58 protein-coding genes, 1 other RNA gene and 2 other annotated features (1 of these 61 running past the window's edge) are annotated in these 57,671 nt (G+C 39.3%); of the genes, 53 read left to right on the top strand and 6 right to left on the bottom strand.

Going from position 1 to position 57,671, the window contains the following annotated elements; all coding sequences use genetic code 11:
- From J2S17_RS08650 to pheA, 16 genes are all read left to right on the top strand, one after another.
- On the top strand, window positions 1–563 hold the 3' portion of the coding sequence (locus J2S17_RS08650; protein ID WP_307473871.1) for a rod shape-determining protein. 460 nt of this gene lie to the left of the window's left edge; only the last 563 of its 1,023 coding nucleotides appear in the window; the start codon falls outside the window, past its left edge; its stop codon occupies window positions 561–563.
- Between the two features lie 127 nt (window positions 564–690).
- Complete coding sequence (mreC, locus tag J2S17_RS08645) at window positions 691–1,593, top strand: rod shape-determining protein MreC (protein WP_307473869.1); 903 nt, start codon at window positions 691–693, stop codon at window positions 1,591–1,593.
- Window positions 1,590–2,108 (top strand): rod shape-determining protein MreD, encoded by a 519-nt coding sequence (gene mreD, locus J2S17_RS08640; protein ID WP_307473868.1) that lies wholly within the window; start codon window positions 1,590–1,592, stop codon window positions 2,106–2,108. The genes mreC and mreD overlap by 4 nt, the downstream gene beginning before the upstream one ends.
- A gap of 311 nt (window positions 2,109–2,419) precedes the next feature.
- A complete protein-coding gene (minC, locus tag J2S17_RS08635; RefSeq protein ID WP_307473866.1) occupies window positions 2,420–3,097 on the top strand; it encodes a septum site-determining protein MinC in 678 nt (225 codons plus the stop codon).
- A 1-nt stretch (window position 3,098) separates the two neighbouring features.
- A complete protein-coding gene (minD, locus tag J2S17_RS08630) occupies window positions 3,099–3,902 on the top strand; it encodes a septum site-determining protein MinD (protein WP_307473864.1) in 804 nt (267 codons plus the stop codon).
- A 37-nt stretch (window positions 3,903–3,939) separates the two neighbouring features.
- Entirely contained in the window at window positions 3,940–4,089 is a 150-nt protein-coding gene (locus J2S17_RS08625) for a hypothetical protein (RefSeq protein WP_307473862.1), read from the top strand.
- A gap of 84 nt (window positions 4,090–4,173) precedes the next feature.
- The gene (locus J2S17_RS08620) at window positions 4,174–4,950 is read left to right on the top strand and encodes a M23 family metallopeptidase (protein ID WP_307473861.1); all 777 of its coding nucleotides are present in this window, start codon (window positions 4,174–4,176) and stop codon (window positions 4,948–4,950) included.
- Window positions 4,943–5,809, top strand: a complete 867-nt coding sequence (locus J2S17_RS08615) for a M50 family metallopeptidase (RefSeq protein WP_307473859.1) — start codon at window positions 4,943–4,945, stop codon at window positions 5,807–5,809. Before J2S17_RS08620 ends, J2S17_RS08615 begins: the two co-directional genes overlap by 8 nt.
- A gap of 32 nt (window positions 5,810–5,841) precedes the next feature.
- Complete coding sequence (locus J2S17_RS08610; RefSeq protein WP_307473857.1) at window positions 5,842–7,305, top strand: Rne/Rng family ribonuclease; 1,464 nt, start codon at window positions 5,842–5,844, stop codon at window positions 7,303–7,305.
- 47 nt (window positions 7,306–7,352) lie between these two features.
- Window positions 7,353–7,433: a sequence feature (ribosomal protein L21 leader region), on the top strand.
- A gap of 12 nt (window positions 7,434–7,445) precedes the next feature.
- Window positions 7,446–7,754 (top strand): 50S ribosomal protein L21, encoded by a 309-nt coding sequence (gene rplU, locus J2S17_RS08605; protein ID WP_307473855.1) that lies wholly within the window; start codon window positions 7,446–7,448, stop codon window positions 7,752–7,754.
- A 12-nt stretch (window positions 7,755–7,766) separates the two neighbouring features.
- A complete protein-coding gene (locus J2S17_RS08600) occupies window positions 7,767–8,111 on the top strand; it encodes a ribosomal-processing cysteine protease Prp (protein ID WP_307473852.1) in 345 nt (114 codons plus the stop codon).
- Window positions 8,112–8,405, top strand: a complete 294-nt coding sequence (gene rpmA, locus J2S17_RS08595) for a 50S ribosomal protein L27 (protein ID WP_307473850.1) — start codon at window positions 8,112–8,114, stop codon at window positions 8,403–8,405.
- Between the two features lie 623 nt (window positions 8,406–9,028).
- The gene (locus J2S17_RS08590) at window positions 9,029–9,583 is read left to right on the top strand and encodes a sporulation initiation phosphotransferase B (protein WP_307473848.1); all 555 of its coding nucleotides are present in this window, start codon (window positions 9,029–9,031) and stop codon (window positions 9,581–9,583) included.
- A gap of 235 nt (window positions 9,584–9,818) precedes the next feature.
- Window positions 9,819–11,108, top strand: a complete 1,290-nt coding sequence (gene obgE / locus J2S17_RS08585; protein WP_307473846.1) for a GTPase ObgE — start codon at window positions 9,819–9,821, stop codon at window positions 11,106–11,108.
- A gap of 26 nt (window positions 11,109–11,134) precedes the next feature.
- The gene (thrR, locus tag J2S17_RS08580) at window positions 11,135–11,590 is read left to right on the top strand and encodes a transcriptional regulator ThrR (protein ID WP_307473844.1); all 456 of its coding nucleotides are present in this window, start codon (window positions 11,135–11,137) and stop codon (window positions 11,588–11,590) included.
- A 136-nt stretch (window positions 11,591–11,726) separates the two neighbouring features.
- Complete coding sequence (pheA, locus tag J2S17_RS08575; RefSeq protein WP_307473842.1) at window positions 11,727–12,599, top strand: prephenate dehydratase; 873 nt, start codon at window positions 11,727–11,729, stop codon at window positions 12,597–12,599.
- Between the two features lie 824 nt (window positions 12,600–13,423).
- On the opposite strand, the gene J2S17_RS08570 is transcribed toward pheA, so the two are convergent.
- Both J2S17_RS08570 and J2S17_RS08565 read right to left on the bottom strand, forming a co-directional pair.
- Entirely contained in the window at window positions 13,424–13,960 is a 537-nt protein-coding gene (locus J2S17_RS08570; protein ID WP_307473841.1) for a transcription repressor NadR, read from the bottom strand.
- Window positions 13,961–14,021: 61 nt separating this feature from the next.
- Window positions 14,022–15,161 carry an IscS subfamily cysteine desulfurase gene (locus J2S17_RS08565; RefSeq protein WP_307473839.1) on the bottom strand — a complete coding sequence of 380 codons (1,140 nt, stop codon included), beginning with the start codon at window positions 15,159–15,161 and terminating at the stop codon, window positions 14,022–14,024.
- Window positions 15,162–15,402: 241 nt separating this feature from the next.
- Here J2S17_RS08565 and nadB point away from each other — a divergent pair, with 241 nt between their 5' ends.
- From nadB to J2S17_RS08520, 9 genes are all read left to right on the top strand, one after another.
- Entirely contained in the window at window positions 15,403–16,977 is a 1,575-nt protein-coding gene (gene nadB, locus J2S17_RS08560) for an L-aspartate oxidase (RefSeq protein ID WP_307473837.1), read from the top strand.
- Window positions 16,946–17,779, top strand: a complete 834-nt coding sequence (gene nadC / locus J2S17_RS08555) for a carboxylating nicotinate-nucleotide diphosphorylase (RefSeq protein ID WP_307473835.1) — start codon at window positions 16,946–16,948, stop codon at window positions 17,777–17,779. Before nadB ends, nadC begins: the two co-directional genes overlap by 32 nt.
- Before the next feature lie 24 nt (window positions 17,780–17,803).
- A complete protein-coding gene (nadA, locus tag J2S17_RS08550; protein WP_307473833.1) occupies window positions 17,804–18,910 on the top strand; it encodes a quinolinate synthase NadA in 1,107 nt (368 codons plus the stop codon).
- Between the two features lie 85 nt (window positions 18,911–18,995).
- Entirely contained in the window at window positions 18,996–19,127 is a 132-nt protein-coding gene (ypzF, locus tag J2S17_RS08545) for a protein YpzF (RefSeq protein WP_307473831.1), read from the top strand.
- Window positions 19,128–19,808: 681 nt separating this feature from the next.
- Window positions 19,809–21,344 (top strand): SafA/ExsA family spore coat assembly protein, encoded by a 1,536-nt coding sequence (safA, locus tag J2S17_RS08540; protein ID WP_307473829.1) that lies wholly within the window; start codon window positions 19,809–19,811, stop codon window positions 21,342–21,344.
- Window positions 21,316–22,311 (top strand): phosphotransferase, encoded by a 996-nt coding sequence (locus J2S17_RS08535; protein WP_307473827.1) that lies wholly within the window; start codon window positions 21,316–21,318, stop codon window positions 22,309–22,311. The genes safA and J2S17_RS08535 overlap by 29 nt, the downstream gene beginning before the upstream one ends.
- A gap of 109 nt (window positions 22,312–22,420) precedes the next feature.
- Window positions 22,421–23,041, top strand: a complete 621-nt coding sequence (locus J2S17_RS08530) for a YhcN/YlaJ family sporulation lipoprotein (protein WP_307473826.1) — start codon at window positions 22,421–22,423, stop codon at window positions 23,039–23,041.
- Between the two features lie 206 nt (window positions 23,042–23,247).
- Window positions 23,248–23,787, top strand: a complete 540-nt coding sequence (locus J2S17_RS08525; RefSeq protein ID WP_307473824.1) for an intercompartmental signaling factor BofC — start codon at window positions 23,248–23,250, stop codon at window positions 23,785–23,787.
- A 211-nt stretch (window positions 23,788–23,998) separates the two neighbouring features.
- Window positions 23,999–24,562, top strand: coding sequence for a tyrosine-type recombinase/integrase (locus tag J2S17_RS08520; RefSeq protein ID WP_307473822.1), 564 nt, complete (start codon window positions 23,999–24,001; stop codon window positions 24,560–24,562).
- A 49-nt stretch (window positions 24,563–24,611) separates the two neighbouring features.
- Here J2S17_RS08520 and J2S17_RS08515 read toward each other — a convergent pair whose 3' ends face one another.
- Window positions 24,612–25,301 (bottom strand): universal stress protein, encoded by a 690-nt coding sequence (locus J2S17_RS08515; RefSeq protein ID WP_307473820.1) that lies wholly within the window; start codon window positions 25,299–25,301, stop codon window positions 24,612–24,614.
- A gap of 300 nt (window positions 25,302–25,601) precedes the next feature.
- Here J2S17_RS08515 and J2S17_RS08510 point away from each other — a divergent pair, with 300 nt between their 5' ends.
- The 13 genes from J2S17_RS08510 to yajC all read left to right on the top strand — a co-directional run bounded on the left by J2S17_RS08510 (window position 25,602) and on the right by yajC (window position 35,976).
- Window positions 25,602–28,004, top strand: coding sequence for a Na+/H+ antiporter subunit A (locus J2S17_RS08510; protein WP_307473818.1), 2,403 nt, complete (start codon window positions 25,602–25,604; stop codon window positions 28,002–28,004).
- Window positions 28,004–28,429 carry a Na(+)/H(+) antiporter subunit B gene (locus tag J2S17_RS08505; protein ID WP_307473816.1) on the top strand — a complete coding sequence of 142 codons (426 nt, stop codon included), beginning with the start codon at window positions 28,004–28,006 and terminating at the stop codon, window positions 28,427–28,429. Before J2S17_RS08510 ends, J2S17_RS08505 begins: the two co-directional genes overlap by 1 nt.
- Before the next feature lies 1 nt (window position 28,430).
- Complete coding sequence (locus J2S17_RS08500) at window positions 28,431–28,769, top strand: Na(+)/H(+) antiporter subunit C (RefSeq protein WP_307473814.1); 339 nt, start codon at window positions 28,431–28,433, stop codon at window positions 28,767–28,769.
- A complete protein-coding gene (locus J2S17_RS08495) occupies window positions 28,762–30,249 on the top strand; it encodes a Na+/H+ antiporter subunit D (RefSeq protein WP_307473812.1) in 1,488 nt (495 codons plus the stop codon). Before J2S17_RS08500 ends, J2S17_RS08495 begins: the two co-directional genes overlap by 8 nt.
- 45 nt (window positions 30,250–30,294) lie before the next feature.
- On the top strand, window positions 30,295–30,774 hold the full coding sequence (locus J2S17_RS08490; RefSeq protein ID WP_307473811.1) for a Na+/H+ antiporter subunit E: 480 nt from the start codon (window positions 30,295–30,297) through the stop codon (window positions 30,772–30,774).
- The gene (locus J2S17_RS08485; RefSeq protein ID WP_307473809.1) at window positions 30,771–31,055 is read left to right on the top strand and encodes a Na(+)/H(+) antiporter subunit F1; all 285 of its coding nucleotides are present in this window, start codon (window positions 30,771–30,773) and stop codon (window positions 31,053–31,055) included. Before J2S17_RS08490 ends, J2S17_RS08485 begins: the two co-directional genes overlap by 4 nt.
- Complete coding sequence (mnhG, locus tag J2S17_RS08480) at window positions 31,033–31,389, top strand: monovalent cation/H(+) antiporter subunit G (RefSeq protein WP_307473807.1); 357 nt, start codon at window positions 31,033–31,035, stop codon at window positions 31,387–31,389. The genes J2S17_RS08485 and mnhG overlap by 23 nt, the downstream gene beginning before the upstream one ends.
- Window positions 31,390–31,558: 169 nt before the next feature.
- On the top strand, window positions 31,559–32,170 hold the full coding sequence (gene ruvA / locus J2S17_RS08475; protein ID WP_307473806.1) for a Holliday junction branch migration protein RuvA: 612 nt from the start codon (window positions 31,559–31,561) through the stop codon (window positions 32,168–32,170).
- Window positions 32,171–32,217: 47 nt separating this feature from the next.
- Window positions 32,218–33,219: a Holliday junction branch migration DNA helicase RuvB gene (gene ruvB / locus J2S17_RS08470; protein WP_307474218.1), complete on the top strand. Its 1,002-nt coding sequence runs from the start codon at window positions 32,218–32,220 to the stop codon at window positions 33,217–33,219.
- Window positions 33,220–33,230: 11 nt separating this feature from the next.
- Window positions 33,231–33,413, top strand: coding sequence for a DUF2905 domain-containing protein (locus tag J2S17_RS08465; RefSeq protein ID WP_307474216.1), 183 nt, complete (start codon window positions 33,231–33,233; stop codon window positions 33,411–33,413).
- Window positions 33,414–33,466: 53 nt separating this feature from the next.
- Complete coding sequence (queA, locus tag J2S17_RS08460; protein ID WP_307473804.1) at window positions 33,467–34,495, top strand: tRNA preQ1(34) S-adenosylmethionine ribosyltransferase-isomerase QueA; 1,029 nt, start codon at window positions 33,467–33,469, stop codon at window positions 34,493–34,495.
- Window positions 34,496–34,527: 32 nt separating this feature from the next.
- Window positions 34,528–35,667, top strand: coding sequence for a tRNA guanosine(34) transglycosylase Tgt (tgt, locus tag J2S17_RS08455; protein WP_307473802.1), 1,140 nt, complete (start codon window positions 34,528–34,530; stop codon window positions 35,665–35,667).
- Between the two features lie 24 nt (window positions 35,668–35,691).
- Entirely contained in the window at window positions 35,692–35,976 is a 285-nt protein-coding gene (gene yajC / locus J2S17_RS08450; protein WP_307473800.1) for a preprotein translocase subunit YajC, read from the top strand.
- 123 nt (window positions 35,977–36,099) lie between these two features.
- Here the strand turns inward: yajC and J2S17_RS08445 are convergent, their stop codons facing one another.
- On the bottom strand, window positions 36,100–36,456 hold the full coding sequence (locus tag J2S17_RS08445; RefSeq protein ID WP_307473799.1) for a TIGR04086 family membrane protein: 357 nt from the start codon (window positions 36,454–36,456) through the stop codon (window positions 36,100–36,102).
- A gap of 214 nt (window positions 36,457–36,670) precedes the next feature.
- On the opposite strand from J2S17_RS08445, the gene J2S17_RS08440 reads away from it, so the two are divergent.
- On the top strand, window positions 36,671–37,324 hold the full coding sequence (locus J2S17_RS08440; RefSeq protein WP_307473797.1) for a DUF421 domain-containing protein: 654 nt from the start codon (window positions 36,671–36,673) through the stop codon (window positions 37,322–37,324).
- A gap of 133 nt (window positions 37,325–37,457) precedes the next feature.
- On the opposite strand, the gene spoVB is transcribed toward J2S17_RS08440, so the two are convergent.
- The gene (spoVB, locus tag J2S17_RS08435) at window positions 37,458–39,020 is read right to left on the bottom strand and encodes a stage V sporulation protein B (protein WP_307473795.1); all 1,563 of its coding nucleotides are present in this window, start codon (window positions 39,018–39,020) and stop codon (window positions 37,458–37,460) included.
- Window positions 39,021–39,178: 158 nt separating this feature from the next.
- On the opposite strand from spoVB, the gene J2S17_RS08430 reads away from it, so the two are divergent.
- From J2S17_RS08430 to dtd, 8 genes are all read left to right on the top strand, one after another.
- Window positions 39,179–39,466, top strand: coding sequence for a post-transcriptional regulator (locus J2S17_RS08430; RefSeq protein ID WP_307474214.1), 288 nt, complete (start codon window positions 39,179–39,181; stop codon window positions 39,464–39,466).
- 669 nt (window positions 39,467–40,135) lie between these two features.
- Window positions 40,136–42,406, top strand: coding sequence for a protein translocase subunit SecDF (secDF, locus tag J2S17_RS08425; RefSeq protein WP_307473794.1), 2,271 nt, complete (start codon window positions 40,136–40,138; stop codon window positions 42,404–42,406).
- Between the two features lie 160 nt (window positions 42,407–42,566).
- Window positions 42,567–43,454, top strand: a complete 888-nt coding sequence (locus J2S17_RS08420) for a cation diffusion facilitator family transporter (RefSeq protein WP_307473792.1) — start codon at window positions 42,567–42,569, stop codon at window positions 43,452–43,454.
- Window positions 43,455–43,530: 76 nt separating this feature from the next.
- The gene (locus J2S17_RS08415; RefSeq protein WP_307473790.1) at window positions 43,531–43,854 is read left to right on the top strand and encodes a LapA family protein; all 324 of its coding nucleotides are present in this window, start codon (window positions 43,531–43,533) and stop codon (window positions 43,852–43,854) included.
- Window positions 43,855–44,446: 592 nt separating this feature from the next.
- Window positions 44,447–46,816, top strand: coding sequence for a single-stranded-DNA-specific exonuclease RecJ (gene recJ / locus J2S17_RS08410; RefSeq protein ID WP_307473788.1), 2,370 nt, complete (start codon window positions 44,447–44,449; stop codon window positions 46,814–46,816).
- Window positions 46,807–47,319: an adenine phosphoribosyltransferase gene (locus J2S17_RS08405; protein WP_307473786.1), complete on the top strand. Its 513-nt coding sequence runs from the start codon at window positions 46,807–46,809 to the stop codon at window positions 47,317–47,319. The genes recJ and J2S17_RS08405 overlap by 10 nt, the downstream gene beginning before the upstream one ends.
- 298 nt (window positions 47,320–47,617) lie before the next feature.
- The gene (locus tag J2S17_RS08400) at window positions 47,618–49,813 is read left to right on the top strand and encodes a RelA/SpoT family protein (protein WP_307474212.1); all 2,196 of its coding nucleotides are present in this window, start codon (window positions 47,618–47,620) and stop codon (window positions 49,811–49,813) included.
- Window positions 49,814–49,826: 13 nt separating this feature from the next.
- Entirely contained in the window at window positions 49,827–50,267 is a 441-nt protein-coding gene (dtd, locus tag J2S17_RS08395) for a D-aminoacyl-tRNA deacylase (RefSeq protein ID WP_307473784.1), read from the top strand.
- Window positions 50,268–50,426: 159 nt separating this feature from the next.
- Here dtd and J2S17_RS08390 read toward each other — a convergent pair whose 3' ends face one another.
- Complete coding sequence (locus tag J2S17_RS08390) at window positions 50,427–52,211, bottom strand: N-acetylmuramoyl-L-alanine amidase family protein (RefSeq protein WP_307473783.1); 1,785 nt, start codon at window positions 52,209–52,211, stop codon at window positions 50,427–50,429.
- 238 nt (window positions 52,212–52,449) lie between these two features.
- On the opposite strand from J2S17_RS08390, the gene J2S17_RS08385 reads away from it, so the two are divergent.
- The 6 genes from J2S17_RS08385 to J2S17_RS08360 all read left to right on the top strand — a co-directional run.
- Window positions 52,450–52,626: a hypothetical protein gene (locus J2S17_RS08385; RefSeq protein WP_307473780.1), complete on the top strand. Its 177-nt coding sequence runs from the start codon at window positions 52,450–52,452 to the stop codon at window positions 52,624–52,626.
- Window positions 52,627–52,725: 99 nt separating this feature from the next.
- Window positions 52,726–52,966 (top strand) — a binding site (T-box leader).
- A gap of 71 nt (window positions 52,967–53,037) precedes the next feature.
- Entirely contained in the window at window positions 53,038–54,312 is a 1,275-nt protein-coding gene (hisS, locus tag J2S17_RS08380; RefSeq protein WP_307473778.1) for a histidine--tRNA ligase, read from the top strand.
- An 11-nt stretch (window positions 54,313–54,323) separates the two neighbouring features.
- Window positions 54,324–56,099, top strand: coding sequence for an aspartate--tRNA ligase (gene aspS, locus J2S17_RS08375; RefSeq protein ID WP_307473776.1), 1,776 nt, complete (start codon window positions 54,324–54,326; stop codon window positions 56,097–56,099).
- Between the two features lie 61 nt (window positions 56,100–56,160).
- A non-coding RNA gene (ssrS, locus tag J2S17_RS08370) (6S RNA) lies at window positions 56,161–56,350 on the top strand.
- Window positions 56,351–56,440: 90 nt separating this feature from the next.
- A complete protein-coding gene (locus J2S17_RS08365; protein ID WP_307473774.1) occupies window positions 56,441–57,331 on the top strand; it encodes a nuclease-related domain-containing protein in 891 nt (296 codons plus the stop codon).
- Between the two features lie 11 nt (window positions 57,332–57,342).
- Window positions 57,343–57,671, top strand: a 329-nt coding sequence (locus tag J2S17_RS08360; RefSeq protein ID WP_307473771.1) for a hypothetical protein, incomplete at its 3' end; no start/stop codon positions are given.

Here is a 57,671-nt window from a genome sequence, read left to right as displayed (position 1 = left end):
GCATGGTGGTAGATATTGGTGGCGGTACAACTGAAGTAGCGATTATTTCTCTTGGTGGCATTGTAACTAGCCAATCAATCCGCATTGCTGGTGATGAGATGGATGATGCAATTATAAATTATATTCGTAAAACATATAACTTAATGATTGGTGATCGTACATCTGAAATGATTAAAGTTGAAGTGGGCTCAGCAGGTGAACCTGAAGGTGTCGACAATATCGAAATTCGAGGCCGTGATTTACTGACAGGCTTACCGAAAACGATCGAAATTACTGCCGAGGAAATTTCAAAGGCGCTTCGCGACACAGTTTCTGCTATTGTAGATGCGGTGAAAGTGACCTTGGAAAAAACTCCACCTGAGCTAGCAGCAGATATTATGGATCGCGGAATTGTATTAACTGGTGGCGGTGCATTGTTGCGCAACTTGGATAAAGTGATTAGCGAGGAAACAAAAATGCCGGTATTAATTGCAGAAAATCCACTGGATTGTGTAGCAATCGGCACTGGAAAAGCTTTAGAACATATCAATTTATTTAAAAATAAAGTCAAGGATTCCCGTTAATGTGTAAAGGCATTTGCGGCATGAAGGCAGGAGCGAGTTTAAAGGCATCGATGAAGTGTGCATTGATGCCTCATTCTCCTGGTTATACAACGCAAGGCAGAAATCTTAATAAATCGAGGTGTTCAAAATGCCACAGTTCTTTTTGAATAAACGCCTGATTATTTTGCTTGTTAGCATCATTATTCTTGTGGCATTAATTGGGTTCTCATTAAGAGAACGAGAAAATGTGACATGGCCAGAGCAATTTTTAAAAGATATGACCGGTTGGGTACAAAATACTGTTTCAGGCCCGACGCAATATATAGCTGGTTTCTTTGAAAATGTGCAAGACTTGCAAAATACATACACGGAAAACAAAGAACTGAAGTCCAGATTAGATGAGCTTGCATTTTTAGAAGCGGAAGTGCAAATGCTGCAAAAAGACAATGATGAGCTTCGTGAAGTAATTGATAAAGAGGGTAGCTTAAGTGCGTTTGATCCGGTGCATGCAGCAGTTGTAGGCAGAAATCCGGATAGATGGCATGAGCTTTTGACAATTAATAAGGGGTCAAGGGATGGCGTTGAACCAAACATGGCTGTCATTACATCAAACGGCTTGATTGGAAAAGTCAAAAGTTCACAAACATTTACTTCAACTGTGCAGCTTTTAAGTTCTATGGATCCGACCAATCGCATTTCTGCGGCTGTACAAGTGTCGGGTGATAAGAAAAACGAAAAAGTATTTGGTCTGATCGAGGGTTATGATGAGAAAAGAAAGCTTTTGCTTTTAACTAAGATTCCATATGATGCGAAAATTGAAAAAGATCAAGCTGTTGTTACTTCAGGATTGGGTGGCGTTTTCCCAGAGGGGCTTCCGATTGGAAAAGTAGTTGAAGTGACGCCAGCTGAATACGGTCTTACTCAAACGGCTTATATTGAGCCAGGAGCGGACTTATATGATATTCAGCATGTAATGGTAGCCAAAATCAGCAGCATGAGTCCGGAGATACAAAAGGAGCTACAGCGATCCAATGAGGAGGAAGACAATTGAGAAAGGTCATTCTCCCTCTCTTATTCATTCTGCTTTTTGTGTTTGAGAGTACTTTTGTGCAGATGGTCCCACCAAAAGAATTTTTTGGGGGTGAGCGCTTTCTTATACCGCATTTCTTAATGATTGCGATTCTTTTTTTGACAATCTATGGATCGGCAAAGTACGGGATCCTATATGGGGTCATTTTCGGGTTATTATTTGATATAGTCTATATAGAAGTGATTGGCATTTATCTATTCTTGTTTCCTGTGATAGCCTATATCGTTTCACAAGTGATGAGAGTGCTGCAAAATAATATGGTCGTGACGAGTCTAGTCGTGCTCTTTGGTGTGGCAGTTTTAGAGAGTGGATCCTATGGTATGAATCTCATCATAGGCCGTACTGAAATGACGTTTGCGGACTTCTCATTTATTAGGCTCATTCCGACCCTCATAATAAATTTAGTTTTTATCATTTTGGCAGTCTATCCTTTAAAGAGACATTTTGAAAAGTTTATTGAAAGTTTGTCGGAATAATAAATAAGAAACCGGTTAATTCTCCGGTTTTCTTTGATTAAAATCTCTTTTGTATTATGTTTTCGTATGGACCTCTTAGTTAAGTCATAGGTAGAATGACCGGAGATGCTTTTATATGTGCATCTCTCGAATAAGATTCAATTGATGAGAAAAAGGAATTTAGTAGGCTTCTGTCGAATTCTTTCATAATATCAGAAAAAATCTGTGAATCAGAATGCGGTTGAGCGATATGACCCACATGTTTTCTAGGGTCTATATATATAAGTTTGCTCACTGGACGCTGGAGCTTTTCTTGAGGTGAACATCTTGAAATGAATAGAAAACAAAATGTAACAATAAAAGGCACAAAAGATGGGCTTACGCTTCATCTTGATGATGTATGTTCCTATGAAGAATTAAAAAAAGAATTAAATCAAAAGTTAACTGAAAGCAGCCGTTCTAGTGAAGACCGGTTAATTTCAGTTATGGTGCATACAGGCAATCGATATTTGTCGGAAGCTCAAGAAGAGGAAATAAAAGAGCTTATTAGACAGAAGAAAAACCTCGTTGTAGAATCGGTCCGCTCTAATGTTATAACAAAAAATGAGGCGGAAAAATTAAAGCAAGACAACGAAATACTGTCGATTGCACGGATTATTCGATCAGGTCAGGTGTTAGAGGTTCCAGGCGACCTTTTGCTCATTGGTGATGTGAACCCGGGCGGAACGGTAAAAGCTGGTGGTAATATATTCATCATGGGTGCATTAAAAGGAATTGCTCATGCTGGTATCAATGGAAATAAAGAAGCTGTTATTTCTGCTTCTGTTATGAAACCAACTCAGCTGCGCATCAGTGACAGTTTAACGAGAGCACCTGATGACAATGTGGAAGAAGGCAAACGAGAAATGGAATGTGCTTACATAGACGAAGATAATCAAATTACAATCGATAGATTACAAGTTTTGATGCATATTAGGCCAAATTTATCTAAATTGCAAGGGGGATTCTAGTGTGGGAGAAGCGATAGTCATTACATCCGGTAAAGGCGGTGTTGGTAAAACAACGACATCGGCAAATATTGGGACAGCTTTAGCCCTGCAAGGAAAACGGGTTTGTCTAGTAGATACAGATATCGGTCTAAGAAACCTCGATGTAGTAATGGGACTTGAAAACCGCATTATTTACGACCTTGTAGACGTAATTGAAGAACGCTGTAAAGTGCCACAGGCGCTTGTGAAGGATAAACGTTTCGATGACCTCCTGTATCTTCTGCCAGCAGCACAAACAAGTGATAAAAATGCTGTCAATTCAGAACAGATGAAGAAGTTAATCGATGAATTAAAGCAAGACTATGATTATATCATTATTGATTGCCCAGCTGGTATTGAACAAGGCTATCGCAACGCAGTAGCCGGTGCGACTAAAGCGATTGTCGTAACGACTCCAGAAGTATCCGCAGTCCGTGATGCAGATCGCATTATCGGGCTGTTAGAGAAGGAAGAACATATTGAATCACCGAAGTTAATCATTAACCGTATCCGTCCGCATTTAATGAAAAATGGAGACATGCTGGACGTCGAAGAGATTACCAATCACTTATCGATTGATTTGATTGGGATTGTCGCTGATGATGATCAAGTAATTAAGGCATCTAATCATGGAGAACCCATTGCGATGAATCCAAATAATGTTGCTTCTATTGCTTATCGTAATATCGCACGGCGCATTTTAGGTGAATCTGTCCCGCTTCAACAGCTTGAGGAAGAGAATCCAGGCGTATTTACGAAAATCAAAAAGTTTTTTGGTGTTAAATAACATTCAAGGGCTGGGGAATTTCCTCAGTCCTTTTCGTATGGGAAAAATTCGCGAACAATTGAAAAAGGTGCTGCCATTAATAATGTGGAAAGATACCTACCCAACAAGCATTCCTATCCGTCAATTCGCTTGGCTAAAAGCAATTCAGTTTATCACCCCTGACATCTCTTTGATTTCACTTAATTAAAATTAATCGGCCTATTGCAGTCATACTCGACTGGGACAACTCATAAACTTGTACAAACTGGTAATGAATAGGGTGGGGAATGTTATGAGTTCACGAGCTGATGAAATACGCAGAAAAATGGCTAAGCGCAAAAAAGAAAGAGACAGATTAACTAAAACAAATAAGAATAATCAACAAGTTTGGCCGGATGATGAAGAACGCTATGGCTTTAGTAAACTTCCTTCATATGATGGACCTCCTCCTGAAGATAAGAATGGCCATCCATTATTTCGTAAGGAAGTCTTTTTCTTTAAGGTACTAGCTTCTGCTTGTTTATTTTTAATAGTAGCTATTATGTTTAAAAATGAATCAGATTCATTGGCTCAGGCGAGGGCATACGTTGAACAAACTATGGAAAAAAGCTTTCAATTTGCTGCAGTTTCTAAATGGTATGAAGATAAGTTTGGCACCTCCTTTGTTTTGCTGCCAACTAAGGAGAAGGAGCAGGTAAAAGAATCTAACCATCCAGGCTACGCTCTACCCGCCTCCGCCAAAATTCTTGAAGAGTTCGAAGAGAATGGACAGAGAATTTCTATCGAAACGAATCAAGGAGAAATGGTTGCAGCAATGAATGAGGGACTTATTGAATACGCTGGAGAAAAAGAGGGCTTTGGAAAAACCGTTATCATTCAGCATGCAGATCAAAGCCAATCCTGGTATGGTAATCTTGATGAAATCAATGTAAAGGTTTTTGAATATATAAAAAAAGGAACAGATGTTGGACAGGCGGCATCAACTGAGGATGGTAAAGGCTTATTTTATTTTGCTATTAAAAAGGGTGATGAATTTGTTGACCCGTTCCAGGTGATTCCTTTTGATTAAACTGCTTAATTTGTTTAGACAAATTCAAATCCATCCTCTTTTATGGGTTGTTATGGGATTGGCGATTATAACAGCCCATTTTATGGAATTATCTCTATTGTTATTGATTATTTTTATACATGAAATGGGGCATGCAGCTGCAGCCGCACTTTTCTCATGGAGAATAAAGCGTATTGTCCTTCTTCCGTTTGGCGGTGTCGCAGAGATGGATGAACATGGGAATCGTCCTTTAAAGGAAGAGGTTATTGTTATCCTTTCTGGTCCTCTCCAGCATGTATGGATGATAGCGGCAGCTTTTATTGCCTATGAATTTTCTTGGATATCAACGGAAATGTTTACTTTGTTTTTTCAATTTAATTTGATGATTCTATTTTTTAATTTATTGCCTTTATGGCCACTAGATGGCGGAAAACTTGTATTTCTTCTTTTATCATATCGCTATGCTTTTCCGGTTGCACATCGAAAAACACTATTAATATCTGCTGTTGGACTCGTCATCTTTTTCCTTTTTATCCTAATTACGACCCCACTGAATATAAATATATGGATTATACTTGCTTTCTTAATTTTTTCTTTATACTATGAATGGAAGCAAGGAAGATATGTTTTTATGCGGTTCCTTCTTGAACGACATTATGGGAAGAACAGCGATTTTCGTACTTTAAAGCCCCTTGTTGTTAAAGAAGAGGATGCAGTGATTGATGTATTGGAGAAGTTTCAGCGCGGCTGTAAACATTCCATAATTGTTGAGAATAGAGGCAGCGAAAAAGGTTCTTTGGATGAAAACGAATTGCTCCATGCCTACTTTTCTGATAAAATTCTGACAGCTAAAATAGGCGATCTTGTTTATATTTATTAATAGCCTAAGTGAAAAAAAGCGAGGATCAAGTATTGAATAGATTAGTAATTAATTATATAACAACTGAAAAAAGGTTCGCCTTAATAAAAAATGATACTGTTGAAAAACTATATATTGAGCAGCCAACGGTTACTTCATCCGTTGGTCATATTTATCTAGGAACCGTTGAAAAGGTGCTACCGGGATTAAATGCTGTATTTGTTGATATAGGTGAGGGAAAAAGCGGTTTCCTCCATAGAGATAAGCTGGCAAGCTATGTACAGGCAGAAGAAACTTCGGCTAAGCAAAGTCGAAGTATTTCTTCGTTTGTTCATCAAGGCGAGAAGCTGCTTGTCCAAATTGAAAAAGATGCTACAGGAACAAAGGGCCCGCGTCTAAACGGGGTAATTGAACTGCAAGGTACACATCTTGTGTACATGCCCGAAGGACGTTATATTGCTGTATCTAAAAAGCTGACAGATCCTGCTATTCGTGAGCAAAAAAAGCAATTAGGCTTTGAAATAAAAACAGATAATGAAGGGCTTATCATTCGAACCTCCGCAGCTCATACTCCTGATGATTGTTTAGCTGCAGAGTTAGAGGAGAAGCGGAATCATTATAGAGAGATATTGAATAAGGCCGAAAGCATGAAAAAATCCGGTGTGATCTATAAAGAAGACACTTTTTTAACAAAAGCCATTGCAGAAATACAGAAAATGGATGAAGGGACAATCACTACAGATCATTTGGAGTTAAAAAATAAACTGCAAAAACTTACATCCCTGCCAGTTGAGTTCTATTCCGGCAAAGAAAATGTTTTTTCTACATATAAACTTGAGCATGAAATCGAAAAAACATTAAAAAGAATTGTCTGGTTAGAGAATGGCGCTTATCTCATTTTTGATGAAACCGAAGCTTTAACGGTGATTGATGTAAATACTGGCAAGTTTTCTGGCAAGCACAGTCTTCGTGATACGGTCATTAAAACAAACGAGTGGGCGGCAGAAGAAGCGGCTCGGCAAATTCGGCTGCGTGACTTAGCTGGCATGATATTAATCGATTTTATTGATATGAAGGAAGAAAAGGATCGAAAGTATATACTCAAAAAAATGGAGTCAGCACTAAAAAAAGACGATCGGCAAATAAAGCTAATCGGCTTTACACCTCTAGGTATTATGCAAATGACAAGGAAAAAGACTAAGGTCTCATTATCTGAAAGCCTAGAAAAAAAGTGTGCGGTTTGCGAAGGGACAGGCAGAGTGTTAAGCGCTGAAACGATTGCTTTTCGCCTTGAGAGAGAACTTTGGGAGCATCGCCATCAAACGGAAGAAGCGGTTCTCGTTGAAACGACAAATGAGGTCAAGGCAATTTTCTCTGGTGAGCAGGACCTTCATCTAGGTCGCCTGGAAGATTCAATCGGAATGAAAATTATTTTTGCTGTAAAGGAAGCGGAAAAACCTTATTATCGAATCAATCGCTTTGGCTGCGAGCAGGAATTAAAACAGAAATTACATTGACATTACTCAATAGTTTATGATAATATTTTGATGTTATGTTTGTAGCGCCCATGCTACAACCGCACAGAACAGGTGATAAGATTTTGCTTTATGCAAAACGCCTGATGATGGCGAGTCTTAGTCTTAGAGGAGGTGCAGTTATGTACGCAATTATTGAAACTGGCGGAAAGCAAGTACGTGTAGAAGAAGGACAAACAATCTACATCGAAAAACTTAATGCAGAAGCAGGCGAAGCGGTTACTTTTGAAAAAGTTCTATTCGTAGGCGGAGACAGTGTAAAAGTAGGAAGCCCTGTTGTTGAAGGTGCTACTGTTACGGCAAAAGTTGAAAAACAAGGCCGTGCGAAGAAAATCACTGTTTTCAAATACAAAGCTAAGAAAAATTATCATAAGAAACAAGGTCATCGTCAACCATATACTAAAGTTGTTATTGAAAAAATCAACGCATAAGGTTGTTTTAAGATGATTCAAGTTACGATTAATCGTAAAAGTTCAGGAGTCATTCAATCATTCACAATAAGCGGTCACGCATTCTTTGCAAATAGAGGTAAAGATATTGTCTGTGCAGGCGTATCTGCTGTATCAGTCGGCGCAATTAATGCAGTGCATGCCTTAACTGGCATCACTCCAGACATTGAACACGATGAAACAGGTCTTCTCTCATGTGTCATTCCGGATGGGATTGCGGAAGATGTAAATGAGAAGATTCAGCTATTGCTAGAAGGAATGGTCGTTTCATTGCGAGGAATAGAAGAGAGCTATGGACAAAATATAAAAATAACCTTCAAAAAGCAGGAGGTGGAATAAATGCTATTAAAGTTAGATCTTCAGTTGTTCGCTTCTAAAAAAGGAGTAGGTTCTACAAAGAACGGCCGTGATTCAATCTCTAAGCGCCTAGGTGCTAAGCGTGCGGACGGTCAATTCGTATCTGGTGGTTCCATCCTATATCGTCAACGCGGAACTAAAATTTATCCAGGTGTAAACGTGGGTAAAGGTGGAGACGACACTCTTTTCGCGAAAGTGGACGGTGTTGTTAAATTCGAACGTCTTGGACGTGACCGTAAGCAAGTGAGCGTATACCCTGCAGCTCAAGAAGCATAAGATTTAGTGGAAAACTCTAACCATTAATGGTTAGAGTTTTCTTTTTATATGAAATGCGGAGGCGACTGTTCAGGGGCGACAAGCTAAAGGCGCCTCGGAAATGAAGGCGTACTTTGTCTGCAATTCTGAGGTGACTTAAGACCTCGAGTCTTAGGCGGTGAAGCTGGACAAAGAAATGCGGAGGTGGGCGCGCAGGCTAGACCTGCCACGTCCTGTGGCAACACCTGCATGACCAATATCCTCTTGGCCTCACAAGCTTAAGTCACATTGGAAATGAAGGTGTATTTTGCCTCTTCAGTTCCAATGTGACTTAAGATCTCGATGGGATAAGCTGGACTTTAAAGAGAAAAGCAGATCTAACTTACCCAGGCGATAAGCTTACCGAGTTGCTAGTTTATACCAAATTGCTTCCTCAATCAGCTAAGAATTAGAAAACTTATCAGAATTGAATAATTTCTAAATGCTTTTATTCTTGGTTCAGTTGGTTATATTAGCTAAATTATGCGATTTAGTAGAAACATTTAAGCTTTTCTTCGTAAAGGTACATACGTCTATATGCTTTTTTGATATACTTACAGCATGCAGTAACGTAAAAAACCTTAATCGAAGTGTAGGAGTCAATTATGGAAAAAGACTGGGATATCATAGAAGTGCTACGTCATGCACGGCATGACTGGCTAAACAAAATACAACTAATCAAAGGCAACTTAGCTCTTAACAAAGTGGATAGAGCGAAAGAGATAATAGATGAGATTGTAGTGGAAGCCCAGCAGGAAGCTAAGCTTTCTAATTTGCATCTCCCTGAATTTGCATCACTTCTGTTTACATATAATTGGGAAAATCATATGTTTCAACTTGAATATGATGTTTTAGAGGGCTATAAATGCGATAGATTGGACGACAGCCGTCTTGCAGAATGGACGAAATCTTTTTTCTCCCTTCTTAATAGAGCTATCCAGCCTTTTAATGACAATCATTTATCTGTATCAATAGAGCCGCAAAAACAAGGAGTCCGTTTCTTTTTTGATTTTAGCGGGATAATAATACATAAGAAGGATGTCGAATCATTTTTTGAAGACTTTCCATCCGATTTAGTGCTGTCACTTCAGTCATTTACTACCCAAGAGCTCTCTTTTGATGTGCTCATGCGTTATGGTGAAGAAAATACTGAGGAGTAAAGTCTGCGACTAAATAGTCACGATTCTTTTTATGTACATAAAGGTATTGTCCTTCCGAGGTAAATATACTGAAGAAAGACAAGCTGGAAAATGTATAGCAAAATGGTTTGTGGGCTCGAGATCCTAAGTGAGGGATAACCCAAAAGATACAGTACTCCTTTATGGTGCTGTTTCTTAAGCTTGTTGCCTATAAGCGAACCATGTTCGCTTTACAAGATAGGAGGAAATTGATCGTATGTTTGTTGATCAGGTCAAAATATATGTAAAAGGCGGCGATGGAGGCAACGGAATGGTTGCATTTCGCCGAGAAAAATATGTACCAAAAGGGGGCCCGGCCGGCGGAGACGGTGGTAAAGGGGCTAATGTAGTATTTATTGTCGATGAAGGTTTAAGGACATTAATGGACTTTCGATATCAGCGGCATTTTAAAGCGGATCGTGGAGAGCATGGCATGTCTAAAAACCAGCATGGTCGAAATGCAAAGGACATGGTTGTAAAAGTTCCCCCTGGAACAGTTGTTAGCGATGCAGAAACAGAAGAGGTTATTGCCGATTTAACTGAACATGGACAAACGGCTATCATAGCCAAAGGCGGCCGTGGCGGGCGAGGCAACACACGCTTCGCTACACCTGCTAATCCGGCTCCTGAGCTGTCAGAGCACGGTGAACCAGGTCAGGATAGAGATATTGTAATGGAACTGAAGCTTCTTGCTGATGTGGGTCTTGTTGGGTTTCCAAGCGTAGGTAAATCAACATTGCTTTCAGTTGTATCCTCTGCACGTCCAAAAATTGCAGAATATCATTTTACAACGATAGTTCCGAATTTAGGTATGGTAGAAACAGAAGATAACAGAAGCTTTGTTATGGCAGATCTACCGGGGCTAATTGAGGGCGCACATTCAGGTGTTGGCTTAGGTCATCAATTCTTAAGACATATTGAAAGAACACGTGTCATTGTCCATGTAATTGATATGTCGGCTATCGAAGGCAGAGATCCTTATACTGATTATGTAACCATTAATAATGAGCTGACGGAATATAACTTGCGCCTGACAGAAAGACCACAAATCATTGTTGCGAATAAAATGGATATGCCTGAAGCTGCAGAAAATCTGCAGAGGTTTAAAGAACAGCTTGAAGATGATTATCCAATTTTCCCAATTTCAGCTGTTACCCGCAGTGGATTAAGAGAGCTATTATTTGCTATTGCGGATAAAGTGAGTGAAACGCCTGAGTTCCCGCTTTCTCATGAAGAAGAGGATACAGGAGTCCATCGCGTTCTTTATAAGCATGAAGCAGAACAAGTAGAATTTGCTGTTAAGCGTGATCCAGCAGGTACGTTCATTGTATCTGGTGATGCAATTGAAAAGCTATTCAAAATGACAGATTTCACTAGAGATGAATCTGTACGCCGTTTTGCAAGACAGCTTAGAGGTATGGGTGTAGATGATGCCCTTCGCGAAAAAGGAGCAAAAGATGGAGATACAGTAAAATTAATGGACTATGAATTTGAGTTTATTGATTAACCTTTTCTAGGCGATGAGGTGAATGTATGAAACAAGATAAATCTGATAAAAAGTTTTTTTTAGTGCGTGAAGACGTTTTGCCTGAAGCAATGAAAAAAACCTTGGATGCGAAGGAAATGATTGAGCGAGGAAAAGCTGAATCGGTATGGGATGCGGTACAGAAGGTAGATTTAAGCCGCAGTGCATTTTATAAATATCGAGATACTGTTTTTCCTTTCCATACAGTTGTGAAGGAACGAATTATTTCATTGTTTTTTCACCTTGAGGATCGTTCAGGAACTTTATCGCAGCTACTGGGTGTAGTTGCATCATCTGGCTGTAATGTTTTAACGATTCATCAGACCATTCCGTTACTAGGCAGAGCGAATGTGACACTCTCACTCAATGTGGCAGATATGGCAGTCGACATAGATGATTTATTAACGAATTTGCGTAAATTGGAATTCGTGGACAAAGTGGAGGTGCTTGGTTCAGGGGCGTAATAACGTTCCTGAGCTAAGCTCCCATTTTTTGTTTTTACATGATTGTTGTAAAGTGATAAAGTACTATTATGAGTTTTCTTATTTTTTCAAAAATAGTTCCAAAGAGTGAGCAGTTCTGGAGAGGAGTAGACTGACTATGAAAATTGGATTCTTAGGTCCAAAGGCGACATTTACAGATATTGCGGTTCGCGGACTGTTTCCAGGGGGTACCGCCATCCCTTTTCCAACAATCCCTGCTTGCTTCGATGCGCTGGCAGAAGAGGCAATTGATTTGGCCGTTGTACCGATAGAGAACGCATTAGAGGGGTCCGTAAATATTACCTTGGACTACTTAATTCATGAAGCCATGTTCCCGATTGTAGGTGAAGTGACTGCACCCATTCGCCAGCACTTAATGGTTCATCCGGCTAACGTGAATGAATGGAATGAAATAAAATCGGTTTACAGCCATTCACATGCGATTGCACAATGCCATAAATTTTTACATTCAAGTCTTAAAGGTGCTCAGCTGGTTAACACAACATCGACCGCTGCGGCTGCTAAGCACATTCAGGATCATCCGCATGAAAAGGCAGCGGCAATTGCCAACCTTCTTGCTGCTGAGGAGTATGGGCTTGAGATTGTAAAAAATGATATTCATGATTTTTCCCATAACCATACCAGGTTTATTGTTATTTCAAAAACTGCAGAAACATTGCAAACAGAGAAAAAAGAGTTTAAAGGACATAAAACAAGTGTCATGGTGACTCTGCCTGATGATCGAGCTGGAGCACTCCATCAAGTCTTATCCGCGTTTGCCTGGAGAAAGTTGAACCTTTCCAAAATAGAATCAAGACCGATGAAAACAGGGTTAGGTAATTACTTTTTTATTATTGATATTGATATGCAGGAGGATGAGGTGTTAATTCCTGGTGTTACAGCCGAGCTTGAAGCACTGGGCTGTAAAGTGAATATCTTAGGTAGCTACCCTTCCTTTCAGCTTGGGAAGGATAGTCTAACAGTCAGTTGAACACATAAGTGGTAAGGGGAAATACAATGATAAAACCAAGCTCTGTTCTGCTTTTTGTAACCAGAGTTTGGTTTTATCCCAAACAAAGGTCTAGTTAGAGGGAGAAGGTAGAAAAAAAGCGATAATAACCCCAACCCAGATCAAAATCGACTGAGAAGGTAGAAAAAAAGCGATAATAATCCCAACCTCAGATCAAAATCGACTGAGAAGGTAGAAAAAAAACGATAATAACCCCAACCTCAGATCAAAATCGACCGAGAAGGTAGAAAAAAAGCGATAATAATCCCAACCTCAGATCAAAATCTGCTGAGAAGGTAGAAAAAAAGCGATAATAATCCCAACCTCAGATCAAAATCGGCTGAGAAGGTAGAAAAAAAGCGATAATAATCCCAACCACAGATCAAAATCGGCTGAGAAGGTAGAAAAAAAACGATAATAATCCCAACCACAGATCAAAATCGGCTGAGAAGGTAGAAAAAAAGCGATAATAACCCCAACCTCAGATCAAAATCAACTGAGAAGGTAGAAAAAAAGCGATAATAATCCCAACCACAGATCAAAATCGGCTGAGAAGGTAGAAAAAAAGCGATAATAATCCCAACCTCAGATCAAAATCGACCGAGAAGGTAGAAAAAAAGCGATAATAATCCCAACCTCAGATCAAAATCGACTGAGAAGGTAGAAAAAAAGCGATAATAATCCCAACCACAGATCAAAATCGGCTGAGAAGGTAGAAAGAAGCCAAACAACATCCAAGTATTCCGCGTTTACATCCTCCAATCACCAAAAAAGCCACCCGAACTTTCAGGTGGATGGCAATAATATTATTCAACAAGAAAGCCTTTTTCCTTCAATGCTTGTTCAGCTTCATCCAATTTACGTTCATGTGAAGCGGAGATGGTATGAAGATGGATTCCGCCTGTTAGTTCAGACAAGTAAGCGGAACCTGTTGAATGAATCTTGTCCATAAAATGCTTCACTTCTTTTCTATTTGAAACCATAATGGAGGCTGTCAAGTCACCGTAGACTGGGTGCTCAATTGTGACATCCTTGACAGTTACACCGTAGTCAACGAGCAAGTTAAGCTCCTCCTCTGTTCGATCAGGCGGATGATAGCTTGCTATGGTTCGGATAGCTACAGGAACGGGAGATGCCTGGTTTAGCCGTATATATCCTTGACTTGTGGCGATAATTGGCTCACTTCTAGCCTTCAGTAAAGTAATGTCACCGACAATTACTTGTCTGCTTACATTTGCTTTTGCAGCCAGTTCGCTTCCGGTAACCGGTTGGTCACTTTCCTTTAAAATTTGGAGTAATAATTCTCTTCTTTCCTCTCCGAAGATTTTCTTTTGGTCGCTCATGCGGTACCCCCTACATAATAATCAATAATTTTAGCATAACGGAAAGTTAAAAAGAAAGTAATTACTGATTTAAAGTTTGTTTAATAATCGTAGTAAGAGCTGCTGCCAATTCAGTTGCATCGTTTACTGTTGTTGATCTTCCGAAAGAAATCCTAATAAATTCTTTCGCTTCTTTCAGCTTAACATCCATAGCTTTCATCGTTTTTGATGGCGCATGCATATCTGATTGACAAGCGCTGCCAGTTGAGATGGCAAAACCGCGGCGATTGCATTCCAGCATCACATATTGACCCTCTATTCCTTTCATTCTTAGTCCAACTGTTGATGGAAGCTGATCTTCGTTAAGAGCATCATATATGATGCAATGTGACATGATTGGTGCCAGCCCTCGCAGAAAGGCAGATCGAACGGATAGATCATGCTGATGATTCATTTGCAGTTCATTATACGCTTTCTGTGCCGCTACCGTCATACTTGCAACGGCGGGCAAATTGACGGTCCCTGGTCTAAATCCCTTTTCATGGACTGTTCCCGGAAAAAAAGAGAGCCAATTGAGCTGCGGATTGATATAGGCGAGACCAGAACCTTTAGGACCATAAAATTTATGACCGGATATGGCAAGACTATCAACAGCTTTTGCGATCGGCTTGAGATCCATTTTTCCAAAGGTATGCACACAATCACTGTGAAGGAGGATATTATTCCGTTTGCAAATTTTACTGATTTCAAGAATGGGCTGTAAAGTCCCGATTTCCGAATTGCCATGTTGGATTGCAACCAGAACAGTCTCCTCTTTCAATGCCTTATTAAATTGTTCCAAATTAATAACCCCGTTTTCGTTAAACGGCAGATAGGTTGTTTCGTAGCCTTCTTCTTCTAGCTGTTGGAAAACCGAGATAACCGAGGAATGCTCGGCAATGCTAGTAATAATATGCTTGCCAGTTTTAAAGGCTGAAGTGAGCAGTGCACGAATCGCAAGAAAATTGCTTTCTGTTCCCCCGCTCGTGAAATAAATGCCAGTTTCCTGAACAGCAAGTAAGTCGGCCATTTCTTGGCGGCAATGATTAAGAAGCTCGTTTGCCTGCCCGCCGAAATCATGCAAGCTGTTTGAATTACCATAGTATTCAGTTGATGCCTTAACAAAAACCTGTGCTGCTTCCTCATCTAATGGAGTAGAGGCGGCATAATCAAAATATTTCATACTTACACTCCTAATGAATCGTCTATATACCAAGGGCTGTTAACTGGGTGGGGGTCACTTGTTAGATTGTCAATACAATAAATCTATAAAAATACTTGTCATAAGTTTAAATCTATGTAAATATAGGTGTCAAGACAGTTGTTAATTTTATGTGTTGTGTTTTTTTGGAAAACGCCCTAAAAGAATAAGACCATGCTTTAGTCAAACAAAATGAAAGAGCTGATCTTTCAGGAGGGGAAAAATGAAGCAGGCAAATGTAATAATTATTGGCAGCGGTATTGCAGCTATGCAATTAGCGAAAAGGCTTCGTCATGATATGAATGTGATTATTCTCACAAAGTCAACGGTATCAACGAGTAATTCTTCATTAGCACAAGGTGGTATCGCAGCTGCCATCAATAAACGCGACATTCCTCTCAAGCATTATAACGATACGCTCGAGGCAGGAAGGTACCATAATGACTCTGCTGTGGTCGAAGCTATTACCCGTGCAGCTCCTTCTCTTATTCATGAGCTGATAGTAGATGGCTGTGAATTTGATCGCGATTCTGAAGGTCGATTGCTGCTTGGATTAGAAGGTGCTCATTCTGAAAATAGGATTGTTCATTGCGGTGGAGATGCAACAGGTAAACATGTGATGGAGTTTCTTACAGCAGATATGCCAAGTAATCTTGAAATGATTGAAAATCTATTTGTTTACGAACTTTTAGTTGATGAGATAAATAAATGCTGCTATGGAATAAAGGCAAAGACCGCTGAGGGCAAGATTGAAATGATGCTGGCAGACCATGTTGTCTTAGCTACAGGGGGATGTGGCCAGCTTTACAGCTATACATCCAATGAAGACACTGTATGCGGTGATGGCATTGCACTTGCTTATAGAGCGGGAGCAGAGCTCACAGACATGGAATTTATTCAATTTCATCCCACATTACTTTATATCGGCGGGAAAACGAGAGGGCTTGTTTCAGAAGCTGTCAGAGGTGAAGGTGGATTTCTTGTTACAGATGATGGCCAGAGCATTATGGATGGCATTCATCGTTTGAAAGATTTGGCACCGCGTCATATTGTTTCGCAAACGATTTATAGTTATTTAAAACAAGAAAAACAAATTTATTTAGATATCTCAAAAGTAAAGCATTTCCGCAGGCGTTTTCCGACCATCGCTCAGCTATGTGAGAAAAACGGTGTGAATTTAAATAGTAAGCTTATTCCTGTCGTTCCTGGCAGCCATTTTTTAATGGGCGGCATTCGTTCAGATATGCAGGGACGGACAAATATTGAAGGGTTATATGCTATTGGGGAAGTAGCCTGCACTGGGGTTCACGGTGCAAATCGACTAGCTAGTAATTCATTATTAGAGGGGCTGTTCTTTGGAAGGCAGTTGGCAGATTATTTGAATCGTCAGGTGCAATCAGCAAAAGGTATCCAGGATAGAGTGATCCAGCTACAAGCAGAAGCAGGGCAGTTATTATTTTGTCCTACCATCACAGAAATCAAGGAAAGAATGATGGATTTAGTAGGTATTGTCCGAACAGAGGAAGGGTTGTTACAACAACAGAAATGGTTGCGTCAATATGAGATGAATCCATTTCTGTCCTTGGATGGTCTTTCGATTAAAGATACTCAAACTTATTTCATGATGATTACTGCCGGTCTCATCACAAACGCTGCACTGATGAGGACTGAAAGCAGGGGCGGTCATTATCGTACAGATTACCCTAAAGAACAGGCAGGTTGGCAAGGTAAAAAAATGACACAAACAATAAAGAGGGATGGTATAAATGAACAAATTAAAATTGCGACTTCAACTTGAGCAATTTTTTCTCGAAGATATTGGAGAGAGGGATGTTACCAGTGAATGTATATTCGGTGAACTAGAGCAAGGAAAAATTGCCTTCATTGCTAAGGAAGGTGGAATTTTTTCCGGGGAGGAAATCATTAAAACTGGTTTCCCTCTACTTGAAGCAGATTGCATGATTGACATGAAAGTAAGGGATGGAGAGATTTTTGATCAAGGGATGGTGCTTGCAGAAGTAAGCGGATCCGTTTCGGCTTTATTAAAAGGAGAGCGTGTGATTTTAAATCTTGTACAAAGAATGAGTGCAATCGCTACAAAAACAAATGAGGCTGTAGCTGCACTGAATAGCGATGTAACAAGAATTGTTGATACACGTAAAACTACACCGGGGTTAAGAATGTTAGAAAAATATGCAGTACGCTGTGGCGGCGGTTATAATCACAGATTTGGCCTTTATGATGCGGCAATGATTAAAGACAATCATATTTCGTTTGCTGGTTCAATCGCTAAAGCTGTTGCAGCCATTCGTGCGGAAACTGGGCATATGGTGAAAGTGGAAGTGGAAACAGAAACGCTGCAACAAGTGTTGGAAGCAGTTGAAGTTAAGGCTGATGTGATCATGTTTGATAATCGTTCACCAGAAGAAATCACAGAGTTTATCAAACATGTACCTGCGGAAATCATTACAGAAGCATCAGGGGGAATTACATTAGCTGACCTCCCCGCTTATGGGCAAACAGGTATTGAGTATGTTTCACTCGGTTTTTTAACACATACCGTTAAAGCACTGGATATAAGCGTGAAAGTATCAATATAAAAACAGCAAAGGGGAAGTACCTTAATGAATATTTTTAAAACAGTAGAAGAAAAGGCTGGGATGCTGCCTGAGAAATATCGGCAAATGTCTGTTGAAGAGCTGGAAAACATCGTTCGTACGATTAAAAATAAGCTGGGAAGCAAGCTTTTTCTGCCAGGGCATCATTATCAAAAAGATGAAGTGATTCAATTCGCTGATGCAACCGGTGATTCTTTGAAGCTTGCCCAACTATCGCAAGAAAATAAAGAAGCTGAATACATTGTTTTCTGCGGTGTTCATTTTATGGCAGAAACAGCAGATATTTTAACAACGGATGAACAAAAGGTATTTCTTCCAGATATGAGAGCGGGCTGTTCAATGGCAGATATGGCAGATATCGATCAAACAGATAGAGCTTGGACCAAGTTAATAAATAGGTTTGGTGACACAATCCTTCCGTTAACTTATGTAAATTCAACAGCTGCAATCAAGTCATTTGTAGGAAGGAATGGGGGGGCAACGGTGACCTCTTCAAATGCTGAAGAAATGGTCAGATGGGCATTTGAAAAAAAACAACGAATTTTATTCCTGCCAGATCAGCATTTAGGCAGGAATACAGCATTTAACCTAGGTGTAGCGTTGGATGAAATGGCCGTATGGAATCCTATCATAGACCGTTTAGAATATGAAGGTGAATTGGAGAAGGTAAAAGTAATTTTATGGAAAGGGCATTGCTCTGTTCATGAAAATTTCACTGTTGAGAATATAAAAGATATCCGTCAGACAAAACCTGATATGAAAATCATAGTTCATCCAGAATGCCGAAGAGAGGTCGTAGAGCTATCCGATCTTGCTGGTTCAACAAATTATATTATTAATGAAATTAATCGGAGTGAACCAGGCTCTTCATGGGCAATTGGAACAGAAATGAACCTTGTCAATCGCATTATTCAACAGCATCAGGATAAAGAAATTATATCGCTTAATCCGCATATGTGCCCGTGCCTGACAATGAATCGGATTGATCTGCCACATCTTGCTTGGAGCTTGGAATCAATTGATCAAGGAAATGCTCATAACCTAATTAAAGTGGATAAAACCATCGCCGCAGATGCGAAATTGGCACTTGAACGAATGCTTGGTAATAACTGATTTTGGCATCGCGGCACTTTTCGAATAAGTGCATCCTCATTGACTCATACTATCTTTGATTATTCGAAAAAGGAGTAGAGTGAAAATGGGTAGAACAAAGCGAGGAAATGCTAACGCGCAGCGTAATAAAAATAAGAAAGAAGGCAGCAGAGTAAGTGAAGAGCTCGTTGAATTTACCACTGCTAGTAAAGAAAGAGATAAGAAACCTTTAGATTGATGACTATAGATGTATGACAGAGTTCCTGCTTGTTAAACAGGAACTCTTCGGTTTTTTATGGGTTTCTTTTCCCTTCAGATCAACTGGAATGCTCTATCTGTAAAGTCATGATGGTTATGCATTACAACAAGAGAATATTGATGAATTGGATGAACCTGCTCAAAGTATTCAGGTGAGTTTATCTCTCCATTCATGTGCTTAAACGATTTACATAGCGCCAAAATCATCTTTTAATTTCTTTGACAATTTTATCTGGCAAAAAGCCATTTCATGCTGGATTTGATTATATCCATTTCCTAGATGAATTTTCATGCTTTTGGCAAGTGTACATAAAATCTGAGGCTGTAATTAAAAAAATAATAAGAGTTTAAATAATATAAAAAGAGTAATCCTATAATGCGATATGTTCCCAAATCCCCCGTTAATACTATGCTTTTGAAAGATTCTCCTTTCAAACTGTATCATCTCATGAGCATATTTCTATAAAAGCTGGCATAAGTTTTTTTGAAGATTATTAGCAATTTGCCCATTTCTTCATACACTATATGGACTCGTCGAAAAACAGGTCATTCGCCCGGTTGTAAAAGACTATGAAAGGCCTGTTTTAATGCCCGATTGGTTATATCATCCATCAGTTGGACGTTTTCTGCTGATGAAAGTAATGCATAGGAGGTAATCAGAGTGAAAATCCATATCGTACAGAAGGGAGACACCCTTTGGAAGATTGCGAAGAAGTACGGCGTGAATTTTGAAGAGCTAAAACAGATGAATACACAGCTCAGTAACCCTGATATGATTATGCCCGGTATGAAAATAAAAGTGCCTGCATCTGGAGGTTCAATCAAAAAAGAATCACCTATTCCGGGAGCAAAAATAAAAATGGGTTCAAAAAAGGAAATGCCAAAGTCAGAGCATTCTTATGTAAAGGAAAAGCCTAAAACTTTGCCAGCAAAAGAGGCACCTAAGCAGGAAGCGCCTAAAGTGGAGCATAAAAAACCATATAAGCCGAAAATGCCGAAACAAGTGATGCCAGAAATTGACATTAATAATTACTATATGATGAATTTCGAAAATACCGCACCACAAAAACCACTGCCTCAACAAAAGCCATTAAAGCCAGTGGAGCAGCAAAAACCATTAAAGCCGATTCAACAGCAAAAACCATTAAAGCCGATTCAAGAGCAAAAACCATTAAAGCCGATTCAGGAGCAAAAACCATTAAAACCAATTCAGGAGCAAATGCCGCTAAAACCAATTCAGGAGCAAATGCCGCTAAAACCAGCTGAGTATAAGAAACCAATTAAACCAATTCCGCAGCTCCCGCCTAAGCCAATGAATATCTTGCCAGAAGTAAATGTGAATAAACATTTTGAAAGTTCTAATTTTCCAGGGAATGCCATGGACCAAAATCAAGGAGGTTATGATCAGCTTATGTACCCTTATAATCCTAATATGTTTATGCCTGGTACTGGAGGGGGATATCCTCAAAAACATCAGCAGCCTTTCTATCCGCAAGTGCAAGGTGCGCATCAACCTTATCAACAATACCCGCATCAAGGCATGGTAGCAGGTGTTGAAAACCCGTACTATGAAGAAAGTTCATCATATGTAGCACAGTACCAATTACCGCCGCAGGGACAAATGCCTCCACAGGCTCAGCTGCCGCAAATGCCGCATCAGGTTCAAGGAATACATGATCAGCAATTGCCGCTTCAGCCAACATATACGGCTCCAGCTATGCAAGAACCTTGTTATCCATGCCCACCACCATGCCCGCCACCATGTCCACCAGGTCAGATGCATCCGGTTTCACCGATCATGCCTGGACCAGGATTCCCGCATGGGGGATATCCACAGCATCATGGTGGCCAACAATGGGGAGGCTATCCACAAGTGCAGGGAGTAAGTGAATATCCAAGTCAAGAACAATTGCCATTGTTCCCTAGTCAAAGCCAGCAACCGCTTCTTCCAACAGAAAGCCAGATGCCGTTACAGCCATCTTACGTACAAGGAATGGAAGACTGTGGATGTGGTGGACCGCAATTTGCTCATCCAGGATTCGGACCAGGTTATATGCAGGGCCAAGAGTTCGGAGCTCATTATAGAGGACCTCAAGGATTCCATCCGCAAGCAGCACCGTACGGATATGCTCCTATGGGAAACCAGCCGTTTGGAATGCCTAGAGGGTATGAAGAAAGCAGTGACTTCGAGGGCTGAAAAAGGGGGAGACGGTTTATATCAAAATCGTCTCCTCTCTTATTTAGATAAACAATGCCCATTTAAAATCATTCAAATACAGCCAATTAGGAATCAAGTGTATATCGTCGAATCAGAAAACGATGAATTTATCCTAAAGGGCTTCTCCTCTTATCATCGTTATAAACTCCAGGAAGCCTATACTGCTTCGCTAAAAAACGAAGGATTTTCGAAAACTTACTCATTTCTTGATGATGTAAAAGATCCTCCATTATCATTTGATCAATTTTTTTTCGGTTGTATGGAGTATATTCCTCCCTCTGATGAGGCTTTTTCTTATGAAGAAGAAAAGAATCGGAAAGAAGGATTGGCACTATTAGATGACTATCATTTGGTTTCAGCCCAGCTTGTACAAAGATATAGAACCCTCTTGCCTCAGTATAAACAATTGGAAAAATGGCAAGAGCGAACAGCTCAATTCATTCATCATCTTCCGCTTATTAAGTATTTTGTTCAAAAAGAAATGATTAATGAGTTCCTTCATTGGGCTGATTGGTCAATAAAGGGAATGAATAATGAAACGAAATTCTTTCAACAAGGTAAACAAGTGATTCTTCATGGGGATGTTGCCCATCATAATTTTTTGCGCGCAAAAGATAATCACTTATACTTATTGGATTTTGATTTGATTAGTGTTGGAGCGATTCAAGTGGATTATCTTCAGTATGCCAATCGGATTCTCCCGTCGATACACTGGTCATTTGATGAGTTAGCGCAGCTTGCGCAGCTTAAACCTTTTTTAAAGGAAAAGGGCTTTTTATATGCATTAGCTTTTCCGACAGATATCTTCAGAGAATGGAATCGGGCAGTGCGGGAAAGGTTATATGGAAACCCGGTGAAAATGAGACATATTCTAGATTTAACAGTTAATCATTTTCAAGAAAGACAGCAATTTATACTCAAATTAAAGCAGGAAGCAGAGTCATAAATTGTGCAAAGACATTTCTGGTTATGAAGAATGATTTCCTTCTAGCTTGGCATGATAAATAAGGAGATGTTTTATATCTCATAATGATTGTGCCAGGGAGGTTTTTCATTTGAATAGAAAAATGATGGCTATTCCTTTTGCGGTGTTGGCTACTTTAAGCTTAACGGCATGTGGGAATAATAATGACTCAACTGAACAAAATCATGAAACGAAAATGACGCAGCCAATCGGGTATTATTCGAATGAAAATCACGATCATCACAATGGAAAAACAAGATTAATGAACGATGATGATGGCCCTGTAACAGAAATTTTGGATCACTCACTTGGCGGTGAAAGAGCTATGGGAAATGATGGCCGCTTTAGCCGAAGTGATGAGAATTATCACGGGCACATCGTACACACTAATCCGACAAGAACGTCATACTACGGAGCATATGATGGCCGACTTATAGAAAAAGCAACCAATGCTGCGGAACAGGTTGATAATGTTGAGAAAGCAGCTGCTGTTGAACATGATAATAAAGTGGCAATCGGAATCCTTCTTGCTGACCAAAGCCAAGCGGAGGCATCAAAAGAGGCTGTTTATAATAAAGTAAAACCTCTTTTGCAAAATAAAAAAGTGAAAATCATCACGAACCAAAGTGAATATTACAATCTTACTGTCATTGATAATAACCTGCGTGCAGGTGAACAAATGAACGAAAATCTAGACGGGTTATTTCAGTGAGTTAATACTATTAGAGTAAAGCAGTGATTGCTTTACTCTTTTTTGTTTAGAAGTAAAGCATTTGTGAAATTTCAAACCCGCTTGTCGGGGCGGAACTTGGCCCTTCTACTTTTCATGTGGATAAACATGATAATAATGGTTAAAATATTGGGGGAAATAGTTAATAGAAAAACGGGTATCTTTCCGTATAAAAGAGGTGGTCTTAGATGACAACGAAAAGGGCATTGTTTCTCACATTGGCTTTATTGGTCATGAGTCCATTTGTTCATGACTGGGCTGGGTTTCATGCATCAGCAGAGGAAATTGCAAGGTCAATCGATGAGCGATCGTCTTCTTTAAATATGAATGTGATTTTGGAGAGGGTTTATTTAGATGGCGAAGTGAGTGAAGAGGCTGTTGTTGAGACTATTTCTTCATATGAAGATTTTTGGTCAAAATACAGCGGTTGGAATTTAATGAATATGAATAAAGGGGAAATTGTTTTTCGCAGACAGATAGATGATATCTCGCCACTTCTAAAAGCAAACGGATATTTTGGTATTACGGATGAAGGGGTGTTAACGATTTATAATGGTAAACCCCAAAAAGCGAATATCATCCAATCCTTTTTTCAAATTGATTTGGGGAAACTGGAAAGTACGAAGTGTGAAAAGCTAAAGCAGGGAATTCCAATCATGACAAAGGATCGCTATATGGAGGTTTTAGAAATCTTTAAGCCTTATTCATTTATAGAACATGCTTCGTAAAGAATAAATAACCAAGCGGCCGATAGATTTAATCGGTCGCTTATTAGATTATGCAGCTAAGAAATATGGATTTATTGCTTATTAGTTATTGAATATAGCGAAAATTATTAATACTAATCATTTGAGTAAAATCAGTTTTTCAAAGTTGTAATGTTACTTAATTTTTGTTAACATACAATTAAGTTACATTAAATTTCTGGGAGGAAATCCTGTGGAGTTTGTGGATCCAATAAAAGATGTTGAAAGTATAGATAAAATAAAGAGAGAATTAAAAAAGCAGTCTCAAAGAGATGTCCTGCTCTTTGTTTTAGGAATTAATACAGGTATTAGAGTAAGTGATTTGCTGTTTTTGAAGGTAAAAGATCTATGGGAAGAAAGTGCAATAAAAGAATTTTTATACATTAAGGACGAAAAAAACAACGAGGTTAGAGCGTTTTATTTAAACAATAGTATAAGGAATGAATTAGTGAGATATATGAGCTTGTTTAATTTTTGCGAATCAGACTTTATTTTTAAATCCAAAAAGAACGAACTGCCTATTACTCGTCAACAAGCATATAGAATCATTAATAACGCGGCAAAAAAAGTTGGAGTGACGGGGAAGATTGGTACGCATACACTTAGAAAAACATTTGGCTACCATGCTTATCGTAAAGGTATAGCAATCTCGATTCTTATGTCCATTTATAATCATCATACACCTGCAGAAACCCTCAGATACATAGGTGTTAATAAAAATGACAAACAACTGATTAAAGTAGATGTCAACTTATAATTGAAAAAACCCCCAATCACATGATTGGAGGTTTGAAAGATGCTGAAAATTATTGGTCGTCGTCCTCTTCGAAATCTGGAGTCATATCAACGTTGGTTAAGTCGGTAACGATATCTTCAACCACGGCCACTTGAATCGTTTCTTTATCTTTCATAAACTTAAATACTCCGTTGTCAAAATCCGTACCAAAGTCTTTGAAAAAGATTCCTTCATATGCGATGTTATTCGTATGTTTGAATGTCACGCGATAATGATCATCCTGTTTAACTAAATAAGCGCGGACACCTTTTTCATATTGGCCTTCTTGATCTCGCAAGTAGCGTGAAACTGAAATAATATGCAAATCGACAAACGGTACTTCTCTCAAAAGTGTATTGATGATAGAGCCTTTTGCAATTTGCTCCCATCTGCTTTGAGCAGTTTGCCCAAGGATAATTTGTGTAATATGTTTATCTCTTGCAACTTCTGCAATTACTTTCGAGACAGGGCGTTTCTCATTATCTTTCAATATAAAAGCATCTGCACTATACATTTCAGCGATTTGTTGCCATTTTGTAATGTAATGAGATTTTTCTGCATCCATTTCATCAAACGGCTTTTGATCAATCGTTAATATATATAGAGGACAGTCAAGCATGCTTGCAATTTTACAGCCGCGTTGGATAAGGCGCTCACCATTCGGTCCAAAATATACGCAGACTAGGATACTTTCGTCCATTCGTCCCTTGATTTTCTTCATTTTAAGGTCACCTCGTAATAGATGTGAAGTTCATTTATTCTCACTCAATATCAATAAACTATGTATGACTATATATCATGCTACAAAAACAGTCAATCATATTTAAGAAATTTAACTAATTCATATATTTAGGAAGTACAGAATATGATTAGGTTTCGCTAAATGACTGTCTTTTATTACTTTTTTATCTATTGTAATGGATTCTTATAAATGAGACACACTAAAAGTAAAATTCTTTAAACAGCTTGAACACCATTTAAATGGACAACCGGACATTCAATAAAAAAGGAGGGAACTTGAGTGTCGTTACTGCACATCATGATTTTAATCCCGTTTATATTTGCTATCTTTGTCCCATTATTATATAAGTTTTTTAATCCCCGCATACATACGGGGTGGTTTGTTCTTATCATACCAGTTATCATTTTTATTTATTTGATTAGATTTATCCCAGGCATATCTTCGGGTGAAACAATGTATCATTCTATGGCATGGATGCCGTCCTTCGGCATTAATTTTGATGCATACGTAGATGGTCTAGGACTTGTATTTGGATTATTAATTACCGGAATAGGCGCTTTAGTCATTCTTTATTCTATCTACTATATGTCCAAGGAGCGTGAAGCGCTTCATAATTTCTATGTTTATTTATTAATGTTCATGGGTGCCATGCTGGGAGTTGTCTTCTCTGATAACATCCTTGTTCTATATGTTTTCTGGGAATTAACGAGCATATCCTCCTTCTTGCTTATTGCGTATTGGTATCAGCGTGAAAAGTCGCGTTATGGTGCACAAAAGTCTATGCTGATTACCATTTTTGGCGGTTTAGCTATGCTTTCAGGCTTCATTATGCTATCAATGATGACAGATACGTATAGCATTCGTGAAATGTTTACTCAAATTAACGTGATTACTGAACATCATTTATTTTTACCAGCGATGATTTTGATTCTGCTAGGTGCCTTTACTAAATCAGCCCAGTTTCCATTCAGCATCTGGCTGCCTGATGCAATGGAAGCTCCGACTCCTATCAGTGCGTACCTGCACTCTGCAACAATGGTTAAAGCAGGTATTTATTTAGTTGCGCGTATGACCCCTATTTTTGGCGGTTCTTCCGAATGGTTTTGGCTTGTTTCAGGTATCGGATTAATCACTTTGCTGTATGGTTCAATTAATGCAGTGAGGCAAACCGATTTAAAAGGACTGCTTGCCTATTCAACGATCAGTCAACTGGGATTAATTATGAGCCTTCTTGGTATTGGTTCAGCTGCTCTCTACTTTGGGTATGGCCGTGAAGCTGATTTGTATGTAGTAGCAATTACCGCTTCAATCTTTCATATGATCAATCATTCCACCTTTAAAGGGAGCTTGTTCATGGTTGTCGGGATTATTGACCATGAAACAGGGACTCGTGATATTAGAAGGCTAGGCGGATTAATGACTATAATGCCGATTTCCTTCACCATCGCAGTAATTGGATCGTTTGCAATGGCCGGCTTGCCTCCATTCAATGGATTCATAAGTAAGGAAATGTTTTTCACCTCTGTATTGGAAGCTTCCAAGCTGACAGAGTTTAATATGGAAACCTTCGGGATACTGTTCCCGGTCATTGCTTGGGTAGCCAGCGTCTTTACGTTTATCTATAGCATGATTCTTGTCTTTAAAACCTTTAGAGGTAAGTATAAACCGGAAAAGCTGGAGAAGAAAGCGCATGAAGCACCGATTGGCATGCTGATTTCGCCTATCATTTTAGCTTCTCTCGTAGTGATTATCTTCTTTTTCCCGAATATCATTGCGGATTATTTATTAAAGCCAGCCGTTGCATCTGTTTTGCCATCTTTAGCTGAGGGCGGCATTATTGATATGAAAATAAGTGCTTGGCATGGATGGAATACTGAATTATTTATGACCATCGGTGTGGTTGTTTTAGGTGGATTGATGTATATGTACTTGAAGAAGTGGGTGGGCATTTATCGCTTATATCCTCAGAATATGACATTAAACCAGCTATACAACTCAGGACTGGATCATGCACAAGGTTGGTCTAAGTCATTAACTGACGGTTATATGACAGGGTATATTCGCGACTATATTGCTTACTTATTTGGTTTCTTCATCCTATTTATAGGTGGAACATTATTAGTTACCCAGTCGATCACATTGGACTTCTCCAATAATGCACCAGTAAATGTATTCGAAGGAGCTTTAGTGCTTGCAATGATGACAGCAGCTGTTACGGTCTTGTTCGCTAAGACAAGATTAACAGCGATTATTGCATTAGGTGTACTCGGCTATCTTGTTTCAATGTTCTTTGTCATCTTTAGGGCGCCTGATCTAGCGTTGACACAACTAGTGGTTGAAACAGTAACAACAGCATTATTCTTATTATGCTTTTACCACTTGCCTAAATTTAAAGAGCATACGAAGCGGGTGCCTTTAAAACCATTGAATTTGGTCATTTCAATTGGTGTTGGTATCATTGTAACTTTGTTTGCCTTTTCTGCGAATGGCACCAGATTATTTGACCCTATTGCTAGTTATTATGAAGATGCCTATGAATTAGCAGGGGCAAAAAATATTGTTAACTCGATTCTCGTTGATTTCCGGGGAATTGATACAATGCTGGAAATATTCGTATTATGTATTGCTGGTTTGGGTGTATACACAATGATTAAGCTTGGTTTAGACAGGAGGGAGAAATAATGAAAGAACCTAACGATATTATTTTGCGCGGCGTCACCAAAGTTGCGGTCGTCATTATTTTTACTTTCGCAATCAACCTTTTCTTCTCAGGTCATCATAATCCTGGCGGAGGCTTTATCGGCGGACTTGGGTTCGCTGCAGCGCTGACACTTCTATTTCTTTCTTATGATGTTGAGTCGGTTAAAGCGAATTTCCCTGTAGATTTTAAAGTGGTTACATCGATCGGCGTATTGATTGCTGTATTCACAGGCTTGGGCGGAGTATTTTTCAATGAACCGTTCTTAACGCAGGCATTTCAATATTTCGACCTTCCGATATTTGGGAAAACAGAGCTGGCGACAGCCGTTTTATTTGATATAGGCGTTGCCTTTGCTGTTATTGGGACAGCAATGACAATAATTTTAACTATAAGTGAGGATCGATAATATGGAAACGTTAATGTCGATTCTAGTCGGTGTATTCTTTGCTATAGGAACTTATTTAATCTTAACGAAAAGCTTATTGCGAATTATTTTGGGAACATCCATTATTAGTCATGGTGTACATTTGCTCATCCTTACAATGGGTGGATTGAAAACTGGAGGGCCGCCGCTATTAGGTTTAGATTCACTATCTTTTACAGATGCTTTACCACAAGCCCTCATTTTGACTGCGATTGTTATCAACTTTGCAACTACAGCTCTATTCCTGGTGCTTAGCTATCGTTCGTATAAGCTGCTGGGGACGGATGACACGTCACAAATGAGAGGTAATGAAGATGAATAATTTAATTATACTGCCCATTATTATCCCGCTGATTTTTGGGATGTTCATGGTCATATTTAGAAGAAGGATCATTCTCCATCGCGCTTTAAGTATCCTGGGCTTAGCTGGGACCATTTCAGTTGCAGCGATGTTAATCACACAAATTCAAAGCAAAGGAATTCAATCTCTGAATATAGGTGGCTGGGCTGCTCCGTACGGAGTGACCATGGTCGCTGATATGTTGGCAGCCTTGTTATTGATAACAACAAGCGTAGTCGCTCTGTTTGTTTTGATTTATGCATTTAAATCCATAGGGAGAGATAAGGAAGAGCATTATTTCTATCCTTTATTCTTATTCCTCATTTCAGGGGTAAACGGCTCATTTTTAACCGGAGATGTATTTAACTTATTTGTTTGCTTTGAAGTTATGCTGATTTCATCTTATGCATTGATTTCTCTGGGAGGAGAAAAAGGACAGCTGCGTGAATCAATCAAATATGTATTGGTAAATATCATTGCTTCATTCCTATTCTTGATCGCCATCGCCTATTTATATGCTGTGACTGGCACGCTCAATATGGCTCACTTGTCCGTTCGAGTGGCAGAAGTAGGGCAGGATGGATTAATGACTGCTGTAGCCATTTTATTTCTACTTGTTTTTAGTTTAAAGGCTGGCTTATTTCTATTCTTTTGGCTTCCTGGATCATATGGTTCTCCGCCAACAGCGGTTGCTGCTATATTTGCAGCCCTTTTGACAAAGGTGGGTATCTACGCGATTTATCGTTTTTTCACACTTGTTTTTTATCACGAACCGCAAGTAACTCACTTAATTATTGGAATTATGAGTGCTGTAACAATGGTTCTAGGCGCTATTGGGGCCATCGCATATATGGATATTAAGAAGATACTGACCTACAATGTCGTTGTTGGTGTAGGCTTCATTTTGGCTGGTTTAGCTTCCTTTACAGCTGAAGGAATGACTGGATCCATCTATTATTTAATCCATGACATGGTCATCAAAGCGCTGATATTTCTAATTGGCGGCGTTATTATCGCCATTGCTGGAACAAGTAAATTGAAAGATATGAGTGGTCTCATTCAAACTCATCCATATTTAGGCTGGATGTATTTCATTGCTGCTTTATCGATTGCAGGCATACCGCCTTTAAGTGGCTTTATTGGAAAAGTGTATATCACTCAAGGTACATTTGCTTCCGAATACTACTGGCTTGGTGCGATCGGACTTTTTACAAGTCTGATGGTTCTATTCTCGGTCATGAAAATCTTTATGAATAGCTTTTGGGGAGAAACCATTTTATCCGAAGAGATGGAGAAAGGCACAACGAAAGGAGTTATGCTCCCGATTGTTGCTTTGGTTATGTTAACCATCGCTCTTGGTCTTGGAGCTGAAGGTCTTCATGATTATGTACAAATAGCGGTTGAAGGTTTAATGAATCCTTCTCTCTATATCGAAGCTGTTCTCGGAGGAAATGGGCAATGAGCTTTTCAAAAAAGTCATTGATTCTTGAAGGAAGGGGTGGTTCAAATGCCCATGCAAGTGTTAATCAATCTTTTTATCGCTACATTATGGATGTTCCTTCAAGATGAGTGGAGTGTTCTATCCTTCTTTAGCGGTTATTTAGTCGGGATATTCGTTTTATTCTTGATGCGCCGATTTTTCCCGCATAATTTCTATATCAGTACATTTATTAATATCATAAAATTATTTATTGTTTTTATTCATGAGTTGTTTACTTCAAGTATTCAAGTGGTTAAACAAGTCATGCGACCAAAATTAAATATCACTCCTGGAATCTTTACGATGGACACAGACCTTGAGGGGGAGCTTGAAATAACGCTTTTAGCTTTATTAATATGTTTAACACCTGGGTCAGTCGTTGTTGAGGTATCAACAGATAGCAGGAAGTTTTACATTCATGGAATGGATATCCCAACCTCGAGTGATTCATTAATGAAATCGAAAGATAGATTTGAAAAGTCGATAAAGAGGGTGACAAGAAAATGATAGATACTTTTCTGACGATCGCATTAGTATTTCTGACCTTGTCCATTTTAGCTGCTATTTATCGTTTAATAAAGGGCCCGTCCATTCCGGATCGAGTACAAGCTTTAGATAATATCGGCATCAATTTAATTGCTGGTATTGCCATTACATCTATTATGCTTCGAACTACTGCATTCTTCGAAGTGATGCTGCTATTAGGTATTCTATCCTTTATCGGAACCATTGCCTTTGCGAGGTTTTTAGAAAGGGGTGTAGTCATTGAGCATAAGCGTCACAAGTGAAATTATTGCAGGAGTATTAATATTAATTGGCACGCTTTTTAGCTTCCTAAGTGCAATTGGTCTCATTAGGCTGCCTGATGTATATACACGATCCCACGCAGCGTCTAAAAGTTCAACCATTGGTGTATTGTTTACTTTAATTGGTACGTTGATATTCTTTCTTATTCATGAAGGTGTCTTCAGCATTAGACTATTATTAGTCATCTTCTTTGTTTTCTTAACTGCTCCAGTATCTGCACATCTGATTTGCAGATCTGCTTATCGCTCAAATGTGCCCTTATCGGATACGAGTGTGAAAGATGAGTTAAAGGAAGTATTAGAAGTGGATAAATGAGGATTAGACCGGCATATGCCGGTCTAATTTTTATGAGTAACAAAACTTCTTTTTTTATAATTACCATTTATTGATATCTTCGTTTCAGAAAGTAATGCTATTTTTCTCTTCGAACGAAAAGTATAGTATGATAAAATGAGATACAGAAAATAAGGGGAGCGAAAATGCGTTGTATGAATATATAAAAGGTCGCCTTGACTATATCGGGCCTGAATTTATCGTTATTGAAAACAATGGAATCGGTTATCAAATCATGACGCCCAATCCATTCAGATATACGAAAGAATCTGGACAGGAAGTACAAGTTTATACATACCATTATGTACGTGAAGATATCATGGCCTTATATGGGTTTTCTTCACGTCAAGAAAAGGCATTGTTTACAAAGCTATTAAACGTTACAGGGATAGGACCCAAAGGGGCGCTGGCCATTCTAGCATCAGGTGAACCAAGTCAGGTCGTCCAAGCGATTGAGAATGAAGATGAAACATTTCTTACCAAATTTCCTGGTGTGGGGAAAAAGACAGCCCGCCAAATCATACTTGATTTAAAAGGAAAACTTCCTGATATTGTTCCTGACTTCTTTCCAGATTTATTTTCACAAGAAAAGCTTGAGGATCAACATCCTATGAATGGTGACTTTGAGGAAGCTATTCTAGCGCTACAAGCCTTAGGTTATTCGGATAGAGAATTGAAGAAAATATCACCTGATTTGAAGAAAGAGAAATTAACGACAGACCAATATATTAAGAAGGCGTTACAGAAGCTTTTAAAATTGTAGTGGTGTAGCAGTGCTAGCTTTTTTAATAAAGAGGTGAAAAGTGAATGATGGAAGATCGTATTATTTCAGGTGAAGCGGATGTACAGGATACTTCATTTGAACTTAGCTTACGACCACAAACATTAAGGCAATATATTGGCCAAGATAAAGTAAAGGAAAACTTAGCGGTTTTTATTGAGGCAGCCAAGATGAGAAAAGAGACCTTGGATCATGTGCTCCTGTATGGACCACCAGGGTTGGGAAAAACGACATTAGCTGCTATTATTGCAAATGAAATGGGAGTGAATATTCGGACGACGGCAGGACCTGCAATTGAAAGGCCTGGTGATCTGGCAGCTATTTTAACAGCGCTGGAACCTGGAGATGTCTTGTTTATTGATGAAATTCACCGCTTGCCCCGATCAATTGAAGAAGTATTATACCCGGCAATGGAGGATTTTTGTTTAGATATTGTGATTGGAAAAGGTCCTGGGGCAAGGTCGGTAAGACTTGATCTTCCGCCATTTACTCTTGTTGGAGCGACAACTAGAGCAGGCTCTTTATCCGCGCCTTTAAGAGACAGGTTTGGCGTGATGAGTAGATTGGAATACTATAATGAGAGCCAGCTTAAGGAAATTGTTGTCCGCACTTCTGATATACTCCACACTGAAATTGATGAACTAGCTGCAATTGAGATTGCGAGAAGATCGCGAGGGACCCCACGCATAGCTAATCGGCTTCTGCGAAGAGTGAGGGATTATGCCCAAGTAAGAGGAGATGGCATTGTCTATTTGGATCTGGCTTCCGAGGCGTTAGAGATGCTGCAGGTCGATAGATTGGGATTAGATCATATTGATCATAAGTTATTAAGAGGAATTATCGAAAAATACAGGGGCGGCCCAGTCGGTTTGGAAACAATCTCGGCGACAATTGGTGAGGAATCACATACAATTGAAGATGTGTATGAACCGTATTTGCTGCAAATCGGATTCCTGCAGAGAACCCCTCGTGGAAGAGTGGCTACTAGCCTGGTATACGAGCATTTTAAGATGGAGGTGCCATCTGATTGACAAAATGGCTGATGATCATTGGCGCAATTATTTTTGCAATTGGATTTCTTATGCATTTTTTTAGTATCGGTCGTCTGCCAGGAGATATCGTCGTAAAGAAAGGGAACACAACCTTCTATTTCCCAATTGTTACGTCCGTCATTATCAGTATCGTACTATCGATCATTGTTTATTTCCTTGGAAAGTTTCGTTAAAAATAAATTTAAAGCTTGTTTGCAAGTGAATAAAAGTTAGAGACGGTGACATCATGAAAGTAGATTTGTTTGATTTTCATTTACCAGAGGAATTAATTGCACAAACACCACTAAAAGAAAGAGCGAGCAGCCGATTAATGGTGCTTGATAAAGAAACTGGTGATTTGAAGCATGATATTTTCAAAAATATTAAAGAATATATCAAACCTGGGGATGCACTCGTATTGAATGATACGAGAGTTTTGCCTGCTCGTTTATTCGGCATAAAGGAAGACACAGGTGCGAAAATAGAAGTTTTATTATTGAAGCAGGAAAATGATGATCAATGGGAAACATTGATTAAACCTGCTAAACGTGTAAAAAAAGGCACTAAGCTGGTTTTTGGGGATGGGCTATTAAGTGCGGTATGTGTGAAGGAACTTGATCATGGCGGTCGAATCCTTGATTTTCATTATGAAGGAATCTTCTATGAGGTTTTAGATCAATTAGGTGAGATGCCCTTACCTCCATATATCAAGGAACAGCTGGAAGACCGTGATCGCTACCAAACCGTCTATGCCCGTGAAAATGGATCGGCAGCTGCGCCCACAGCAGGACTGCATTTTACAGAAGAGCTACTTGCTGAAATTAGAGAAATGGGTGTGGAGATTGCGTTCATTACACTCCATGTTGGGTTAGGGACTTTCAGGCCGGTCAGTGTAGATGAAATAACGCAACATGACATGCATGCAGAATTTTATCATATGACAGCTGAAACAGCGAAGACATTGAATGACATTCGTTCTCGGGGTGGAAAAATTATTAGTGTGGGGACAACCTCTACCAGAACCTTAGAAACGATTGGCTCTGAAAATGACGGTCTATTCAAGGAAGCAAGCGGCTGGACGGACATTTTTATCTATCCCGGATATGAATTTAAAGCTATCGATGGAATGGTTACTAATTTCCATTTGCCGAAATCAACCTTAATCATGCTAATTAGTGCACTTGCAGGGAGAGAACATGTACTACGTGCATATAATACAGCTGTGGAAGAAAGATATCGTTTCTTCAGCTTTGGAGATGCTATGCTGATCATTTAGATTGGCAGAATTTTGGAAGGAGAACAATTAAATTGACAGCTATTCGTTATGAATTAATTAAAACATGTAAACAAACAGGTGCAAGATTGGGAAAAGTCCATACGCCACATGGTTCATTTGAAACTCCTGTGTTTATGCCTGTTGGAACTTTAGCCACTGTAAAAACAATGTCACCTGAAGAATTAGTTGAAATGGGCGCAGGCATTATATTAAGCAATACGTATCACCTATGGCTTCGGCCAGGACATGAAATTGTCGAAGAAGCCGGTGGATTGCACTCTTTCATGAATTGGGATCGTTCGATTTTAACGGATTCAGGCGGATTTCAAGTATTTAGTTTAAGTGATTTCCGTAAAATAGAAGAAGAAGGGGTTCATTTCCGCAATCATTTAAATGGGGATAAATTATTTTTGTCTCCAGAAAAAGCGATGCACATTCAAAATTCCCTTGGTTCGGATATTATGATGGCCTTTGATGAGTGCCCGCCATTCCCTGCTACTTATGATTATATGAAGCAGTCTGTTGAAAGAACGTCACGTTGGGCGGAAAGATGTCTTAACGCACATCAGCGTCCGCAGGATCAGGGATTGTTTGGAATCGTTCAAGGGGGAGAATACAGCGAGCTAAGAAAACAAAGTGCGAAAGATTTAGTATCTCTTGATTTTCCTGGCTATGCGATCGGCGGTTTATCTGTAGGTGAACCTAAAGATATCATGAACCGTGTACTGGAAGAAACAACACCGCTACTGCCCTCAAGCAAACCGAGGTACCTAATGGGTGTTGGCTCACCAGATTCATTAATCGATGGTGCTATCCGTGGTGTGGACATGTTTGACTGCGTCCTGCCAACGAGAATTGCCCGCAATGGAACATTGATGACAAGCAATGGCCGTTTAGTAGTGAAGAATGCCAAATATGCCCGTGATTTTGGACCAATTGATGAGAACTGTGATTGCCATACATGCCGGAATTACAGCAGAGCGTATATTAGGCACTTAGTAAAATGTGACGAAACATTCGGAATAAGGCTAACAACTTATCATAACCTTTATTTTCTGTTAAAATTAATGGAACAGGTCAGACAAGCAATCAGAGAAGATCGCCTTGGAGACTTTAGAGAGGAATTTTTCGAACGGTATGGATTTAACAAACCGAACGCTAAAAACTTCTAATATTTGAAAGGAGGGGAAAAATATATGGATATGTTAGCAACAATAGCACCTTTACTCTTGATGTTTGTTCTATTTTATTTTCTTTTAATCAGACCACAGCAGAAGCGTCAAAAAGCGGTTACGCAAATGCAGACTGATCTGAAAAAAGGCGATAAAGTAGTTACAATCGGTGGGCTTCATGGTTTTGTAGATGCCATCGATGAAGATAAAATCGTCATCAAATGTGGCGATGGAAGCCGTCTTACATACGACCGTCAAGCAGTCCGTGAAGTAACGGAATCATCAGCTGGCGATTTACTTTCAAAGTAAGAAAAAAAACTGTCTCAAGTAGTCATGGGAATATGACAAATTTGAGGCAGTTTTTTTATTCTGTATGCAAAATAATACTCCTATACGAAGAAAGAGCCCCTCTATTTAGGCGCTCTCAACCAATTAGGTCGTTCTGGACTTCGAATTCATGTTGACACCAAGAATCCCGCCCATCATGGCAATGAGAATATAGCATACAAAATAGACGAGCTGATCAATTGAAAATAGTTTATCAAACCCTAGGTATTGGAATAGGAAGATAACAACTACATACAATAGCCCAGTTAGACCTCCGAGCATCCAGCCTTTTTGCTTTCCTTTCCCTCCTGAAATGAAACCGCCAGTAAAAATTGCAATAAAGGATATACCTGTAATGACATATTGTAAAGAAGCTTCTTGAAGTGATGTGAACCTGAGAATCAATGCAAATATAAAACTACTCACAATAGCAAATGCAAAGATGGTAATAATTCCATACAAAATGGATGTTCCTAAAGCCTTTGACTCTTCTATATTAATCCTCTCCCTTCAATAACTTTATGGAATATAATGAGGCGAAAATGCCCATTTCCCCTAGTACAAGCATATTCAGACAAAACGAAAATAGAATCTGATTTTTAGCTAAATGTTTGTGCTCATATTTTTTTGTAGCATGTACACCATAAGAATGAATGCTAAAAGGAGGGTATGTAAAATGGAAGAGTATTTGATTGTTATTTTTCGGACTTTATTTTTATATGGACTTATAATAAGTATTTATCGAATTATGGGAAAAAGAGAAATAGGGGAGCTCAGCATTTTAGATCTTGTCATTTCGATTATGATTGCAGAGTTAGCGGTTGTAGCCATTGAAAAATCAGAAGAAAGTTTGTTTCGATCAGTACTCCCCATGCTCATCTTAATGATTGTCCAAATCATTCTGGCTTTTTGGTCTTTGAAGAGTAAAAAGTTAAGAGACGTTATAGATGGCAGTCCGACCATCATCATTAATAAAGGTAAAATTGATGAAAATGCAATGAAAAAGCAAAGATATAATTTTGATGATTTGCTTCTGCAATTAAGGGAAAAAAATATTGCTCGTATTTCTGATGTCGAATATGCCATACTCGAATCATCGGGCAGTCTTTCAGTTTTTGAAAAGACACCAGGAGAGAATGAACCTACTGAAATAACAGTTCCTTTAATCATGGATGGAAACATACAACATGAAAATTTAACTGTAATAAGTAAGAATGAAGTCTGGCTACGAGAAGAGTTGCGCAAAAGAGGCTACACTAGGATAGAAAAAATATCATTCTGCAGCTTTGAGAATCAACAATTTTATATAGATATAAAAGATGAAAAATAGCGGCAGGTACGAGATTGGGTTTCCTAGCAAATTTTTAAATGATTGCCAAATCTAGAGAAGTTACATATTAAGTAAAATAAGGGGGGGCATGCTGTAAATAATGAATTATTTGCAGCATAATCCCCTTTTTACATTATTTAAATGCAAACTTTGATAATGCTTTTCCAATCCAAGGAATGGCAATTAAATCATTTTTTCTAACAATTCCTAGTATCAGAACCAGTCCTGCATAGGTAATAGAGAGAATGGAAGCGACCAAAAGAATCGATGTAATCAAGGATAGTGAATTAAAAAGGTTATTCATAATCCAATGGCCGCCATAGCCTGTCGCAAGCATGATAACAAAGATTTTAATATACTCACGCATGTGGAATGTAAAAGAGATCGCCTTCAGTATGGTTGCAAAGTGTAAAAGCGTGACTAAGACAAAGCCGACAAGAATGCCAATGGCTACCCCGGTAATCCCAAAGGAAGGCTGGCTTGCAAGAAGAAAAATCACTGCAGTTTTTACAACGGCGCCGATCAAGCTATTAATCATTGCCGCTCTAGCCAGATCCATTGCTTGTAAAGCCGCTTGTAGTGGGCTCTGGAAATAATAAAATAAAAAGAATGGTGCCATCAACTTAATAAACTCAGTTCCGGTTGTTGAACCATACATTGCCAACATTAATTGGTCAGATAGTACATAAATGACGACCACAGCTAGACCGCCTGTAATAAATGAGAATCGCAATGCTTGTTGTATGCGATATTCAATGAGGCGCAAATTGTTCTTTGATTTTGCTTCACTGATTGCTGGCACAAGTGATGTGGACAGGGCAATGGTGATAAAAGAAGGTAACATTAACAACGGCATTGCAAATCCAGTTAATGCCCCGTAGCCTTGAGTCGCTACTACTGTAGCTACGCCAGCTATCGCCAGGCTATGTGCGACCACAATCGGTTCAAAAAACCAAGCAATGGAACCAATCATTCTGCTTCCTGTTGTCGGTAAGGCTACATTCATTAATTGCTTGAATGTTGATTTCCCTTCATGCACATATTTGAAAAAATGTTTTCTTACACGAAATTTTTTCTTAAGTTTAAAGGATGTTAGTAAATAGACTAGTGACACAAGTTCGCCCGCCACAGCTGCAAGCATGGCGCCTGCTGCCGCGTACTCTATCCCATATGGGAGAAATGCCTTTGTTAGTGCGGCAATCAATGTTATTCTCACCACTTGTTCTAACAGCTGGGAATAGGCTGCTGGCTTCATGTTTTGCTTTCCTTGGAAATAACCTCTAATGACGGATGAAACAGCGATAATAGGTACGACCGGTGCGATGGCTAAAAGTGGTAGTAATGTTCTTGGGTCTGTTAATAATTTCTCTGATAGAAAGGGCGCAAGCAATAATAACGCAGGTGTAAAGATGAGCGATAGTATTAATGTGATTGCAAGTGAAACAATAAGTATTTTTTTTGTTTTTGCCGTATCTCCTCTAGCTTCCGCCTCTGCTACATTTTTAGCTATCGCCACGGGCAAGCCAAATTGAGTAATTGTAACAACGAGTATAAATGTAGGAAAGGCCATCATATAGAGGCCGACACCTTCTGCGCCGATAAATCTGGCAATGACAATACGATTTATAAATCCGAGTACTCTCGTTACGAGTCCTGCTGCTAATAAGATAATGGTTCCTTGTATAAATTTTGACATCTGATTCCCTGCCTTCTCAAAATAGGAGTAATCATATACAATAAAAATATATGCAAGGGCATGGACAAAGCATGACAAGCTTAAATGATTTTCTTACTAACTTGTTTATGAATAAGCATTGAATGTTACGAACTAGAGGGGTGTAAAAAGTGGCAAGAATGCACGCGTATGATATATTCCAAGAGGATGTAGAACCGGCAATACAAGTTAAATTGGATGAATTTAAGCTGCTCGGTTATGAAAAAGTAAATGGAAATGAAATATGGTCTTTTTTAGTGAAAAAAAAATGGCGCAATCCTAAATCTGATATCAGATTATTCGAAATAGTCGATGAGGTATTGGCGATTAAGGTGGGAGAGTTTATCAACTTCTCAACCATGGAAGTCTATAGGGATAAGGAGTTTTCACTTGATAATGAAGATGAGATGAGAGAACTACTGAAATGATATATATGTCATAGGTTGTTTGGGTGGATTGTCGAAAATAAATGTGGATGATTTTAACAATCACCTTTTTAAAGAAATTGACAGTCTCTTCCTCTTGTTTCATAATGATGTTATTGCTACATACATTTCGAAGAAAGCATAGATTAATCCAGCTGTGGTGGCAGATCCCTCGATATCATAAACCACGCAGGAATTGAAAGTGCGAACCGCTTTCTTTCCTGAGTGTCTTATGTTTTTTCGGATTGGGCAATCCACCTCCGCATTCAGTTTGTCCAGCTGCAGGGCCTAGCCCCTCGAGGTCATAAGTCACATAAGAATTGAAGGTGAAGAACAACCTTCATTTCTTACGCGTCTTATGCTTGTCGGGGCTGAGCAAGGCCCTTCCGCATTCAGTTTGTCCAGCTGCAGGGCCTAGCCCCTCGAGGTCATAAGTCACATAAGAATTGAAGGTAAAGAACAACCTTCATTTCTTACGCGCCTTATGCTTGTCGGGGCTGAGCAAGGCCCTTCCGCATTCAGTTTGTCCAGCTGCAGGGCCTAGCCCCTCGAGGTCATAAGTCACGTAAGAATTGAAGGTGAAGAACAACCTTCATTTCTTACGCGTCTTATGCTTGTCGGGGCTGAGCAAGGCCCTTCCGCATTCAGTTTTTTAAGGAGGATTTATACATAATGGTAAAGCGGAGCCGTATCCTGTCATTTTTCATTATCATCATTTTATTTGGAAGTTTGATGGGGGTTACAACGAAAGACATTTTAGGAAACACCAAGCTTGGTTTAGATTTGCAGGGGGGTTTTGAGGTATTATACGATGTTGAACCTGCTAAAGAAGGCGGTCCCAAAATCGACCAGGCAGCCTTAACGGCTACAGCACAATCTTTGGATAGGCGGATCAATGTGCTTGGGGTAAGTGAACCGAATATTCAAATCGAAGGGGACAATCGAATACGGGTGCAATTGGCTGGGATAACTGACCAGGATCAAGCCCGTGAAATGCTGTCTACAGAAGCGAACTTATCCTTCCGTGATGTGAATGACAAAGTATTGATGGACGGTACGGATCTTGTTGAAGGGGGAGCAAGTCAAACCTTCGATGAAAATGGACAGCCTAGTGTATCAATCAAGCTGAACGATGCAACTAAATTCAGAGAAGTCTCTCAGCAAATCCTTAATATGGGTGAGCCTAATAATTTATTAGTGATCTGGCTTGATTTTGAAGAGGGCGTCGACTCATTTAAAGCAGAAATGGCCAAAGAAGATCCGAAATACTTGTCAGCTCCAAGAGTAAGCCAAGTATTCAATCAAGATTCTGTTTCTATTGTAGGTAGTTTTACACTTGAAGAAGCAAAAACATTATCAGACCTCTTGTCTGCTGGATCACTTCCTGTGCAATTAAATGAGGTCTATTCTACCTCGGTAGGAGCACAATTTGGTGAAACCGCTTTAGAAAAAACGATTATTGGTGGAGTAATAGGTGTTATTGCCATCTTCTTGTTTATGATAGGCTATTACCGTTTGCCTGGTATCATTGCGGTTATTACGTTGACGATCTATTTATTCCTTACACTATTAGTATTTAACTTAATGAATGCCGTTTTGACGCTCCCGGGCGTAGCAGCATTGATTCTCGGTGTGGGTATGGCCGTGGATGCCAATATCATTACGTACGAACGAATAAAGGATGAAATCAGAGTTGGCCGATCGATTAAAGCTGCCTTTAAAGCCGGCAGTAAAAATTCATTATCCACCATCTTTGATGCCAATATTACAACCTTACTAGCAGCAGGTGTATTGTTTATTTATGGTACAAGCTCAGTTAAAGGTTTTGCGACTACTTTAATTTTAAGTATCCTTATGAGCTTTATCACAGCCGTTTATGGTACAAGGCTATTGCTTGGTCTATGCGTAAACAGCAATGCATTAAACAAGCTTCCAGGCTGGTTTGGCGTGAAGAAAAGTGTGATCCACAATATTGCCGAAAATGTTGAGACTGTGGATTTAACGACTAGGTTTGATCGATTTGATTTTGTAAAGCATCGCAAGAAGTATTTTGCTATTTCGGGTGCTTTAATTATAGCTGGGACCATTGTGCTGAGCGTGTTTGGATTGAATTTGAGCATCGACTTTTCAGAAGGAACACGAATTGAACAATTGTCCGATCAATCAATTTCGACAAATGAGTTTAAAAAATCACTTGCTACTGCTGGGATTGAAACAGATGATATTGTGATTTCTGGTAATAATAATGAAATTGGTGTAGCGAGAGTCAAAGATGTCTTGTCTAAGGAAGAAATTTCAGCACTGCAAATGCAGATGGAGGAAGAATATGGTGCAAAACCTAATGTAAGTACGGTTTCACCAACAGTCGGTAAGGAAATTGCTAAAAATGCACTCAAAGCCTTAGCGATTGCCTCCGTAGGTATTGTCCTGTATGTGACCATTCGTTTTGAATGGAGAATGGCAATGGCTGCGATTCTAGCCTTGCTGCATGACGCATTTTTTATCATCGTGTTTTTCAGTATCACAAGGCTCGAAGCCGATCTTACATTTATTGCGGCTGTGCTGACGATCATTGGGTATTCCATCAATGATACAATCGTTACCTTTGATAGAATGCGCGAAAATATGGTGAAAAAGAAGAAAATCAAAACGTTTGAAGAATTGGCGCAGATTGCGAATCAAAGCTTGCGTCAAACATTAGGGCGGTCATTAAATACCATCATAACGGTTTTACTTGCTGTGCTTGGTTTGTTAATCTTTGGTAGTGAGTCGATCAGAAACTTCAATATTGCTTTATTAGTAGGCCTGATAGCCGGAACCTATTCATCCATTTTCCTAGCTGCTCAGATGTGGTTAACATGGAAAGGGCAAGAATTGAAGAAAAAAGGTGTGCTTATTACTTATAAAGAGAAAAAGAAATCAAGTGATGAGCCTCAAGTATAAATAGCGAGTCATCCCCCTGGTCAATCGACCAGGGGTTTTTATTATTTTTTAAAAGAATGTTTTCTTATTCTCCCTAAATGATTGTGTAGGATCGATGATTAATACACTGCTGGTTTAGGATAAACTAAATATAAGTATTAGGGAGAAAGGGCGTTCTATTTTGAATAAGGAAACACGTTTTAAGCAAGCGGAATTTGCCGCGATGGTCGGAATTGTTGGGAATATCCTCCTTGCAATTTTTAAATGGTGGATAGGAGTGTATTCCGGGAGTAAGGCATTAATCGCAGATGCCGTGCATTCGGCTTCAGATGTTGCAGGATCTTTTGCCGTCTACATAGGTTTAAGAGCAGCGAAGCAGCCGCCTGACAGGGACCATCCGTACGGTCATGGGAAGGCGGAATTAATCGCAGCCATTATCGTAGCTGTTCTTCTATTTATTGTTGGAATTGAAATTGGCATCTCATCCTTTAAATCTTTGTTTGAACCAATTGAGGCGCCAAAAACAATCGCAATCGTAGCTGTTGTTATATCCATCGTTATCAAAGAAGCGATGTTTAGATATAAGTTCAAATTGGGAAAGAAATTAAAGAGTGAGGCTTTAATTGTTAACGCATATGAGCATAGATCTGATGTATACTCTTCCATTGCTGCACTAGTGGGAATTGCAAGTGCTGTAATCGGCGGTATGCTTGGAATTGGCTGGCTGGAATATGCTGACCCCGTAGCTGGTTTTTTTGTCGCACTAATGATTTTAGGAATGGCTTGGAAGCTCGGAAAAGATTCTATACACAACACGCTTGATCATGTCCTTCATGAAGAAGATACGCTTGAGTTCAAGGAAGCTGTATCAACTGTGAAGGATGTTAAAAGATTAGATGAGCTGCACGCAAGAGAGCATGGTCATTATTTGATTATCGATTTAAAAATATCTGTAGACCCTTCCATGACTGTTGAAGAAGGTCATAAGGTAGGGAAGGAGGTAAAGAATCGATTATTGCAGTTTAACAATGTGCAAAATGTGTTTGTCCATATTAATCCTTACAGGTAAAAGATTAGATTGCTTAGGCTCAAGGGTGATAAAGAATAGGGAAAAATAATACTGCAAATAAAGGGGGACATTCTGTATGAAAAACCAGTGGGTAATATTATTAGGTATCGTATTTACATTAATTGTAGCAATTTTTGCAGTCATTAACGTAGATCCCGTCACTGTGAACTACTTATTTGGACAAAGCAATTGGCCTCTTATCTTAGTTATTCTAGGGTCTGTACTAATGGGTGGATTAATCATCGGTTCTGTTGGCATTGTTCGTGTATTTAATCTCCAGAAGCAGGTGAACGGATTAAAAAAAGAATTACATCAATTCAAACATGAAGCGTCTGAAACCAATGATGGAAAAAAAGAAGGGAAACCGGCTAAAGAACCGAAAAAGCAGTTGAAGGTATAACAAAAGTTGGATAACTGCAATGGGAAGAGACAGAAGCAAAGAGGTGATTAGTGCCTCCTTGCTTCTGTTTGTTTTTAAGTCCTGAGTATTGATTCTAAAGAAGGAACTTCGTATCCTGCTAATCGAGTGATTAGAACATGATTTTTAAGAAAAAGCGAGATTTTGTGTTCTAACCGAGTGATTAGAATATGATTTTTAAGAAAAAGTGAGATTTTGTGTTCTAATCGAGTGATTAGAACATGATTTTTAAGAAAAAGCGGGATTTTGTGTTCTAATCGAGTGATTAGAACATGATTTTTAAGAAAAAGCGAGATTTTGTGTTCTAACCGAGTGATTAGAACATGATTTTTAAGAAAAAGCGGGATTTTGTGTTCTAACCGAGTGATTAGAACATGATTTTTTAAGAAAAAGCGAGATAACTTGTCCTAATTAAGTAATTAGAACAATCATCAAACCACAAATATAACGAATGTCATTTGGCCAATCTTGCCAATAAGCTAGCCGCGCCTAAGGCTAGCCACCTCCGCTTTTCTATAAATGATTGAAACGGGGGATTCCCTCTTGTATAATGAAATGGCTGAGGGGTGAACGTATGTTACATTCGAAAACGCGGTGGATTGTTCGGCAATCCGATGAAAACAAGGTAAAAGATATAGCTGATACGCTAAAGATCTCGCCAGTTCTGGCGACGTTACTTATTAATCGCGGAATGGATACCGTTGAATCAGCACGGTATTTTTTATTGGATAAAGAACAGCAATTCCATGATCCCTTTTTATTAAAGGATATGGATGTCGCAGTCAATAGGATTAAAAAGGCGATTAAAGATAACGAACTTATTCTGATTTTTGGAGATTATGATGCAGATGGTGTAACAAGCACAACTGTAATGATGAGAACACTGCAGGATATGGGAGCAGAGGTTCAATTTTACATTCCTAATCGCTTCACTGAAGGGTACGGCCCAAATATTCCAGCCTTCCAATATGCTGCTGACATCGGCGTCAGCCTAATCATAACCGTGGATACTGGTATTGCAGCTGTAGATGAGGCTGCGGCCGCCAAAGAGCTTGGACTGGATTTGATTATAACTGATCACCATGAGCCTGGTCCTGTTTTGCCAGATGCCTTTGCGATTATACATCCAAAATTATTGGACAGTGCATACCCTTTTCGCGATTTGGCGGGAGTAGGCGTGGCCTTTAAATTGGCTCATGCACTTTATGGGCAGCTGCCAGAACATCTTCTTGAAATCGCCGCCATTGGTACAGTAGCGGATCTTGTTCCGTTAAAAGGTGAAAATCGGTTGATTGTGAAGCAAGGGATCAAGAGGCTTCAAGTAACTGACAACCATGGTTTAAACGCCCTATTCAAGCTGGCGAGTGTAGAGAAATCTGCAGTCGACGAGGAAACGATAGGGTTCATGATTGGACCTCGTTTAAATGCAGCAGGTCGTTTAGATAGTGCAGAACCGGCTGTTGAGCTCTTAATGGCAACGGATGCTAATGAAGCAACTGGCCTGGCAGAAGAGATTGATAGAATGAATAAAGAAAGACAAGCGATTGTGGCCGAATTAGCTGACGATGCCATAAGGGAAGTAGAAGAGCGTTATCCAGTCGAGGAGAACCCGGTAATTGTTATTGGTAAAGAGGGCTGGAATCCAGGGGTTATCGGAATTGTCGCTTCTAGGTTAGTAGAGAAATTTTATCGACCTGCAATTGTCCTGAGTTTTGACAGTGATAAAAATCAAGCTAAAGGATCAGCACGAAGTATCGCTGCTTTTGACTTGTTTAAGAATTTATCAGAATGCAGGGATATTTTACCTCATTTTGGCGGTCATCCTATGGCAGCCGGAATGACTTTACAGTTGTCAGATGTTGACGAGCTAAGAGATCGTCTGAAAAAACAAGCCAATGAGCTGCTAACGGAAGAAGACTTTATACCGGTGACAACGCTGGATGGAGAAATTGATGTGAAGCAGGCAGACTTGCCGACGATTCAGGAGATGCAGAAGCTTGCGCCATTTGGCGTGGAAAATCCAAAGCCGAGGATGCTGATTAACGAAGCGATGGTTTCATCCATGAGAAAAATTGGCAGCAATCAAACACATTTAAAGCTGACCGTTGAAAATGATGGGGCTACATTAGATGGTATTGGGTTTGGTTTCGGCCATTTATATGATCATATCTCTGCTGAAGCAAAAGTTTCTATTATAGGTGAACTATCGATAAATGAATGGAATAATATAAGGAAGCCTCAGATATTTCTGCAAGATGTTGCGATATCTGACTGGCAGCTTTTCGATATAAGAGGCGTAAAGCAGATAGAAAAGTTAAATGGCGCTTTGCCTGTGGAAAAGAATATGTGGATTGTATTTAACGAAGATAATGTTCAGAAATTCTCCCCATATGCAGCTGATAACTTGTTCATAATAAAAACAGCTTCCGATGCAGAAAAGCTGGATATGGACGGTTCGCACGTCATATTAGGTGACTTGCCTTATTCTAAAGATTTGCTTGTATCACTTTTTAGCGGTAAAATACCTGCGAGAATTTATGCGCATCTTTATAAAGAAGATAGTGCATATTTCAGCATGATGCCAACGAGGGATCATTTCAAGTGGTATTATGCACTCATCGCCAAAAAAGGACCTTTCGAGTTAAAAATGCGAATCAATGACATTGCGAAATTTAAAGGCTGGAGTATTGATGCCATAGAATTTATGTCAAAAGTGTTTTTTGAGCTAGATTTTGTTAAAATAGAGAATGGGATGATTTCTCTCAATAAAACTGTAAGTAAAAGAGATTTATCGGATTCACAGACCTATCGATACAAACAGGAGCAGATGGCTCTTGAAAATGATTTGCTTTACTCTTCCTCCAGTCAATTAAAAGGCTGGTTTGATGAAGTGCTGCATATGGCTGTGGAAATTGAGGAGGCAATGGAAGAAGAATGGACTTGAAACAATTTGTCACGATCGTTGAGGACTGGCCAAAGCCAGGGATTAAATTTAAAGATATTACAACTTTAATGGATAATGGCGAAGCATATAAATATGCAACAGATCAAATCGTAGATTATGCACGCGATAGAGAAATTGATCTTGTGGTCGGACCTGAAGCACGTGGCTTTATTATCGGTTGCCCAGTAGCTTATTCTTTAGGGGTAGGTTTTGCACCTGTTCGTAAAGATGGAAAGCTGCCAAGAGAAACGGTTAAAGTGGATTATGGATTGGAATATGGCAAAGATGTTTTGACTATCCATAAAGATGCGATTAAACCGGGTCAAAGAGTATTGATTACAGATGATCTTCTTGCAACTGGCGGGACAATCGACGCAACAATTAAGTTAGTAGAAGAGCTTGGTGGAGTAGTTGCTGGAATTGCCTTCTTAATTGAGTTGAGCTATTTAGGCGGACATGATAAGCTTGATAAATATGATGTCCTTACATTAATGAAATTTTAACTTTCTATGATGAGCGCTTATTTTGGCGCTCTTTTTATTATATATAGCCATTTATAGGCGAAAGATTGGCTGGATCTGTAAACAAAGGAAAATTTAATTACAAACTTCGACATTTTTTTATTTTTTTCTCAAAAATAAAAGACAATCCCTTTACATCTCTTCATTTTTTTTCGATAATAGTAACAATCATTTAAATTTTAACTCTTTATAATAGAAAATGAGCGACTATTCTATTGCAGTTTATTTTAAACCGAAAACGGAAAATCTAGATAAAATACTTTGGGATAAAGGTGATTCCATGGCGAACGATCAGGTTTTGACCGCCGAACAAGTCATCGACAGGACAAGAGAATACTTAAACGAAGAGCATGCACAATTTGTGAAGAAGGCTTATGAATTTGCAAAGCATGCGCATCGTGATCAATATCGTAAATCAGGTGAACCTTATATCATCCATCCAATCCAAGTTGCTGGTATCTTAGCGGATTTAGAGATGGATCCGTCCACTGTGGCAGCTGGTTTTCTACATGATGTTGTTGAAGACACTGAGGCGACGCTTAAAGATATTGAGGAAAGCTTCAGTGAAGAAGTGGCGATGCTTGTCGACGGTGTAACTAAGCTTGGAAAAATTAAATATAAATCACAAGAAGAACAGCAGGCCGAGAATCATCGGAAAATGTTTGTTGCAATGGCGCAGGATATTCGCGTCATATTAATCAAGCTTGCTGACAGACTTCACAATATGCGGACATTAAAGCATTTGCCTGCGGAAAAACAACGCCGCATTTCTAATGAAACACTTGAAATTTTTGCGCCTCTTGCCCATCGATTAGGTATTTCGAAGGTTAAGTGGGAGCTGGAAGATACAGCTTTAAGATATTTAAATCCACAGCAATATTACCGAATAGTCAATCTGATGAAGAAAAAAAGAGCAGAGCGTGAACAATATCTTGATGAAGTCATCAGTGTAATGCGTGAAAAGCTTGGGGATGTTTCTATTAAATCAGAAATATCAGGACGGCCGAAGCATATTTACAGCATCTATCGGAAAATGGCGCTGCAAAACAAACAATTTAACGAGATATATGATCTGCTTGCAGTAAGGATAGTTGTAAACAGCATTAAAGATTGCTATGCCGTTCTTGGGATTATCCACACGTACTGGAAGCCGATGCCAGGAAGATTCAAAGACTATATTGCCATGCCTAAACAGAACATGTATCAATCATTGCATACAACAGTTATCGGGCCGAAAGGTGATCCTTTGGAGGTTCAGATTCGAACGGTTGATATGCATAGAATTGCTGAATTCGGTATCGCTGCTCACTGGGCTTATAAAGAAGGCAAAAAAGTAAGCGAGCACTCTTCCTTTGAAGAAAAGCTTAAATGGTTTAGTGAAATTCTGGACTTCCAGGATGATGCGATTAATGCTGAAGAATTCATGGAATCGTTGAAGATGGACCTGTTTTCAGATATGGTGTTTGTCTTTACGCCGAAAGGTGATGTAATTGAATTGCCTGCAGGATCTGTGCCGATTGATTTTGCCTATCGCATTCATTCTGAAATTGGGAGTAAAACCATTGGTGCGAAGGTCAATGGCAAGATGGTAACGCTCGATTATCAGCTGCAGACAGGTGATATTATTGAGATTTTAACATCGAAGCATTCCTATGGTCCAAGTCAGGACTGGTTAAAGCTTGCTCAATCTTCACAAGCAAAAAACAAAATAAGACAGTTTTTCAAGAAGCAGCGTAAAGAAGACAACGTTGAAAAAGGCCGTGAGCTTGTTGAAAAGGAAATCCGCAATATGGATTTTGATCTGAAGGATATCCTCACTACTGAAAACTTAAAACGAGTATCAGAAAAATACAATTTTTCCACAGATGAGGATTTATATGCTTCTGTTGGTTATAACGGTATAACTGCACTTCAAGTAGCTAATCGATTAACCGAAAAATTGCGCAAGCAGCGTGACTTGGAACAAAGTACTGATATATCGAATGCCGTATCAGAGCTTAAGCAGCTGCCTCAAGCAAAAAAACGAGAGTCAGGTGTGAGAGTTTCTGGTATTGATAATCTTCTCATTCGTCTTTCCCGTTGCTGCAACCCGGTGCCGGGTGATGAGATTGTCGGTTTTATTACAAAGGGCAGAGGTGTGTCGGTTCACAGAGCGGACTGTACGAATATCAATACCCATGATGCTAAAGCAAGACTCATCCCAGTTGAATGGGAAACGGCACTAAATGATCAGAAAGAATATAATGTCGAAATCGAAATTACTGGATATGATCGCCGCGGCTTGCTAAATGAGGTTTTGCAAGCGGTTAACGAGGCTAAAACAAATTTATCTGCAGTGACTGGGCGATCGGACAAAAACAAAGCGGCATCCATAAATATGTCGATATCAATCCAAAATGTAAACCACCTGCAGAAAGTCGTCGACCGTATTAAGCAAATTCCAGATGTTTATGCCGTGAGGAGAATTATGAACTAAGGAGTTAGTGGTAATGAAAGTCGTAGTTCAACGGAGCAAGGAAGCAAGCGTAATCGTCGAAGGCAGTTGTGTTGGGCGAATTTCAAAAGGGTTTGTCTTGCTTATCGGTGTTACTCATGAAGATACAAACGAGGATGCTGCTTTTTTAGCTGATAAAATTGCAAATCTGCGCGTGTTTGATGATGAGGAAGGGAAAATGAACCGTTCCTTATTAGATACCTGCGGAGAAATTCTCTCTGTTTCCCAATTTACATTATACGGTGATTGCCGCAAGGGAAGGCGTCCCAATTTTATGAAAGCAGCTCGACCTGAACAAGCTGTTCAGATATACGAGCATTTCAATAAGCTCTTATGTGAAAAAGGTATCAAGGTAGAAACAGGTGTATTTGGTGCAATGATGGACGTGCAATTAACAAATGATGGACCTGTTACATTGGTGATTGAAAGTAAATAAAAGAAAAGCTGAGACCAAGGGGGAACCTTTTTGTCTCAGCTTTTTTGCGCATAAATTAACCAGAAATCTAAATACCTTATTTTTATGTTTTAGACTTTTTTCAAAAGAAGTATATTTTAATAAAAGAAGAGCAGGCCCATGTGACCATACTCTCCTTCATTAATTACTAAAATGCTTAGCTAAGCCTTGAAAGATACCAGTTGCAACTGCCTCTTGGTATTGAGCAGATGACACGAGCATTTCTTCAGTCGGGTTACTTAAATAACCAAGCTCAAGCAAAATTGCTTTCCGATTGTTTTCTCTGATGACAAAATAATCGCCTTGTCTATACCCGCGATCTGGTATGTTTACTTTCGCGCTAGCGGCAGTGTGTACATCTGCTGCTAGCTCTTGTTGATAAGAGTGATGGTAATACGTTGTCATGCCGCGGATGCTTCGGTCTTCAATACTATCATAATGGATGCTAATAAATGCATCTGCGTTATGCATATGAGACGTACTTACTCTTGATTGCAACGGGATATAAGTATCTTGTTGTCTTGTAAGTACTACATTTGCCCCAGCAGCTTTTAGTTTCCCGGATAATATTTCTGCCGTTCTCATGTTTAACGTTTTTTCTAATGTACCTGAGGCACCAGTTGTTCCATTATCTCTCCCACCATGTCCTGGATCAATGACAATTGTTTTGTTTCCCAATTGTAAACTGCCTCCAGGGTTCTCCACTTTAGGAACCGAACCATCTGCTGAAACAATCCACCCAGCGATAAACCCGCTGGCACCGCCTGCTAGCTTTACTTCATACCAATCATTTTGCAGGCTGATAACTTCAAATACATCACCTTGATTGGCTAGTTGTAAAACATCAGATTGGGTGCTTGCCTTTTTTCTAATATTAGAACCGTTTTGCAAGATAGTGACGTTTCCACCATTGAGGCTTTTTGCTTCTGTTTGTTGAGTATTGCCTTCACCGGACTTTTCTATATACCAGCCAGCAACCCATCCAAATACACCAGGCTTGTATTCAATTTTAAACCAATTATTTTCTTCTTCACTAATTGCGAACGTTTGGCCATGTGAAACAGTTCCGATGTTCTTGCCGTTTAATGAAGGGGATTCTCTCACTGTTAAAGAGCCAGCTGTCACCTTGCCGCTTTGTCCAGCAGTTTGTTTTGTCGTTTGTTGATTTTCATCAGTCTGGTCATTGGAGTGCGCACGTACATATTGACTGCTGATCCATGCAGAGGAACCAGCATATGAAATCTCTGTCCAGTCATTTTGCTGAGAGAGTATTTCAACGGTTTCTCCATTGGTTAATTTTCCAATGATATTGTTCGCTTGAGATGGTTCGCTTCGTACATTTAACGCATCACCAATGATTGTCCCTGTTTTTGTTTTTGCAGAAGACTTGTGTTTCTCACTTTTTTGTGTTGATCTTGAAAAATCAACAAATTCCTTTGCTACCCAACCATTTCCATATACGGTTTCGAGCTCGACCCAGTCACCCTGTTGTGAGACGAGGCGATATTCCCCTTTTCCTATTAGGCCTAGTACTTTTTTGTCAGTCGCTGGGCCTCCTCGGACTCTTAAACCATCCGTGTTTACGGTAGCTTGTGAGTTGCTGACTGTTTCTTGCTCAGTCTTTGTTGGGGCGGATGCTGACTGCGGGCTATCAAGCACAACAAGCCAATCAGCGACCCATCCTTTTCCCTTAGAACCAAAATCAATTTCAATCCATTCATCTTGCTGGGAAAGCATTGTAAACTGCTCACCCTTCTCTGCTATTCCTAAGACAGGATAACTCAGCCCGGGGCCAGTCCGCACATTTAAAATATCAGTAGCTATTTTTACATTTTTCCCTTCAGCAATCGCTTTCGGCTGGGGGAAAACGATGCCGGCCAGAAGGATGAGGCAGACAAGCATCATGAAATTCTTCCTTCTTACCAAATATGTTCCTCCTCTCTCATTTATCACCATACAAGAAAAGCAAAAAACTCACAGCTAGTCAAGCCTGGTGAAAAGTTTCGTGACCCTATGTATGTCATTCGATCTTTCAAAAGCAATCCCCTTCTAATATCGGCCATTGAATATAAATTGTAAACAGCTTGTAAAATACAAAATAAATCAGACAGGTTATGGAAATAATAAATGGAGATAAACATATGAGCGGAAGGGTGATTAAAAGATGAGATTTGGTGAAAAAGGAATGAATGTACAAGCAGGAGAAAATAAACTATTCGGTATCGATTTTCACGATTTTATTCAATCAGAGCAACAATCTACTATGATCGAGCTCGCCTCAGAATTCGGTGTATCCACTCAAGACGTAAGAAAGTTAAAAAAGAAATTATCTCGATCTTAAAGTGTTCAGGAAAGGCTTGACATGTCCAGCAATGCTCCGTATGATTATATAGATAAAATGAAATTTTAATCTGCTGCCTGAGTGAATGTTTGCAGCACCTTTGAACCAATGAGGAAGAAAAGTAGTTGAACCCCACATAACAAGAGAGGAAATGTCATGGGCTGAAAGCATTTCCGTATGATGATTTGACGAAAGAACACTTCTTAGGTTTCTCCCTGAAAAATGTTTATTTAGTAGGGGAAGAACGTTAACAGGCGTTAACTGTGAAAGAGGAAGAACGCATACTTTAGCGACTTCAATTAGGGTGGTACCACGGGAAATTCAAACTCTCGTCCCTTGTATTTTTTATAAATACAGGGGATGAGAGTTTTTTTGTTTAGTAAAAGTAATTTTTATTAGGAGGATGATGTTATGTCAATCCGATTACCAAGAGGCACGCAGGATATCCTTCCTGGAGATGTGGAAAAGTGGCAATACATTGAAAAGAAAGCAAGAGAGATTTGTGGAAAATTCCAATATCACGAAATTAGAACCCCAATTTTTGAACAAACAGATTTATTTCTTCGGAGTGTAGGAGATACAACCGATATCGTACAAAAGGAAATGTATACTTTTGATGATCGCGGCGGACGAAGCTTAACATTGCGTCCAGAAGGTACAGCATCCACTGTCCGTTCATTTGTTGAACATAAAATGTTTGGTTATGCAAATCAGCCAGTGAAGCTATATTATATGGGTCCTATGTTTAGATATGAGCGCCCACAAGCTGGCCGCTACCGTCAATTCGTTCAATTCGGAGTAGAAGCAATTGGCAGTGATGATCCTGCGATCGATGCGGAAGTGATTGCTTTAGCGATGTCACTTTATAAAGAGATGGGATTGAAGAAGCTAAAGCTTATCATTAATAGCCTGGGTGATAAAGAGAGCAGAACAGCACACAGAGAAGCACTTATCAATCATTTTCAGCCAAGAATTGGTGAATTCTGCTCGGATTGTCAAGGGCGATTAGAGAAAAATCCGATGCGTATTCTTGATTGTAAACAAGATCGTGATCACGAGTTGATGAAAACGGCTCCTTCTATTATTGATTACCTCAATGAGGAATCTAAACAATACTTTATAAAGGTACAAACTTATTTAACAAACATAGGCGTAGAGTTTGAGGTAGATCCTAACCTTGTTCGCGGCTTGGATTATTATAATCATACGGCTTTTGAAATCATGAGTGATGCAGAAGGATTCGGAGCAATTACAACTCTTTGCGGCGGTGGAAGATACAACGGTTTAACAGAGGAAGTTGGTGGACCTGAGGCACCTGGCATCGGTTTTGCTTTAAGTATTGAACGATTAATTGCTGCGCTTGATGCTGAAAAGGTTGATCTGCCGTTACACAAAGGAATCGACTGTTATGTCGTCTCTCTCGGAGAAGCTGCAAAGGATTATACAGTTGGTGTCCTGCATAAACTTCGAGAATCAGGTTTCTCTGCTGAAAGAGATTACTTAGATAGAAAAATTAAGGCTCAATTTAAAGCAGCAGATCGCCTAAATGCAAAATATGTGGCTATTCTAGGTGAAGATGAATTGAAAGCGAATAAGATCAATCTTAAATCAATGGATAGCGGTGAACAAACGGAAATGGAGCTCTCTTCATTTATTGAGCAATTTACTGCGTTATATAGAAACTAGGAGGAATCACAATGTTTGGAAGAACCTATTACTGCGGAGAAGTTACAGAGAAAGCAATTGGGGAAAAGATTGTTTTAAAAGGCTGGGTGCAAAAGCGCCGTGACCTTGGCGGTTTAATCTTTATAGATTTACGAGATCGTACAGGCATTGTTCAAGCCGTTTTTAATCCGGAATTATCTCCTGAAGCACTTGCAACAGCAGAGAAAATTAGAAATGAATATGTGCTGGACATTGAAGGTACAGTTGTAGCCCGAAAAGAAGGCACAGTCAACGAAAATCTTCAAACAGGAAAAATTGAAGTCCAAGTTGAGAGTGTAACAATTCTAAATGAAGCAAAGACACCACCATTCATTATCGATGATAAAACAGATGTATCTGAAGACGTGCGTTTAAAATATCGCTATCTTGATTTAAGAAGACCAGTGATGGCAGACACTTTTAAAATGCGTCATCAAGTAACCAAAGCGATTCGCAACTATCTTGATGATGAAGGATTTATCGATGTAGAAACACCGATCCTAACAAAAAGTACACCTGAGGGCGCACGAGATTATTTAGTTCCTAGCCGTGTGCATCCTGGGGAATTTTATGCTTTGCCGCAATCTCCGCAAATCTTCAAACAGCTATTAATGGTCAGTGGCATGGATCGCTATTATCAAATAGCACGATGCTTTCGAGATGAAGACTTACGTGCGGACCGCCAGCCCGAGTTTACACAAATTGATATTGAGATGAGCTTCATGAGTCAAGATGACATTATATTACTCATGGAAAGCATGATGATAAAAATTATGAAAGACGTGAAGGGATTAGATATTCAAACTCCATTCCAAAGAATGCCTTATCATGAAGCGATGGCTCGTTTTGGTTCAGATAAACCTGATACCAGATTTGCATTGGAACTTACGGACCTATCAGAAATATTAAAGGAATCAGGCTTCAAAGTATTCGCTGGTGCAATCTCTTCTGGTGGGCAAGTAAAAGCGATTAATGTCAAAGGCGGGGCAAGTAATTACTCGCGCAAGGACATCGATGCCCTAACAGAATTCGTTTCAGTTTATGGTGCGAGAGGGCTTGCATGGCTGAAGGCTGAAGAAGAAGGCTTAAAAGGTCCTATCGCGAAATTTGTTACAGGGGAAGAGCAAGCTGGCATTAAAGCAGCCTTGGAAGTTGAGACAGGCGACTTAATTCTTTTCGTTGCAGATAAGAAATCAGTTGTTGCAGATGCGTTGGGCGCGCTTCGGTCAAAACTCGGAAAAGATTTGAATTTGATTGACCAAAGTAAATTCAACTTCCTATGGATCACTGATTGGCCGTTACTTGAGTACGATGAAGAAGCTGGCCGCTATTATGCCGCTCATCACCCATTCACAATGCCTGCCAGAGAAGATTTGGCACAATTGGACAAGAATCCAGGTGAAGTAAAAGCTCAAGCTTATGATTTAGTATTGAACGGATACGAGCTTGGGGGAGGATCACTACGTATTTTTGAAAGAGATATTCAAGAAAAAATGTTTGAAATCCTTGGATTTACGAAGGAAGAAGCGGTGGAACAGTTTGGTTTCCTTCTTGAAGCGTTTGAATATGGCACGCCTCCACATGGTGGAATTGCCCTAGGTCTGGATCGCCTTGTTATGCTATTAACAGGCAGTACAAACCTGCGTGACACCATTGCTTTCCCTAAAACAGCTAGTGCAAGCTGTGTATTGACAGATGCACCAGGAGAAGTCAGTGAAGCGCAATTGAAAGATCTTCACTTAGCATTAAATTTGAAAAAAAGTGAGTAATGACCTATCTAGCCTTTCTTGAAAAAAAAGGGAGTCTATGATAAAATTTATTCAATTCTAAAGAGTCCTGATGTGTTCGTTGTGTATCCTGAAATTTTGACCGAACATATTACCTTCGGGAGTCCGGAGTTTTTCGGAAGCGTAAATGCCTCATGTCTTTGAGGACTTACAAACGCTGAAAACAGGACACCCACCTGCTTAGTGCGGGTTCAAAATGAAGGCCTTAAAGCGACGGCATAATCGGGACTCTTTTACAAAAAAACCACACAATTTTGTGTGGTTTTTTTGTTGTTATTATATAATTAAAGTATCCTGTATTACCTCGAAAGGACTGAGAATCCATGACCACTCCCCATTCCGAACGGATGATTATGCACCATTTAAACCAGCGAAAAGCTTTAAACGCAAAGGACCAGCATTATTACTTCAATCTAGAAAAAGGCTATTTGGGTGAACAGATATTCAAACAACACATGCATCGGCTCATGAACAAAGCTATTATTCTGGATGACCTTCTTCTTGAAATCAACCAAACCACATTTCAGATTGATTTAGTATGCATATTACAACATAAAATCTATCTCTTTGAAGTGAAAAATTATGAAGGCGATTTTTACGTTGATAAAAATGTATGGTACATGATAGCAGGTAAAGAAATTAAAAACCCGCTCATGCAACTGAACAGAAGTGAGTCATTATTCAGACAGTTACTTGCTGAATATAAAATAAACATCCCAATTGAATCTTTCCTCATCTTTGTCAATCCGGAGTTCACTCTCTTACAAGCACCCTTGAATGCAAACATCATCTTGCCCACACAGCTCCCAAGATTTATCAAACATTTGCATAATCAGCCATCACTATTAAACTCCATGCATCAAAATCTTTCAAAACAATTAACCTCCGTAAAATTAATTAAATCCCCATTTTCACGCATTCCAGTTTATGAATACGAGAATATAGAAAAGGGAGTGATATGCCAACACTGCAAGAGCTTTATGGAGGTTGACAGCGGAAAGCTGCATTGCCTAAAATGCAAATCTAATGAAGAATTTGAAAAAGCTGTCCTGCGCAATGTAGATGAAATGACATTGCTATTTCCTGATATGAAGATTACGACAAATGCAGTTTATGAATGGTGCAAAGGGCTTATACAAAAGAGAAAAATACAGAGCATCCTATCAAATCACTTGAAAAGCATAGGTCATGGAAAAGGAAGATACTATAGTTAACACGAAAAGCTTTGGATATTCGTTATTTTAATTCATTAGAACAAGAAAACAAAGAAATCCGGTTATTAGAACAAGAAAAAGCAAGAAACCGGAGAAATCATGTTCCAATCCGATTATTAGAACAAGAAAAAGCAAGAAACCGAAGAAATCATGTTCTAATCCGATTATTAGAACAAGAAAAAGCAAGAAACCGAAGAAATCATGTTCTAATCCGATTATTAGAACAAGAAAAAGCAAGAAATCGGAGAAATCATGTTCTAATCCGGTTATTAGAACAAGAAAAAGCAAGAAACCGAAGAAATCATGTTCTAATCCGATTATTAGAACAAGAAAAAGCAAG

The sequence above is a fragment of the Cytobacillus purgationiresistens genome, from assembly GCF_030813235.1.
Taxonomy (GTDB): Bacteria; Bacillota; Bacilli; order Bacillales; family Cytobacillaceae; genus Cytobacillus; species Cytobacillus purgationiresistens.
This window is presented reverse-complemented; position numbering and strand designations above follow the sequence as displayed.

Bases quoted from the DNA above. Each gene is read 5' to 3' on its own strand.
- mreC (WP_307473869.1), top strand. From the start codon at position 691: ATGCCACAGTTCTTTTTGAATAAACGCCTGATTATTTTGCTTGTTAGC.
- minC (WP_307473866.1), top strand. From the start codon at position 2,420: ATGAATAGAAAACAAAATGTAACAATAAAAGGCACAAAAGATGGGCTT.
- J2S17_RS08625 (WP_307473862.1), top strand. From the start codon at position 3,940: ATGGGAAAAATTCGCGAACAATTGAAAAAGGTGCTGCCATTAATAATG.
- J2S17_RS08620 (WP_307473861.1), top strand. From the start codon at position 4,174: ATGAGTTCACGAGCTGATGAAATACGCAGAAAAATGGCTAAGCGCAAA.
- rplU (WP_307473855.1), top strand. From the start codon at position 7,446: ATGTACGCAATTATTGAAACTGGCGGAAAGCAAGTACGTGTAGAAGAA.
- J2S17_RS08600 (WP_307473852.1), top strand. From the start codon at position 7,767: ATGATTCAAGTTACGATTAATCGTAAAAGTTCAGGAGTCATTCAATCA.
- rpmA (WP_307473850.1), top strand. From the start codon at position 8,112: ATGCTATTAAAGTTAGATCTTCAGTTGTTCGCTTCTAAAAAAGGAGTA.
- J2S17_RS08590 (WP_307473848.1), top strand. From the start codon at position 9,029: ATGGAAAAAGACTGGGATATCATAGAAGTGCTACGTCATGCACGGCAT.
- obgE (WP_307473846.1), top strand. From the start codon at position 9,819: ATGTTTGTTGATCAGGTCAAAATATATGTAAAAGGCGGCGATGGAGGC.
- thrR (WP_307473844.1), top strand. From the start codon at position 11,135: ATGAAACAAGATAAATCTGATAAAAAGTTTTTTTTAGTGCGTGAAGAC.
- pheA (WP_307473842.1), top strand. From the start codon at position 11,727: ATGAAAATTGGATTCTTAGGTCCAAAGGCGACATTTACAGATATTGCG.
- J2S17_RS08570 (WP_307473841.1), bottom strand. From the start codon at position 13,960: ATGAGCGACCAAAAGAAAATCTTCGGAGAGGAAAGAAGAGAATTATTA.
- J2S17_RS08565 (WP_307473839.1), bottom strand. From the start codon at position 15,161: ATGAAATATTTTGATTATGCCGCCTCTACTCCATTAGATGAGGAAGCA.
- nadB (WP_307473837.1), top strand. From the start codon at position 15,403: ATGAAGCAGGCAAATGTAATAATTATTGGCAGCGGTATTGCAGCTATG.
- nadC (WP_307473835.1), top strand. From the start codon at position 16,946: ATGAACAAATTAAAATTGCGACTTCAACTTGAGCAATTTTTTCTCGAA.
- nadA (WP_307473833.1), top strand. From the start codon at position 17,804: ATGAATATTTTTAAAACAGTAGAAGAAAAGGCTGGGATGCTGCCTGAG.
- ypzF (WP_307473831.1), top strand. From the start codon at position 18,996: ATGGGTAGAACAAAGCGAGGAAATGCTAACGCGCAGCGTAATAAAAAT.
- J2S17_RS08535 (WP_307473827.1), top strand. From the start codon at position 21,316: ATGAAGAAAGCAGTGACTTCGAGGGCTGAAAAAGGGGGAGACGGTTTA.
- J2S17_RS08525 (WP_307473824.1), top strand. From the start codon at position 23,248: ATGACAACGAAAAGGGCATTGTTTCTCACATTGGCTTTATTGGTCATG.
- J2S17_RS08515 (WP_307473820.1), bottom strand. From the start codon at position 25,301: ATGAAGAAAATCAAGGGACGAATGGACGAAAGTATCCTAGTCTGCGTA.
- J2S17_RS08505 (WP_307473816.1), top strand. From the start codon at position 28,004: ATGAAAGAACCTAACGATATTATTTTGCGCGGCGTCACCAAAGTTGCG.
- J2S17_RS08500 (WP_307473814.1), top strand. From the start codon at position 28,431: ATGGAAACGTTAATGTCGATTCTAGTCGGTGTATTCTTTGCTATAGGA.
- J2S17_RS08495 (WP_307473812.1), top strand. From the start codon at position 28,762: ATGAATAATTTAATTATACTGCCCATTATTATCCCGCTGATTTTTGGG.
- J2S17_RS08490 (WP_307473811.1), top strand. From the start codon at position 30,295: ATGCCCATGCAAGTGTTAATCAATCTTTTTATCGCTACATTATGGATG.
- J2S17_RS08485 (WP_307473809.1), top strand. From the start codon at position 30,771: ATGATAGATACTTTTCTGACGATCGCATTAGTATTTCTGACCTTGTCC.
- ruvB (WP_307474218.1), top strand. From the start codon at position 32,218: ATGGAAGATCGTATTATTTCAGGTGAAGCGGATGTACAGGATACTTCA.
- J2S17_RS08465 (WP_307474216.1), top strand. From the start codon at position 33,231: ATGATCATTGGCGCAATTATTTTTGCAATTGGATTTCTTATGCATTTT.
- queA (WP_307473804.1), top strand. From the start codon at position 33,467: ATGAAAGTAGATTTGTTTGATTTTCATTTACCAGAGGAATTAATTGCA.
- yajC (WP_307473800.1), top strand. From the start codon at position 35,692: ATGGATATGTTAGCAACAATAGCACCTTTACTCTTGATGTTTGTTCTA.
- J2S17_RS08440 (WP_307473797.1), top strand. From the start codon at position 36,671: ATGGAAGAGTATTTGATTGTTATTTTTCGGACTTTATTTTTATATGGA.
- spoVB (WP_307473795.1), bottom strand. From the start codon at position 39,020: ATGTCAAAATTTATACAAGGAACCATTATCTTATTAGCAGCAGGACTC.
- J2S17_RS08430 (WP_307474214.1), top strand. From the start codon at position 39,179: ATGCACGCGTATGATATATTCCAAGAGGATGTAGAACCGGCAATACAA.
- secDF (WP_307473794.1), top strand. From the start codon at position 40,136: ATGGTAAAGCGGAGCCGTATCCTGTCATTTTTCATTATCATCATTTTA.
- J2S17_RS08415 (WP_307473790.1), top strand. From the start codon at position 43,531: ATGAAAAACCAGTGGGTAATATTATTAGGTATCGTATTTACATTAATT.
- recJ (WP_307473788.1), top strand. From the start codon at position 44,447: ATGTTACATTCGAAAACGCGGTGGATTGTTCGGCAATCCGATGAAAAC.
- J2S17_RS08405 (WP_307473786.1), top strand. From the start codon at position 46,807: ATGGACTTGAAACAATTTGTCACGATCGTTGAGGACTGGCCAAAGCCA.
- J2S17_RS08400 (WP_307474212.1), top strand. From the start codon at position 47,618: ATGGCGAACGATCAGGTTTTGACCGCCGAACAAGTCATCGACAGGACA.
- dtd (WP_307473784.1), top strand. From the start codon at position 49,827: ATGAAAGTCGTAGTTCAACGGAGCAAGGAAGCAAGCGTAATCGTCGAA.
- J2S17_RS08385 (WP_307473780.1), top strand. From the start codon at position 52,450: ATGAGATTTGGTGAAAAAGGAATGAATGTACAAGCAGGAGAAAATAAA.
- hisS (WP_307473778.1), top strand. From the start codon at position 53,038: ATGTCAATCCGATTACCAAGAGGCACGCAGGATATCCTTCCTGGAGAT.
- aspS (WP_307473776.1), top strand. From the start codon at position 54,324: ATGTTTGGAAGAACCTATTACTGCGGAGAAGTTACAGAGAAAGCAATT.
- J2S17_RS08365 (WP_307473774.1), top strand. From the start codon at position 56,441: ATGACCACTCCCCATTCCGAACGGATGATTATGCACCATTTAAACCAG.